The sequence below is a fragment of the Collinsella aerofaciens genome (genome assembly GCF_040910325.1).
Taxonomy (GTDB): Bacteria; Actinomycetota; Coriobacteriia; order Coriobacteriales; family Coriobacteriaceae; genus Collinsella; species Collinsella aerofaciens_BL.
In genome coordinates this window covers 49,574-107,244 of the sequence record NZ_JBDGAV010000004.1, presented here as the reverse complement: position 1 = coordinate 107,244, position 57,671 = coordinate 49,574, and the positions used below count along the sequence as shown (strand labels likewise).

54 protein-coding genes, 1 tRNA gene and 1 pseudogene (1 of these 56 cut by a window edge) are annotated in these 57,671 nt (G+C 59.6%); 20 read left to right on the top strand and 36 right to left on the bottom strand.

Features of this window, described 5'->3' with window-relative positions; all coding sequences use genetic code 11:
• From AB5Z25_RS03000 to AB5Z25_RS02920, 17 genes and pseudogenes are all read left to right on the top strand, one after another.
• On the top strand, window positions 1–311 hold the final stretch of the coding sequence (locus tag AB5Z25_RS03000) for a 4-hydroxy-3-methylbut-2-enyl diphosphate reductase (RefSeq protein ID WP_349100544.1). 589 nt of this gene lie to the left of the window's left edge; the window shows 311 of its 900 coding nt (coding positions 590–900); the start codon falls outside the window, past its left edge; the stop codon is at window positions 309–311.
• A gap of 2 nt (window positions 312–313) precedes the next feature.
• Window positions 314–1,756: a DUF512 domain-containing protein gene (locus tag AB5Z25_RS02995; protein ID WP_368134754.1), complete on the top strand. Its 1,443-nt coding sequence runs from the start codon at window positions 314–316 to the stop codon at window positions 1,754–1,756.
• A 10-nt stretch (window positions 1,757–1,766) separates the two neighbouring features.
• A complete protein-coding gene (gene der / locus AB5Z25_RS02990; protein ID WP_035138458.1) occupies window positions 1,767–3,101 on the top strand; it encodes a ribosome biogenesis GTPase Der in 1,335 nt (444 codons plus the stop codon).
• A complete protein-coding gene (gene plsY / locus AB5Z25_RS02985) occupies window positions 3,094–3,777 on the top strand; it encodes a glycerol-3-phosphate 1-O-acyltransferase PlsY (protein ID WP_368134753.1) in 684 nt (227 codons plus the stop codon). The genes der and plsY overlap by 8 nt, the downstream gene beginning before the upstream one ends.
• Before the next feature lie 9 nt (window positions 3,778–3,786).
• Window positions 3,787–4,794: an NAD(P)H-dependent glycerol-3-phosphate dehydrogenase gene (locus AB5Z25_RS02980; RefSeq protein WP_368134752.1), complete on the top strand. Its 1,008-nt coding sequence runs from the start codon at window positions 3,787–3,789 to the stop codon at window positions 4,792–4,794.
• Between the two features lie 18 nt (window positions 4,795–4,812).
• Window positions 4,813–5,484, top strand: a complete 672-nt coding sequence (rpe, locus tag AB5Z25_RS02975; RefSeq protein ID WP_368134751.1) for a ribulose-phosphate 3-epimerase — start codon at window positions 4,813–4,815, stop codon at window positions 5,482–5,484.
• Between the two features lie 6 nt (window positions 5,485–5,490).
• Window positions 5,491–6,669: a cysteine desulfurase family protein gene (locus AB5Z25_RS02970; protein ID WP_368134750.1), complete on the top strand. Its 1,179-nt coding sequence runs from the start codon at window positions 5,491–5,493 to the stop codon at window positions 6,667–6,669.
• Window positions 6,666–7,475, top strand: a complete 810-nt coding sequence (locus AB5Z25_RS02965) for a Nif3-like dinuclear metal center hexameric protein (RefSeq protein WP_368134749.1) — start codon at window positions 6,666–6,668, stop codon at window positions 7,473–7,475. Before AB5Z25_RS02970 ends, AB5Z25_RS02965 begins: the two co-directional genes overlap by 4 nt.
• Window positions 7,472–8,191 (top strand): zinc ribbon domain-containing protein, encoded by a 720-nt coding sequence (locus AB5Z25_RS02960; RefSeq protein ID WP_022095087.1) that lies wholly within the window; start codon window positions 7,472–7,474, stop codon window positions 8,189–8,191. The genes AB5Z25_RS02965 and AB5Z25_RS02960 overlap by 4 nt, the downstream gene beginning before the upstream one ends.
• A gap of 2 nt (window positions 8,192–8,193) precedes the next feature.
• Window positions 8,194–9,408: a bifunctional phosphopantothenoylcysteine decarboxylase/phosphopantothenate--cysteine ligase CoaBC gene (gene coaBC / locus AB5Z25_RS02955; RefSeq protein ID WP_368134748.1), complete on the top strand. Its 1,215-nt coding sequence runs from the start codon at window positions 8,194–8,196 to the stop codon at window positions 9,406–9,408.
• An 80-nt stretch (window positions 9,409–9,488) separates the two neighbouring features.
• Window positions 9,489–9,565: transfer RNA gene (locus AB5Z25_RS02950), tRNA-Pro, on the top strand.
• A 291-nt stretch (window positions 9,566–9,856) separates the two neighbouring features.
• Complete coding sequence (locus AB5Z25_RS02945; RefSeq protein ID WP_138374202.1) at window positions 9,857–10,561, top strand: CDP-alcohol phosphatidyltransferase family protein; 705 nt, start codon at window positions 9,857–9,859, stop codon at window positions 10,559–10,561.
• Between the two features lie 66 nt (window positions 10,562–10,627).
• Window positions 10,628–11,062 carry an FHA domain-containing protein gene (locus tag AB5Z25_RS02940; protein WP_006236002.1) on the top strand — a complete coding sequence of 145 codons (435 nt, stop codon included), beginning with the start codon at window positions 10,628–10,630 and terminating at the stop codon, window positions 11,060–11,062.
• Window positions 11,063–11,065: 3 nt separating this feature from the next.
• On the top strand, window positions 11,066–11,944 hold the full coding sequence (gene ftsR, locus AB5Z25_RS02935) for a transcriptional regulator FtsR (protein ID WP_138112611.1): 879 nt from the start codon (window positions 11,066–11,068) through the stop codon (window positions 11,942–11,944).
• A 40-nt stretch (window positions 11,945–11,984) separates the two neighbouring features.
• Window positions 11,985–12,516: pseudogene (locus AB5Z25_RS02930) on the top strand (adenine phosphoribosyltransferase).
• A gap of 32 nt (window positions 12,517–12,548) precedes the next feature.
• A complete protein-coding gene (locus tag AB5Z25_RS02925) occupies window positions 12,549–13,676 on the top strand; it encodes a coiled-coil domain-containing protein (protein WP_138374201.1) in 1,128 nt (375 codons plus the stop codon).
• A 164-nt stretch (window positions 13,677–13,840) separates the two neighbouring features.
• Entirely contained in the window at window positions 13,841–14,707 is an 867-nt protein-coding gene (locus tag AB5Z25_RS02920) for a DegV family protein (protein WP_368134747.1), read from the top strand.
• Between the two features lie 73 nt (window positions 14,708–14,780).
• Here AB5Z25_RS02920 and AB5Z25_RS02915 read toward each other — a convergent pair whose 3' ends face one another.
• Both AB5Z25_RS02915 and AB5Z25_RS02910 read right to left on the bottom strand, forming a co-directional pair.
• Window positions 14,781–15,392 carry a DUF1836 domain-containing protein gene (locus tag AB5Z25_RS02915; protein ID WP_368134746.1) on the bottom strand — a complete coding sequence of 204 codons (612 nt, stop codon included), beginning with the start codon at window positions 15,390–15,392 and terminating at the stop codon, window positions 14,781–14,783.
• Between the two features lie 153 nt (window positions 15,393–15,545).
• Complete coding sequence (locus AB5Z25_RS02910) at window positions 15,546–16,484, bottom strand: NAD(P)/FAD-dependent oxidoreductase (RefSeq protein WP_346965319.1); 939 nt, start codon at window positions 16,482–16,484, stop codon at window positions 15,546–15,548.
• Window positions 16,485–16,706: 222 nt separating this feature from the next.
• Here AB5Z25_RS02910 and AB5Z25_RS02905 point away from each other — a divergent pair, with 222 nt between their 5' ends.
• Window positions 16,707–17,903: an MGDG synthase family glycosyltransferase gene (locus AB5Z25_RS02905; protein WP_368134745.1), complete on the top strand. Its 1,197-nt coding sequence runs from the start codon at window positions 16,707–16,709 to the stop codon at window positions 17,901–17,903.
• 392 nt (window positions 17,904–18,295) lie between these two features.
• On the opposite strand, the gene dut is transcribed toward AB5Z25_RS02905, so the two are convergent.
• From dut to AB5Z25_RS02890, 3 genes are read right to left on the bottom strand one after another with little or no spacing between them, the layout of a single operon-like run.
• The gene (gene dut / locus AB5Z25_RS02900) at window positions 18,296–18,739 is read right to left on the bottom strand and encodes a dUTP diphosphatase (RefSeq protein ID WP_138112619.1); all 444 of its coding nucleotides are present in this window, start codon (window positions 18,737–18,739) and stop codon (window positions 18,296–18,298) included.
• A 4-nt stretch (window positions 18,740–18,743) separates the two neighbouring features.
• Window positions 18,744–19,187, bottom strand: coding sequence for a transcriptional regulator NrdR (gene nrdR / locus AB5Z25_RS02895; RefSeq protein ID WP_022093781.1), 444 nt, complete (start codon window positions 19,185–19,187; stop codon window positions 18,744–18,746).
• 51 nt (window positions 19,188–19,238) lie between these two features.
• A complete protein-coding gene (locus AB5Z25_RS02890) occupies window positions 19,239–19,691 on the bottom strand; it encodes a LysM peptidoglycan-binding domain-containing protein (protein ID WP_368134744.1) in 453 nt (150 codons plus the stop codon).
• A 160-nt stretch (window positions 19,692–19,851) separates the two neighbouring features.
• Here AB5Z25_RS02890 and lexA point away from each other — a divergent pair, with 160 nt between their 5' ends.
• Together lexA and AB5Z25_RS02880 are read left to right on the top strand one after the other, a co-directional pair.
• Entirely contained in the window at window positions 19,852–20,496 is a 645-nt protein-coding gene (lexA, locus tag AB5Z25_RS02885; RefSeq protein ID WP_138374200.1) for a transcriptional repressor LexA, read from the top strand.
• Window positions 20,496–21,155 carry a heparan-alpha-glucosaminide N-acetyltransferase gene (locus tag AB5Z25_RS02880; RefSeq protein WP_368134743.1) on the top strand — a complete coding sequence of 220 codons (660 nt, stop codon included), beginning with the start codon at window positions 20,496–20,498 and terminating at the stop codon, window positions 21,153–21,155. Before lexA ends, AB5Z25_RS02880 begins: the two co-directional genes overlap by 1 nt.
• A 29-nt stretch (window positions 21,156–21,184) precedes the next feature.
• On the opposite strand, the gene hflX is transcribed toward AB5Z25_RS02880, so the two are convergent.
• The 31 genes from hflX to AB5Z25_RS02725 form a co-directional block, all read right to left on the bottom strand.
• Window positions 21,185–22,474 (bottom strand): GTPase HflX, encoded by a 1,290-nt coding sequence (gene hflX / locus AB5Z25_RS02875; protein WP_368134742.1) that lies wholly within the window; start codon window positions 22,472–22,474, stop codon window positions 21,185–21,187.
• Window positions 22,474–23,412, bottom strand: a complete 939-nt coding sequence (gene miaA / locus AB5Z25_RS02870) for a tRNA (adenosine(37)-N6)-dimethylallyltransferase MiaA (protein ID WP_138374197.1) — start codon at window positions 23,410–23,412, stop codon at window positions 22,474–22,476. The genes hflX and miaA overlap by 1 nt, the downstream gene beginning before the upstream one ends.
• Window positions 23,412–24,782, bottom strand: coding sequence for a tRNA (N6-isopentenyl adenosine(37)-C2)-methylthiotransferase MiaB (miaB, locus tag AB5Z25_RS02865; protein ID WP_238023075.1), 1,371 nt, complete (start codon window positions 24,780–24,782; stop codon window positions 23,412–23,414). The genes miaA and miaB overlap by 1 nt, the downstream gene beginning before the upstream one ends.
• A gap of 54 nt (window positions 24,783–24,836) precedes the next feature.
• Window positions 24,837–25,154: a stage V sporulation protein S gene (locus AB5Z25_RS02860; protein ID WP_006235982.1), complete on the bottom strand. Its 318-nt coding sequence runs from the start codon at window positions 25,152–25,154 to the stop codon at window positions 24,837–24,839.
• Window positions 25,155–25,228: 74 nt separating this feature from the next.
• Window positions 25,229–26,314 (bottom strand): ATP-binding protein, encoded by a 1,086-nt coding sequence (locus tag AB5Z25_RS02855; protein WP_006235981.1) that lies wholly within the window; start codon window positions 26,312–26,314, stop codon window positions 25,229–25,231.
• Between the two features lies 1 nt (window position 26,315).
• On the bottom strand, window positions 26,316–27,866 hold the full coding sequence (rny, locus tag AB5Z25_RS02850) for a ribonuclease Y (protein WP_368134741.1): 1,551 nt from the start codon (window positions 27,864–27,866) through the stop codon (window positions 26,316–26,318).
• Window positions 27,867–28,123: 257 nt separating this feature from the next.
• Window positions 28,124–28,816 carry a regulatory protein RecX gene (locus AB5Z25_RS02845; protein WP_368132205.1) on the bottom strand — a complete coding sequence of 231 codons (693 nt, stop codon included), beginning with the start codon at window positions 28,814–28,816 and terminating at the stop codon, window positions 28,124–28,126.
• Between the two features lie 11 nt (window positions 28,817–28,827).
• Window positions 28,828–29,976, bottom strand: coding sequence for a recombinase RecA (gene recA, locus AB5Z25_RS02840; protein ID WP_022094695.1), 1,149 nt, complete (start codon window positions 29,974–29,976; stop codon window positions 28,828–28,830).
• 257 nt (window positions 29,977–30,233) lie between these two features.
• A complete protein-coding gene (locus AB5Z25_RS02835) occupies window positions 30,234–30,764 on the bottom strand; it encodes a CinA family protein (protein WP_346965325.1) in 531 nt (176 codons plus the stop codon).
• A 12-nt stretch (window positions 30,765–30,776) separates the two neighbouring features.
• Window positions 30,777–31,325: a CDP-diacylglycerol--glycerol-3-phosphate 3-phosphatidyltransferase gene (pgsA, locus tag AB5Z25_RS02830; RefSeq protein WP_430392752.1), complete on the bottom strand. Its 549-nt coding sequence runs from the start codon at window positions 31,323–31,325 to the stop codon at window positions 30,777–30,779.
• A gap of 99 nt (window positions 31,326–31,424) precedes the next feature.
• Window positions 31,425–32,774: a 30S ribosomal protein S12 methylthiotransferase RimO gene (rimO, locus tag AB5Z25_RS02825; protein WP_022094698.1), complete on the bottom strand. Its 1,350-nt coding sequence runs from the start codon at window positions 32,772–32,774 to the stop codon at window positions 31,425–31,427.
• A 27-nt stretch (window positions 32,775–32,801) separates the two neighbouring features.
• Window positions 32,802–33,299 (bottom strand): YajQ family cyclic di-GMP-binding protein, encoded by a 498-nt coding sequence (locus AB5Z25_RS02820; RefSeq protein ID WP_161160281.1) that lies wholly within the window; start codon window positions 33,297–33,299, stop codon window positions 32,802–32,804.
• Window positions 33,300–33,325: 26 nt separating this feature from the next.
• Window positions 33,326–34,837 (bottom strand): helix-turn-helix domain-containing protein, encoded by a 1,512-nt coding sequence (locus AB5Z25_RS02815; RefSeq protein ID WP_346965328.1) that lies wholly within the window; start codon window positions 34,835–34,837, stop codon window positions 33,326–33,328.
• Window positions 34,837–37,617, bottom strand: coding sequence for an FtsK/SpoIIIE family DNA translocase (locus tag AB5Z25_RS02810; protein ID WP_368134740.1), 2,781 nt, complete (start codon window positions 37,615–37,617; stop codon window positions 34,837–34,839). The genes AB5Z25_RS02815 and AB5Z25_RS02810 overlap by 1 nt, the downstream gene beginning before the upstream one ends.
• A gap of 1 nt (window position 37,618) precedes the next feature.
• A complete protein-coding gene (locus AB5Z25_RS02805) occupies window positions 37,619–39,289 on the bottom strand; it encodes a ribonuclease J (RefSeq protein ID WP_006235967.1) in 1,671 nt (556 codons plus the stop codon).
• 637 nt (window positions 39,290–39,926) lie between these two features.
• Complete coding sequence (locus tag AB5Z25_RS02800) at window positions 39,927–42,173, bottom strand: polyribonucleotide nucleotidyltransferase (protein ID WP_055309899.1); 2,247 nt, start codon at window positions 42,171–42,173, stop codon at window positions 39,927–39,929.
• Window positions 42,174–42,323: 150 nt separating this feature from the next.
• Entirely contained in the window at window positions 42,324–42,602 is a 279-nt protein-coding gene (gene rpsO / locus AB5Z25_RS02795) for a 30S ribosomal protein S15 (protein WP_217108130.1), read from the bottom strand.
• Between the two features lie 138 nt (window positions 42,603–42,740).
• Window positions 42,741–43,490 (bottom strand): DNA repair protein RecO, encoded by a 750-nt coding sequence (gene recO, locus AB5Z25_RS02790; RefSeq protein ID WP_368134739.1) that lies wholly within the window; start codon window positions 43,488–43,490, stop codon window positions 42,741–42,743.
• Between the two features lie 15 nt (window positions 43,491–43,505).
• Window positions 43,506–44,537: a GTPase Era gene (gene era / locus AB5Z25_RS02785; RefSeq protein WP_368134738.1), complete on the bottom strand. Its 1,032-nt coding sequence runs from the start codon at window positions 44,535–44,537 to the stop codon at window positions 43,506–43,508.
• 12 nt (window positions 44,538–44,549) lie between these two features.
• Window positions 44,550–44,927 (bottom strand): diacylglycerol kinase family protein, encoded by a 378-nt coding sequence (locus tag AB5Z25_RS02780; RefSeq protein WP_117639888.1) that lies wholly within the window; start codon window positions 44,925–44,927, stop codon window positions 44,550–44,552.
• A 9-nt stretch (window positions 44,928–44,936) separates the two neighbouring features.
• Window positions 44,937–45,446 carry an rRNA maturation RNase YbeY gene (gene ybeY, locus AB5Z25_RS02775; protein ID WP_368134737.1) on the bottom strand — a complete coding sequence of 170 codons (510 nt, stop codon included), beginning with the start codon at window positions 45,444–45,446 and terminating at the stop codon, window positions 44,937–44,939.
• Window positions 45,443–46,429 carry a PhoH family protein gene (locus tag AB5Z25_RS02770; protein WP_368134736.1) on the bottom strand — a complete coding sequence of 329 codons (987 nt, stop codon included), beginning with the start codon at window positions 46,427–46,429 and terminating at the stop codon, window positions 45,443–45,445. The genes ybeY and AB5Z25_RS02770 overlap by 4 nt, the downstream gene beginning before the upstream one ends.
• Window positions 46,410–47,702, bottom strand: coding sequence for a MiaB/RimO family radical SAM methylthiotransferase (locus AB5Z25_RS02765; RefSeq protein WP_368134735.1), 1,293 nt, complete (start codon window positions 47,700–47,702; stop codon window positions 46,410–46,412). Before AB5Z25_RS02765 ends, AB5Z25_RS02770 begins: the two co-directional genes overlap by 20 nt.
• A gap of 9 nt (window positions 47,703–47,711) precedes the next feature.
• Complete coding sequence (gene dnaJ / locus AB5Z25_RS02760; protein WP_099431798.1) at window positions 47,712–48,860, bottom strand: molecular chaperone DnaJ; 1,149 nt, start codon at window positions 48,858–48,860, stop codon at window positions 47,712–47,714.
• Window positions 48,861–48,941: 81 nt separating this feature from the next.
• Entirely contained in the window at window positions 48,942–50,045 is a 1,104-nt protein-coding gene (locus tag AB5Z25_RS02755; protein WP_349127525.1) for a DnaJ domain-containing protein, read from the bottom strand.
• Between the two features lie 58 nt (window positions 50,046–50,103).
• Window positions 50,104–51,336 carry a radical SAM family heme chaperone HemW gene (hemW, locus tag AB5Z25_RS02750; RefSeq protein WP_368134734.1) on the bottom strand — a complete coding sequence of 411 codons (1,233 nt, stop codon included), beginning with the start codon at window positions 51,334–51,336 and terminating at the stop codon, window positions 50,104–50,106.
• Between the two features lie 2 nt (window positions 51,337–51,338).
• Entirely contained in the window at window positions 51,339–52,382 is a 1,044-nt protein-coding gene (gene dusB / locus AB5Z25_RS02745; RefSeq protein WP_368134733.1) for a tRNA dihydrouridine synthase DusB, read from the bottom strand.
• Between the two features lie 4 nt (window positions 52,383–52,386).
• Window positions 52,387–54,198 (bottom strand): translation elongation factor 4, encoded by a 1,812-nt coding sequence (gene lepA / locus AB5Z25_RS02740; RefSeq protein WP_117770326.1) that lies wholly within the window; start codon window positions 54,196–54,198, stop codon window positions 52,387–52,389.
• A 96-nt stretch (window positions 54,199–54,294) separates the two neighbouring features.
• Entirely contained in the window at window positions 54,295–54,561 is a 267-nt protein-coding gene (gene rpsT, locus AB5Z25_RS02735) for a 30S ribosomal protein S20 (RefSeq protein ID WP_022094714.1), read from the bottom strand.
• Between the two features lie 133 nt (window positions 54,562–54,694).
• On the bottom strand, window positions 54,695–55,657 hold the full coding sequence (holA, locus tag AB5Z25_RS02730; protein WP_368134732.1) for a DNA polymerase III subunit delta: 963 nt from the start codon (window positions 55,655–55,657) through the stop codon (window positions 54,695–54,697).
• A gap of 78 nt (window positions 55,658–55,735) precedes the next feature.
• Window positions 55,736–57,671 (bottom strand): DNA internalization-related competence protein ComEC/Rec2 (locus AB5Z25_RS02725; RefSeq protein WP_368134731.1); only part of this gene is annotated, 1,936 nt, incomplete at its 5' end.

The following is a 57,671-nucleotide window of genomic DNA, read 5'->3' as shown; positions in this document are numbered from 1 at the left end:
CGCGCGTGCAGGAGCTGCGTGTGATCAACACCATCTGCGCCGCCACGAGTGAGCGTCAACAGGCAGCAGCCACACTTGCCAACCGCTGCGACTGCATGGTCGTCGTGGGCGGCAAGAACTCGGGCAACACCCGCCGCCTGGCTCAAATTTGCGCAGACGCCTGCGAGCACACGCATCACATCGAGGAAGCTTCCGAGCTCCAGGGCGCGTGGTTTACCGACGCTCACCACATCGGCATCACCGCCGGAGCCTCCACCCCGCAAGAACACATCGAGCGCGCCGTCGAGCGCATCAAGGAGCTTTACCGCTAACCATGGACCAGACCGTACCCGCATACGCCGCCGAGGTGGCCGATTACGGGCGCAGCCGCGACCCCGAGCCGGGTGAGGGCGCGCTCGTAAAGAACGTGCGTCCCGAATCGCCCGCATGGGATGTGGGTATCGAGCCGGGCATGCGCGTGCTCACGGTCAACGGCGAGCAGCTCACCGACATGATCGTGTGGCTCTGGGAGGCAGACGACGACACCGTCGACCTCGAGGTTTTCGACCCGCGCGACAACAGCGTCACCCCCGTCGAGCTCGACCGCTTCCCGGGAGAGGACTGGGGCCTTGAGTTCGATGGCCCCATCTTCGACGGCATGCGCACCTGTGTAAACGCCTGCGTGTTCTGTTTTATGACGATGCTGCCCAAGGGCGGCCGCTCCACGCTCTACATTCGCGACGACGACTACCGCCTGAGCTTTTTGCAGGGCAACTTTGTCACGCTCACGAACCTTACCGACGAGGACGTGCAAAACGTCATCCAACGCAACATGAGCCCCATGAACGTGTCGGTCCACGCCGTGAGCCCCGATGTCCGCCGACGCATGATGGGCCGCAACGCCCAGCGCGGCATGGATGTGCTCGAGGCCATCATGGCCGCCGGCATCGAGATTCACGCGCAGATCGTGTTGTGCCCCGGCATGAACGACGGCGAGGAGCTGGAAAAGACCCTGCGCTTTTGCGAGGAGCACGAGCAAATCACAAGCCTGGGCATTGTGCCGCTCGGTTTTACCAAGCATCAGAACCGTTTTAGCTGGTCCTACAGCGACAAGCCCGAGCTAGCACGCGAGACCATTGCCATGATCCGTCCCTACCAGGATCGTGCCTACGAACGCTTTGGCCGCCACACCTTCCAGATGAGCGACGAGTTCTATCTGGACGCCGGCATCGATCCTCCCGAGGCAGACTTTTACGACGGTTACCCGCAGTACTACGACGGCATCGGCATGATCCGCTCGTATCTGGACGAGACGGACGATGTGCTGACTACCGACGACGAGCGTCTGGCCCGCGTCCGCGAGGCCGTCGCCGCCCGCAACCAGCGGCTTCTATGTCTCTCAGGCGCCAGCGCACGCGACACCGTGGCGCGCTTTGTGGAGTCGCCGTATGGTCTCGCCGGCACCGTCACAGCCATCAAGAACCGCTACTTTGGCGGCAATGTGGACGTGACCGGCCTCATCGTCGCGTGTGACATCTTGGAGCAGCTGCCCCAAGACCTGTCGGGGGTTATGCTCTTTGTGCCTAAGCTCATGTTCAACGCTGACGGCATGACGCTTGACGAGTATCATCGTGACGATTTACTCGCAAGCCTTACCAGTCGCGGCGCCGAGGTTCATGTGGTGTCGACCATGCCGCATGAGCTGCTCGATACCCTGGAACACATCCTTGGCATTGTGCCCGCAGACTCTAACACTTCCACTGACCCTACCCATTAAAGGAGAGCAGATGAAACCTATCGTCGCCGTCGTCGGACGCCCCAACGTGGGCAAGTCCACGCTCGTTAACCGCCTGGCCCAGACCTCGGACGCCATCGTCCACGAGTCCCGCGGCGTCACGCGCGACCGCTCGTATCACACGGCCGATTGGAACGGCCGCGAGTTCACCATCGTCGACACGGGCGGTATCGAGCCGCTCAAGAGCGATGACGTCTTCGCCACGTCCATTCGCGACCAGGCCCTCGCCGCCGCCGAGGAAGCCGCCGTCATCCTGTTTGTGGTCGACGGCCGCACCGGCGTTACCGAGGAGGACGAGTCAGTCGCTCGCATGCTCAAGCGCTGCGACAAGCCGGTCTTTCTGCTGGTGAACAAGCTCGACAACCCCGATCGCGAGAACGACAGCATCTGGGAGTTCTATTCGCTCGGCATCGGCGAGCCCACGCCGCTCTCGGCCCTGCACGGCCACGGCACGGGCGACCTGCTCGACGACATCGTGGCCCTGCTTCCCGAGGAAGAGGACGAAGTCGCCGACGAGTTCCCCGACGCGCTGAACGTCGCCATCATCGGCCGCCCCAACGCCGGTAAGTCTTCGCTGTTCAACCGCATCCTGGGCGCCGACCGCTCCATCGTGTCCAACATTGCCGGCACCACGCGCGACGCCATCGACACGGTCGTCGAGCGCAACGGCAAGCACTACCGCATGGTCGACACCGCGGGCATTCGCAAGAAGAGCACCGTGTACGAGAACATCGAGTACTACTCCATGGTTCGCGGCCTGCGCGCCATCGACCGCGCCGACGTGGCGCTGCTCGTCGTCGACGCCTCCGTGGGCGTTACCGAGCAGGACCAGAAGGTCATGGGTCTTGCCATCGAGCGCGGCTGCGCCATCGTTGTGCTGCTCAACAAGTGGGATCTGCTCGACGATGACCGTAAGCGCGAGGCCTGCATGGAGACCATCGACCGCCGTCTGGGCGTCATGGCTCCCTGGGCCCAGTACCTGCGCATCTCTGCCCTCACTGGCCGCAGCGTCGAGAAGATCTGGGCGATGGTCGACGCCGCCGAAAAGACGCGCTCGCAAAAGATCAGCACCTCGCGCCTCAACACGTTCCTCACCGATCTGCGCGAGTTCGGTCATACCGTGGTGGACGGCAAGCGCCGCCTGCGCATGCACTACGTGACCCAGACGGGCGTCAACCCGCCGACGTTCACGTTCTTCGTCAACCACAGCGATCTGGTCAACGACACCTATCAGCGCTACATCGAGAACCGCATGCGCTCGACCTTCGATTTTGCCGGCACGCCCATTCGACTCTTCTTTAGGAAGAAGGAGCAAAAGGATGCATAATCCGATTCTGCTGACCGCCATCTGCGCCGTGGTCTCGTTCTTTATCGGGGCGATTCCGTTTGGCCTGATTCTGGGCCGCGTGTTCAACCACACGGACATCCGCAAGGCGGGCTCCGGTAACATCGGCACCACCAACGCCCTGCGTGTGGCCGGCCCCAAGGTGGCCGCGCTCACGCTGCTGCTCGACTGCCTTAAGGGCGCCATCAGCGTCCTTATCGCGCGTCCGCTCATTGCCGACTTGGGCTATGGCTTCCCCGTGAGCATTATGGCCCCCGGCGCCGCCGGCGACTGGATGCTCGGCGTCATCTGCCTGGCAGCCGTGTGGGGCCATATCTTCTCGCCCTATCTCAACTTCCACGGCGGCAAGGGTATCGCGGTTGGTCTGGGCGTCATCCTCGCTTGGTACTGGCCTATTGGCCTGTCGCTGCTGGGCATGTTTATCGTGGCCGTCGTCATCACCAAGTTCGTGTCGGTGGGCTCGCTCGCCGCGGCCATCGGTCTTCCCATTGCCGTCTGCGCGGTCTTTCCGTACAGCAGCCTGGGACTTAAGTTTTGCATGGCGCTGATCGGCATCACCGTGGTGTGGGCCCATCGTGCGAACATCAAAAAACTCATGACGGGTAAGGAGTCCAAGCTCTCGTTTACCAAGCGCGTCACCGAGCCCGACGATAAGTAGGAGAGAGTCATGAATGTTGCGCTGATTGGCTCCGGCTCCTGGGGAACCGCCGTCGCCGGCCTTGCCGCCGCGCGAGCCGAGCGCGTGACCATGTGGGCCCATAGCGAGCAGACGGCCGCCGGCATCAATGGCGAGCACCGCAACCCCCGCTACCTTGTGGGCTACGAGCTGCCCGGCAACGTCGTCGCCACGACCGAGCTCGTGCAGGCGCTCGACGGCGCCGAGGCCATCATCTTTGCCGTTCCTTCGACGCACCTTCGCAGCGTGTGCCACCAGGCCGCGCCCTTTATCGCCGCCGATACCCCGGTGCTCTGCCTCACCAAGGGCATTGAGCCCGAGTCCGGCCTACTCATGAGCGAGGTCATCGCCAGCGAGATCGGCAACGAGGCACGTGTGGCGGCGCTCTCGGGCCCCAACCATGCCGAGGAGATCTGCCGCGGCGGGCTTTCTGCCGCCGTCATCGCCAGCAAAGATCCGCAGATAGGGGAGACCTTTAAGGACCTGCTCCTGTCCACGGCCTTCCGCATCTATCTGTCGCAAGACATGACCGGTGTCGAGGTCTGCGGCGCCATGAAAAATGTCATCGCCATCGTGTGCGGCATCTCCGCCGGCTCGGGCGCGGGCGATAACACACTTGCCCTCATCATGACGCGCGGCTTGGCCGAGATTAGCCGCCTGGTGCACGCCCGCGGCGGTCAAGCTATGACCTGCATGGGGCTTGCCGGCATGGGTGACCTCATTGCCACCTGCACCTCGGAGCATTCGCGCAACCGCACCTTTGGCTACGAGTTTGCCCACGGCGTGTCGCTCGACGAGTACCAGACGCGCACGCATATGGTGGTGGAGGGCGCCGTCGCCGCCCGCAGCGTCAGCGAGCTTGCACGTTCACTGGGCGTAGACATTCCGCTCACCTTTGCCGTCGAGCAAACGCTCTACAACGGTGTTACTTTGGATAGGGCGCTCGAGATTCTCACCGACCGCGTCCCTTCTCAAGAGTTCTACGGACTCACCGACTAGCGCAGAAAGGCTACTACCATGGGTTCCATTAAAATCGCTCCGTCCGTCCTCTCGGCCGACATGGCCAACCTCAAGGGCGAACTCGACAAGATCGCCGGTGCCGACTTTGTGCACTTCGACGTCATGGACGGCCACTTTACCGGCAACCTGACCTTTGGCGTCGACATCCTTAAGGCCGTCAAGCGCTCCACCGATGTACCGGTCGACGCGCACCTGATGGTGTCGAACCCCGATGAGACGGTCGATTGGTACGCCGACGCCGGTGCCGACATGATCACCGTGCACTACGAGGCTTCCACGCACCTGCACCGCACGCTCACCCATCTGCAACAGCGCGGCGTTAAGGCCGGCGTGGTGCTCAACCCCGCCACCCCCGTGTGCGTGCTCGATAGCATCATCGACGTCGTCGATATGGTGCTGCTGATGAGCGTGAACCCGGGCTTTGGCGGTCAGAGCTTTATCCCGGGCACCATCGCTAAGCTCCACGAGCTCAAGGCCATGTGCGAGCGTCACGGCGTTTCGCCCCTCATCGAGGTCGACGGTGGCATTTCTTCCAAGAACATTGCCGAGGTCGTCAAGGCCGGCGCCAACGTGCTCGTGGCCGGTTCTGCCGTATTTAAGTCCGAAGATCCCGCTGCCGAGGTTGCGCTGCTGCAGAAGCTGGGCAACGAGGCTGCACAGGAGGCATAAACCCTTATGACCGCAGGTCAAAACCGCATACCCGTGAATCTTGACTACGCCGCCTCGACGCCCATGCGCGCCGAGGCGCGCCTTGCGCAGCGTGAGTACGACGATAGCGAGCTTGCGGGCGTCAACCCCAACTCGCTGCACTCGCTCGGCCGCAAGGCTGCCGCGCGTCTGGAGGTTGCACGTCGCGAGATCGCCCGCAGCTTTGGCGCGCGCGTTCGCCCGTCTGAGATTGTTCTGACCAACGGCGGCACCGAAGCCAACCAGCTGGCGCTACTCGGTCTTGCCGAGGGTGCACGTCAGCGCGACCGTAAGCGTAACCGCGTGATCGTATCTGCCATCGAGCACGATTCGATCCTGGACAACCTGCCGCTGCTGCGTGCCGCCGGCTTTACCGTCGACCTAGTTCAGCCCTGCCGTGCGGGCTACATCGAGCCTGCCGCGCTGAACGACTTGCTTGGCGACGACGTCGCGCTCGTGAGCATCATGGCAGCCAACAACGAGACCGGCGTGGTGCAGCCCATCCGTGAGCTAGCCACGGTCGCGCATACCGTGGGCGCCCTGTTCCACACCGATGCCATCCAGGGCTATCTGCACATTCCGCTCGATGCCACCGAGTTGGGCGTCGATGCCATGACCGTTGCCGCGCATAAGATCGGCGGTCCTGTGGCATCTGGCGCGCTCTACCTTAAGAACCGCACGCCGCTGCGTCCGCGCATCTTTGGCGGTGGACAAGAAGCCGGCCGTCGCGCCGGTACGCAGGACCTGCGCACGCAGCTGGCCTTTGCCGCTGCCGCCCGCACGCTGGCGCCCCATGTGGCCCAGGAGCGTGCGACGCTGCAGGCCTTGTCCGACAAGCTCTACGCCGCGCTTACGGCCCATCCGCGCATTCACGCCACCATGGGCGACTATGCGCAGGCCGACCGTCTGCCCGGCATGGTATCGATCTACATTGACGGCATGGACTCCGAGGAGCTCATCATCAAGCTCGACGCCGCCGGCTTTGAGGTTTCGGCCGGCTCGGCGTGCTCGAGTGGCAGCATGGACCCGAGCCATGTTCTCAGCGCCATGGGCATTGGTCGCGAGCAGGCATTGGGCGCTCTGCGTATCTCGTTTGATGACCGCGTGAACCCGGCCGATCTGGACGAGTTTGCCCAGACGCTGCTCTCAATCGTGGGTGCCGCATGATCGTCGCCGAGCTTGAGCGCGCTCTGCTGGCACGCCATCCCAAGACCGATGCCGAGAGTTGGGACCATGTAGGACTCTCCGTCGGCGACCCTGCCGCGGAGATTACCGGTGTTGCCTGCGCACTCGATGCGACCGAAGCCAATGTGCACCGCGCCCAGGAGGCCGGCGTCAACGTGCTGCTAACGCATCATCCCATCTATATCAAGGCGCCCGAGGCGTTTTGTCCGTCGGATGCGTCACGCCCCCAGTGCAGCGCGGCGCTCTATGAGGCCGCCCGCTGCGGCGTGAGCATTATTTCACTCCATACCAATCTGGACCGCTCGCACGAAGCGCGCACCTGCCTGAGTGAGCTGCTGGGTGCCGCACCCGTGAGCTCACTGGAGCATGTGGACGACCCCGAGGCCTGCGGCCTGGGCGCGCTTGCAACGCTCAACGACCCATGCACGCTGCGCGATCTTGCCACCCGTGCTGCCACGGCCTTCGGCAGTGACCCGCGTGTGTGGGGCGAAGCCGAGCACGCATGCCGTACCGTCGCTATTTTGGGCGGCTCCCTGGGCGACTTTGGAGAGCTCGCCATCGCCGCGGGCGCAGATGTCATCGTAACCGGCGAGGCAGGCTACCACGTGGCGCAAGACCTTGCCTTGCGCGGGCTGCCGGTGATCTTGCTCGGCCACGACCGCTCCGAAGAGCCGTTCGTTGATATATTGATGAACTCTGCAGTTGACGCCGGGGTCGACCCCCGTCATGCGATTAAAATACTGAACCCTTGCCAATGGTGGACTGTGACAAAAGGAGAGAACTTATGAGCGCCGGCGCTACGCTACTCAAGCTGCAACAGATCGATTTGGAGCTCGCCCGCAACAAGAGCGAACTTGCCAATATGCCGGAGCTCAAGGAGCTCGCTTCCAAGCGCAAGACCTATGTGAAGCTCAAGTCCGAGATGACCAAGCTCTACGCCCAGCGCAAGGATCTGGACATTGAGCTCGACGATCTCAACACCACCGAGATTCAGACCAACAACGCCATCGAGGCTGCCAAGAAGCGCCATGTCGACGGCTCCGACTACCGCGAGGTTCAGGACCTGGAGAATGAACTCGCAACCCTGGCCAAGCGTCTGGACAAGATTGAGCACACCCGCAAGGATGTCGTCATCGCCCATAAGGAGGCGCTCGACCGCGAGGCCCGCGCGCAGGCAATCATCGCCAAGTTCGAGGAGGGCGTGAAGGCCGATACCAAGGCCGCCCGCGCCAAGGCTGCCGACCTGCAGGCTCAGATTGACGCCGCCACTAAGGAGCGCACCGCGCTTGCCGCCACGCTGCCGGCCGACGTGCTCACCGACTACGAGCGTCTGCTCAAGCAGTTCCGCGGCCTTGCCGTCGAGACCATCCAGGGCAACATCCCCACGGTTTGCCACACCGCGCTGCAGGCATCGTCCATGAGCGACCTCAACCACGACGGTAGCGAGATTACGCACTGCCCGTACTGCCACCGCCTCCTGGTACTCCCGAGCAAGGAAGCCTAGCAATGACGGCGGCATCCAACAATTCAATGCAACTTGAGGGAAAAACGATCCTGCTGGGTATTACCGGCGGGATCGCCGCCTATAAGTCGTGCAATATCGTGCGCCTGCTGCAAAAGCGCGGCGCGCGCGTCAAGGTCGTCATGAGCGAGCATGCCACCGAGTTTGTGGGCCCGCTCACCTTCCGTGCGCTCACCAACGAGCCCGTTGCCGTGGGCCTATTCGACGATCCCTCCGACCCTATCCACCACATCTCGCTCGCACAGGAGCCCGACCTGGTGGTCGTGGCGCCCGCGACGGCCAATATCATCGCCAAGATGGCCAAAGGCATCGCAGACGACCTCATCTCCACCACGCTGCTGGCAACGCCGCGACCCATCGTGATCGCGCCGGCCATGAACAATGGCATGTGGAAAGCGCCGGCGACACAGGCCAACATGTCCACGCTGCGCGAGCGCGGTGTCCATGTGGTGGGACCCGGCAGCGGCTACCTTGCCTGCGGCGACGTGGACACGGGACGCATGAGCGAGCCCGAGGACATCGTCGAGGCTGTCTGTGAGGTGCTCAACCCCGTGCCGCAAGACCTGACGGGCAAGCGCATCGTCATCACTGCCGGCCCCACGCACGAACCGATCGACCCGGTGCGCTTCATTGGCAACCGCTCATCAGGCAAGATGGGCGTCGCCCTTGCAGGGGAGGCCGCACGCCGCGGTGCCGAGGTCACGCTCGTGTTGGGACCGGCATCGCTCGATGTTCCCCGCGGCGTGGAGTGCGTGCGCGTGCAGACCGCCGCAGAGATGCTCCAGGCGGCACTGAGCGCCTTCCAGACGGCCGATGCTGCAATTTGTGCGGCCGCCGTCGCCGACTATACCCCCGCCACCCCTGCGGACCATAAACTCAAAAAGGCCAACGAGCGCTTGGATCACATCGAACTGGTCGAGACAGTCGATATCTTGGCCGAGCTTTCGCGTCAGAAGGGCGAGCGTTGTGTGATCGGCTTTGCGGCCGAGACCGATAACGTCGTGGAGTACGCGCAGCGCAAGCTCGCGCGCAAGGGTTGCGATGCCATTATCGCCAACGATGTATCGCGCGCCGATTCGGGCTTCGGAACCGACACCAACAAGGCCTGGATCGTGAGCACAGCGGGCACGCAAGAACTTCCCGTGCTAACAAAACCCCAGCTCGCAGATACAATTTTGGACTTGCTTCAAAATTTGTAAAAAAGTTCTTGCACAAGGACAAAGTTTCGGGTTAATATACTCCCTGTTGCGAGCGAGAGCAGAGCAACAAATAAAAGCTTCGGGACGTGGCGCAGCTTGGTAGCGCACTTGACTGGGGGTCAAGGGGTCGCTGGTTCGAATCCAGTCGTCCCGACCAGAAGTTTGCAGGTCAGGCACTTAGTGCCTGACCTTTTTTGTTTTAATCACCATGATTATTTTGCTTAAAGTAACAACGTTCCCGATCGATGTAATCACCGAATCAAAACGTGTACATTAGCCACCAAAATCGACATTTTTCGACATGTTTGGAGGCAGATGTACACGAATGCGAAATCCCCCGCCTAATAGCGCCCTCCACATGTCTGGACTCTCTATGCTTACGCTGGATAGACATCGCCGGAACGGGTATAGTATCGAAAGTTTTGTCGTTAACCAGCGGGGGAGTCCTGTGGGCATCAAAAAGAAGATCAAAAAGGAGCTTATCGGCACTTCCGATTACCCGTCGAATAAGATCTTTACGATCTCCAATTTCATCACCTTTACGCGCCTGATCCTCACCCTGGTATTTCTGTACCTGTTTGTGACGGACAACAACCGCGTCATCGCCATCGTTATCTACGCCGTTGCCGCCTCCACCGACTGGATGGACGGTCAGATCGCCCGCATGACTAAGACGGTATCGTGGCTCGGCAAGGTCATGGATCCCATCTGCGACCGTGCCCTGCTGTTCACCGGCGTCTTGGGACTGGTGGTCCGCGGAGAGTTGCCCATCTGGGTCTGCGTGCTCATTATCGGCCGCGACATCTATCTGGGCATCGGCACGCTAATCGTGCGTCATTATCACCGTCGCCCCATCGATGTCGTCTTCCCCGGAAAGATTGCCACAGCGCTGCTCATGACCGGCTTCTCGCTCATGCTGCTCGGGTTCCCCGTTATTGACGGCCTGCATCTTTTACCTTCAGCCCTTACGGCCTTCCCGGGCCTCAACGGAAGCTCGATGCCCCTCGGCATCTTCTTTGTGTACGGCGGCGTGATCTTCTCCATGCTCACCGCTGTCATCTACTCCATTAAGGGCGGAGCGGCCATTAAACAGGCTCTCACGCATCCCGAGGACGAGGACATCGACTTTCTGAACCCTGAAATCGAAGACTGATTCGTTGGGGTATGATTACGTACGGTTCATTATTTGCGGCACGTCCGCGATAAGTTAGGGGTTGTCATGGACAACATGGTTAACAATATGCCTCAGAATGATAAGACTGCTGACGCTACCTGCGTATTCCGCGTGCCTTCAAGCGACGTCACCGTTCCCGACCTCATGGCCAACGTGCGCATCACCGCCCCCGTTCTGTCCATCGTCAAGGGTCCGCAGACTGGTGCCGCTTTTGAGCTCGAGGATGACGTGACCACCATTGGCCGCGATCCCGCGAACGGCATCTTCCTCAATGACATGACCGTTTCGCGCAGCCACGCGCGCATTATTCGCGAGGGCCTCGGCGCTCGCATCGAGGACTTGGGCTCGCTCAATGGCACCTGGGTCGACGGTGCCATCGTCAATGCAGCCCCGCTGCACGACGGTTCTTCCGTCCAGATCGGTACGTTTACGCTCATCTACCACGAGAGCACGCCGGAGCGCATCGAAACCGGTGAGTAGGGCATGGCCGAACGCAACTATCTGAGTATCGGCCAAGTCGTCAACCTACTTCGAGGCGCATACCCCGATCTTTCGAACTCAAAAATTAGATTTCTAGAGGATGAGGGGCTCATTACCCCTCATCGTACGCCTAAGGGATACCGTCAGTACTCCAAGGAGGACGTTGATCGCCTGGAGGTCATTCTGCACCTGCAGAAGACTCGCTACATGCCGCTCAACGTAATTAAGCAGCGCTTGGAAAACGCCACGGACCTGTCAACGCTCGCTTACGAGGTGGGCTTGCTGTCCGATGTTCCACTCAAGACGGAACCCAAGGAGACTAAGCAAAAGCTACATCCCATCGAGACCATTCCCGATATGCTGGGCGTCGAGATTTCGTTTATCCGCTCGCTCGCCGAGAACGACCTCATTCGCATCATCAAGAGTCCGCAGAATCGTGAGCTCGTCGATGGCCGCGATTTCCCGATCATCCGCTACTGCTCCGAGCTGTCGCGCTTCCATATCGAGCCGCGCAACCTGCGTCAGTACGTGTCTTCCGCCAACCGCGAGTCCTCGATGTTTGAGCAGGTGCTCGTGAGCATGCTCGGCATGGACACCTCCGATGACGAGCGCGACGCCAAGCTCGAGCGTGCGTTTAAGAAGCTTCACGACCTGACGGAGGGCGTGCACACCGCGCTGCTCAAGAACCGCGTTTTTGAGTCGCTCAACGCCGTGGTCGAGGACGCCGACATCGATGCACTCGATGAGGAAATCACTCGCTCCGAGTCAACCAAGGCCAAAAACGAAGAGATAGGCGCGCCGGCTTCGCACGAGGATTCCCTCGTAAAGCCGCTCAAGGTCGTCACCCCTTCGCAATCCGGCACCGCCACCGCGGGCAAATAACAGCTGCCGCTTATCCGGCAACCCATTGAAAGGTCATGCAATGTACGACTTCGAATCTCAAATCGTCGACATCCCCGACTATCCCGAGCCCGGAGTCATCTTTAAAGACATCACGCCGCTCTTTGGCAATCCCGAGGCGCTCAAAGCCATGACCGATGCCCTCGCCGAGCACTTTGCCGGCATGGGAATCACCAAGGTCGTGGGTCCCAAGGCTCGCGGCTTTATGGTTGGCGTACCGGTGGCTGTAGCCCTTGGCGCCGGCTTTGTTCCCGCACGTAAACCTGGCAAGCTACCGCGCGAGACCGTAAGTCAGAGCTACGAGCTCGAGTACGGCACCGATTCAATTGAGATCCATGCCGACGCTATCAGCTCTAAAGATACCGTGTTGATTCTGGACGACTTGGTCGCGACGGGCGGAACCGTCGAGGCAACAGGTAAACTGGTGCGAGATATGGGCGCAAAGCTTGTCGGTTACGGTTGTATCCTTGAGCTTGCGTTTCTCAACCCGCGCGAGAAGCTCCACACCGTCTAATGACGATGTGGAGCTCTTTAGCCTGGTGACGGTGGACTAGCCGTTACCCTTAGTTACTGGAAAGGAAGCTACATGCGCACAGCAAACACGCACAAAAACATGGCACGCTGCGCTGCTACGGCAACCCTCGCTTGTGTTTTGGGCTTGGGCCTCGCGGCTCCTGCCTACGCCGATACCGCATCCGACCTTGCCGCTGCTCGTACGAAGCTCGAGCAGATCGGTACCCAAACTCAGCAGATTTACGATGAGCTCGCCACGCAGACGCAGGCGCTCGATCAGACTGCTGGCGAGATCACGCAAAAGCAGCAGGAGATCGCCGATGGTCAGGCCAAGCTCTCGACCTATGTCGCCGGCGAGTACAAAACCGGCGGTCTGAGCCTGCTTCAGGTTCTGACGGGCGTCGATGACCTGAGCGATATGCTCAACCGTCTGTTCTACTACGGCAAAGTTTCCGATAAGCAGGCTCAGACCATTCAAGAGGTCAAGGAGCTCAAACAGCAGCTCACCGATAAGCAGGCCGAGCAGGAAAAGAACGTCGCCACCACGCAAAAGAAGGTCGACGAGCTTAACGCCCAGCAGGCTGAAGCACAGAACGTCGTAAACTCTCTGGATTCACAGCTGCAGGCTGAGCTTGCCGCTGAGGCCGAGGCCAACGCCGCGCTGCAGGCCGGCATCAACGCCAGTACCGCCGAGAAGGCCACGGTGAGCAACGAGACTGCCGGTGCGACCGAGAACACCAACAACGGTGGCCAGACCAGCAATAACAACAACCAGGGCGGCAACACTCCGGCTCCTACGCCGGCACCTGCTCCGACACCGCAGCCCTCCACGCCTGCCCCGGCTCCGACGCCTTCTGCTCCGAGCCAGTCCGTCGATGGCGGTTCTGTTGTCTCGCGTGCATACAGCAAGCTTGGTTGCGCCTATTCCTGGGGCGGAATTGGCCCGAACAGTTTCGACTGCTCTGGTTTTGTTAGCTATTGCCTCACTGGTCGCTATTGCCGCCTGGGCACCACGGGCACCTTTATGGGCTGGACGCGTGTGTCCGATCCGCAGCCCGGTGACGTTGTGGTCAACTCGTACCACACCGGCATTTACATCGGTGGTGGTCAGATGATTCATGCTTCCGACTACAACACGGGTGTTATCATCAGCTCCGTTGCCGCCGGCATGAACAACAACTACATTTTCGTGCGCTACTAAGTATTCAGATAAAGCAAACGGATATGGACCTCGTGGCTTTGAGTCATGGGGTCCATTCTTTTGCCTTTAGTGCAGTCCGCTATCTAGTTTTGAATACTAGATAGCGGCCCAATCGGTCTGCAAGATGGCTATAATTGAATGGGAACGATTAGAAAGGACCCTCTATGAGCTGGGCACTTATCTCCGATTCAAGCTGCAACCTCCGCGATTGGCAACCGATCGCACCCCATACCACCTTTGCATTTGCTCCCCTCAAAATTCGAGTGGGGGAGCGTGAATTCGTCGATGACCTTTCGCTCGATGTTCATGAGCTCAACTGCGCTGTTCAGGCGGAGACGGACGCTTCTTCGAGCGCTTGTCCCAGCGTAGGGGAGTGGGCCGAGCTCTTCAAATTGGCAGACAAGACCATCTGCATGCCGATCTCTGAGGGCGTGTCGGGCAGCTACAACGCGGCAGCCACGGCTCGCGATATGGTTCTTGCCGAGGAGCCCGACCGACAGATTCATCTAGTCAATTCACGCGCAGCTGGCGGCAAAATGGACCTCATTTTCTTGCTGTTCGACCGCTATCTTGCAAGCAATCCGAATGTCTCATTCGAGGATGCTTGCGCATACTTCGATAGCCTTGAACAGAACAGCAAAATCCTCTTCAGTTTGTGCAATTACGAAAACCTCGCCAAAGCCGGACGTATCCCTAAGGCAGCCGGCGTCATTGCCAACAAGCTCAATATCCGCATTTTGGGCACAGCGAGTGAGGCCGGTAAAATCGAACTCGTGGGGCACACGCGAGGCGAAAAGAAGATGCTAAACAAGATCATCGACACTATGGAAGCCGAGGGCTTTACGGGCGGTGAGGTCGTCATCGATCACGTTGAGAACGAAGCTGGAGCCCAGGCGCTTACTGACCGCATAGTCGAGCATTGGCCCGGCTCCAAGACCATCATCATGCCCTGCAACGGCCTGGATTCCTATTACGCCGAGATGCACGGCCTGATTATCGGCTACGGTATGGGCGTAGCTTCGGGCAAATAAAGTCCAACCAAGCAAAAATACGGGCGGGACAAAGCGACAGATGGCTCTTTGTCCCGCCCGTTTTATACGTCGGTTAGCTACTAAACCCGTTGAACTTGAGATAGCTCATCAGGTACGCCTTCGAAACGAAGGATGAAACCGCACTGCGCACAAGCAGCGACTCACGCGTTACCTGATGCGCCGTATCGGGAACCGGCGTCTGCTCGACGGAAAACGCCGAACGAATCGATGCCTCGAGCTGATCGACCACATAATCGAAGGCCGTAGGGTCATCGTAGCTCAAACGCTGAATGTTAAAGAGTGCCTGCACCGCAGCAATAGGTAGCACCTGCTTAAAGATGCAGATAGCGATCAGACGGGCAATCTGCTCGCGGCCATATTGCTTTTTGACCGGAGCAGGCACCAAGCCGACCTTCACGTAGTTATTGATCATCGATGGCGTAATGACAGGCTGCTCAACGCAAATGGACAGTGGCTCCATCCACAGCGCAACATACTCAATGACCTGGTCGCGGTAGAGCGTCACATTGGGCAACTGGTTATAGCGCGGCAGACTCAACGTATTGAGTTTGCGCACGATATCGGACTGAATAAATGCATCTGGTAGCACCGTAGGCTGAATATCCTCAGGCTTAATGCTGACCGACGAATCGGACATCGGAATAACGTGTTTAACGTGGTTCATAAAGGTCCTCCGTTCATTTTCTATATTGTATTCTAGATTATCTAGTTTTGCATACCACATAGCCGGCAAGATAAATGGCGGGATAGTGCACTGATGCATCATCCCGCCATTTAGTTAATTGATAGCAACCTTACATAAGATATATTATCGTACTTATCCACGGAGAAACGCGTATACGCTCGTTGCCGCTATGGCTCCATCAGAAACGGCAGTCACAACCTGGCGTAAACGCTTGGAACGGATGTCGCCAGCGGCAAATAGACCTGGCGTGCGGGTCGCCATGGAATCATCAGTAACAATACCGCCGTCCGGCGCCAGATCGACTAGATGCTCAACGAGCTCGGAATGGGGCTGCGTTCCGGTAAAGACAAAGATACCAAACGAGCCAGGGACAAATGACTCGGTGTGAGTTTCCCCGGATGCATTGTCCTTAAAGGTAATCGTCGTTGGCATGGCTTCGCCCGAGAGCTCGACAATACTAGTTTGGTACCTAACTGAAATATTATCTTTTGCAAGAACTTTTTGAACCACACCATCGGGGGCACGGAACTGATCGCGGCGCAAAACGATGGTCACGCTGCTGGCGATTTCTGACAAGAACAGAGCTTCCTCGCAGGCAGCATTGCCGCCGCCGATGACAAAAACCTGCTTGCCGCGAAAGAACATGCCGTCGCACGTCGCGCAATACGAAACGCCGCGACCGCGATAGGTATCCTCGCCAGCGAAACCTGCCGGACGCGGCGTGGCACCCATGCAAGCGATAACGCTCGAGGCAAGCGTATCGCCCATATCGTGATGCACCGTAAACAGCGCTGCATCGGCATCGTAATCGATACCCGTAACCATGCTCCATGTAACCTGCGCTCCCAGCCCCTCTGCATGTTGCTGAAAACGCTCGCCGAGTTCGGCGCCACTCAAGAGCGGAATGCCCGGATAGTTCTCGACCTCATTGGTCGTGGCGATCTGTCCACCCGACATGCCCTGCTCAATCACGGTCGTCGTCAGGTTGGCACGCGCAGCGTAAATGGCGGCAGCATAGCCCGCGGGGCCTCCACCGATAATCGCAACATCAATCGGCTGATCGGTAGTCATGAAGAATCCTCTCGTCGAAACGTTGTCGTTCTTTGCGCTCATACCCAAATTTACGTGAACATGACACTCATGCACTACAATGATAAATCGCGTAACAAAGCTGAAGGGGAGTTATCGATGGATCAAACGCAGACGAGCAATAGCGCTCCCCTGCCCATGCAAGCCACTCCCCAACCGGAGCAAATGACCGTTTTACCTGCACAAAAACCCCTGGTAACCATTGTGCACGCATCAGTTGGATCGGGCCACAAAGCCGCCGCCAACGCGATTGCACAAGCATTTGACCTTATCCGCGGCACCAAGGGAATCCCTGAGGATATTGAAATTGAAGTGCTCGATATCCTTGATTTTGGACGTATTAAATTCGACGGCAATAAGACCGCGGCTTCTTTTACGGGAGCCACACGCCCCATTTACGACCTGACCTGGCGATATACGCTTACGGGGCATCTTCTCTGGGGTGGCGGCACGGCATGGTCGCGAATTATGTTCCCCGCCTTCAACGAATATATTCGTCGCCGCAGGCCTATAGCCGTGGTCGCAACGCACATCACAGCAGCCAATGTTGCCGTGGGTGCCCGCGTTATTACGGGTATCGATTATCCGGTCATCTGCGTACCAACAGACTATGAAGTCGAAGGCTTTTGGCCCCACAAGGACACCGACCTGTTCTGCGTGGCCAACGAGTTTATGGCCGAAACGCTGCGCCCCCGCAAAGTTCCCGAGTCAAAGATCCGCATAACGGGCATCCCCATCCGAGCCGGTTTCGATTCAAATTACGATCGCGAGGAAGAGCTGAGCAAGTTCAATCTCCCCATAGACAAAACCGTCGTATTGGTGATGGCCGGCGCCAGTTTGCCCCAACCATACGTGCGTTTCCGTGCCGCGATGGACCACACGCTCCCCTTCTTACGCAGCTTTGAGGACATGCACTTTGTCTTTTTACCGGGCAAGGATAAGGAATACGCCGCCCGACTCAAGACGCTCTTCGACGCCATGAAGCTCGACAACGTCACGGTTCTGGACTACGTGGACGACATGGCGGCCCTCATGCACAGCTGCGACCTGGCAATCCTCAAATCAGGCGGACTCACGGTCACCGAGTGCCTGTGCGCTCATCTGCCGATGATCCTGCTGGGCAAATCATACGGTCAGGAAAAGGCCAACACCACGATGCTTACCGGCATGGGCGCCAGCATGCACGTCACCACCGCACGCGAGCTCATCGTGACGCTTCGTCACCTGCACGACCACCCTGAGTCGCTCAAAGCGCTACTCATCAACGGCGAAGTACTACGCCGCCCCCACGCAGCCGAGGACATCGCCATCGCAACCATGGAGCTAGTAGGCAAACCCCAAAAGCGCAAACGAGCCTTCTGCCGCTTCTACTGGGGCGGAAAGCCCGCGCATATCCGCTAGTCGAATGTCCGCCGCTCTGCCGGAGCCGCCCTTATATCATTCCATGCTCAAACATTCTCGCTTCGCTGCGAAACTGCGCGTGGAACGATATAAGGGCGGCTCCGGCAGAGCGGCTGCGTTTACTTACTAGCAGCTACTTCGGTATCCCCTCCATTAGAACCTGCAAAGGTAAAACAGGAAAATATAAATACAGTAAGCCGATGCGACAAAGGGACAGCCCCTTTGTCGCATCGGCTTACTAGAAAAGTAAATATTGTTTCAAGCGAGTAGCCGCCCGCCCGGGGCTTACCTATATCGTTCCACGCGCAGTTTCGCAGCGAGCGAAGCGACGCGAGAATGTTTGAGCATGGAATGATATAGGTAAGCCCCGGGCGGGAGGGATACGAGCGCCCCTAGGCGACGCCGCTGGAGCCGAAGCCTCCGTTGCCTCGGTCGGTTTCGTCTAGTTCTTCTACTTCTATGAGGTTGACCGTGGGGACTTCTTGGATGACGAGTTGGGCTATGCGGTCGCCTTTGTTGATTTGGATGTTGTTGGAGGGATCCAGGTTGATGAGGATAACCTTGAGTTCTCCTCGGTAGTGGGCGTCGATGAGGCCCGGCGTATTGACTATAGACAGGCCCTGCTTGATGGCCAAACCGCTTCGGGGCTGGACGAAGCCGGCGTAGCCATCGGGCAGGGCGATGGCCAGCCCAGTAGAGACCAGACGGCGTTCGAAGGGCTTCAGAATGCAGTCCTCGTTGGAGCGCAAATCCAAGCCGGCATCGGTGGGATGGGCGTATTTGGGAAGCTCGACGGTGGGGTCGAGACGCTTTATGTTGACGGTAATGTTGGACATGGAATCACCTTAGCTTGTCGAGCTCTTGCAGAAACTCATCGACGTCTTTGAAATCGCGGTAGACCGAGGCAAAGCGGATGTACGCCACCTTGTCGATCTTGGCCAAGCGCTTGAGTACCATGTCACCCAACTCATGGGACGTAACGGCCGTCAGCGTGCGAGAGCGCAGCTCGACCTCGATGTCATCGATAATCTCATTGAGCTTCTTAGTGTCGATATCGCGCTTGATAGTGGCGCGCATCAAGCCGACGAGCAGCTTATTGCGATCGAACCGCTGCTTGGTTCCGTCCGACTTAATGACCTCGATTGGGTCTTCGCATCGTTCGAACGTTGTAAAGCGATAGTTACACGAGCAACATTCGCGGCGACGCTTAATGGTGTTATTTGACTCCTGCATACGGGAATCAACGACGCGGGTATGTGCCTTGCCGCATTTGGGACAGCGCATGGTACCTCCTCTTAAACGATAACAAGGGTACCATGCGCAGCGCGATAATGATTACGAACGAGCAGGAACCTTAAGATGCGCACCGGCGGCGAGCGAACCATGCTCCAGATGATTGACGTTACGGATCATGTCGGAAGTCTCTTGCGTGGAAAGGCCTTCGATTGGATATTCCTCGGCAAGCGACCAAAGAGAATCACCAGACTGAACGCGAATGGTCTCATAGGTAACGTTGGAAACGGACTCGGCATACGCGGCGTGACGAGCGCTAAAGACCGACGTAGCGAGGACAAAGAAGAGCGTAAGCGCAACGGCAACGGCGACAATCGTCGGAACCTTCAGGGCAACGCGGCCCGGCGCGGCTACAGCCTGCTGATTGCGAGCAGGCTTTACGGTCAAAGGCTGAAAGCCGGAGCGGCCACCCTGAACAACCGTAAAAGTGTATTCTGCAGACGTCTCGAGCTTAAGGGCGAGGTTTCCCTGGACCATATTCGTTGCGTTCATCATGTTCTCCTCTCGCGTGTTTTGCTGAGAACAGTTTTATCAAGCCGCGCGGACAAAAATGTCTAGCGCGAGAACGAATGTTCGGTTATTATTATCTTCGAACAGTTGTTCCTGTCAAGCAAAATTCGAACATTTGTTTGACATGGGTAGAGAGGATGCCCTGATGGCTCGCAAAATTACCAAGCGTCAGCAGCAAATTTACGACTTCATCAAGGAATATCAGCAGGAGAAGGGTTATCCGCCCAGCGTGCGCGAGATGGCTTCTGCCGTGGGCCTTTCCTCCCCCAGCACCGTGCACGCCCATCTATCTGCCCTGGAGGCGCGCGGGCTACTCAAGCGCGATGCCACCAAACCGCGCGCTCTGGAACTCTTTAACGAGGACGGTTCCTCTGTCTCAATTTCTAAATCTGACGAGACCACCGCACCTCGCGGAACGGTCTCACTACCGCTCGTTGGTCGCGTCGCGGCTGGGATTCCCATTCTGGCCGAGCAGAATATCGAAGACACATTTACTATCCCGACCGAAATCGCCACTGATCAGGGTTCCTTTATCCTTGAGGTGCATGGGAGCTCAATGATCAATGTCGGTATCTTCAATGGCGATTACATCATCGTCCGTGAACAAAAGAGTGCCATGAACGGCGAAATTGTCGTGGCTATGATTGATGGTTCAGCGACCGTCAAGACGTTCTACAAGGAGCAGGGACGCGTACGCCTGCAGCCTGAGAATGACACCATGGAGCCTATCTATGCAACGAATCCCGTTATCTTGGGCAAAGTCGTCGGCTTGATGCGCCGGTTCTCGTAATGCAAAAACGCATCACCATCTTTGATACCGTCCGCGGGTTTACGATGATTTCAATGGCAGGTTTTCACGCTTGCTACGATCTCGCCTACCTGTACGGTTGGGATATGCCCTGGTTTACACAGACCGTCTTTCAAGACATCTGGCGTGCCAGCATCAGCTGGGTATTCTTGTTTATCGCGGGTTGGATGTGCACGCTCTCACGCAACAATATCAAACGTGCCGCCAAATACGCCTTAGCAGCACTCGTCGTCTGGTTGGCAACAACACTTGTCTCAGTAGACGATTCGGTTAATTTTGGCATCATCTACTGCATGGCCGCATGTACCGGCATCGTGGCGTTGACCGATCCCGTCCTTAAGAAGATATCGGCGAGATGGGGCATGTCCCTATGCCTTGTGTTGTTCGCCCTCACCTGGAGTATCCCCAAAACGATCTATCCTGTCCCCTACCTGGCGTGGCTGGGATTTCCGAGCCCTGGGTTTGTTTCAGGTGATTACTACCCCATCATCCCGTTTTTCTTTATGTATCTTGCAGGATACTTCGCCGCACACATAGCGCAGGGAATCGATAAGACCGTCCCAAGCTGGGCCTACGCCAATCCCATCCCGGCGCTCGCCAGCCTTGGACGTCACGCACTCCCCTTTTATCTACTGCATTAGCCCACTATTCTGGGCTTTTTGGAGCTCGTCTACTCGGTGCGATAACGCTTGAGCCGCGGCGCGATACGAGCCGGCAGCTTCGCAACAATACGAACGCCGCCCTCAAGATATTCCTCGTGCAAAAGGGTTCCCTGTTCATGCACCAGCGTGATGAGGGCGCCCTCGCGATACGGGATATCAGCGGAGAGCAACACATCGGTGGCAGCCGCCTCACAAGCAATACGGTCGACGAGATCGTCGAGTCCCTCGCCCGTCTGGGCCGAGAACAGCACGGCCTCGGGATAGCGACGACGGAAACTCAATCGATCAACGCTATCGAGAAGATCGATTTTATTGAACACCGTAAGCGTCAAACGCTCGCCGGCACCGATCTCGTCAAGAACGCGATCGACTGCCTCGAGCTGGCGCTCGTAGTCCTCGTCAGAGGCATCCACAACTTTAAGGATCAGATCGGCACCAAGAACCTCAGACAGCGTGGACTTAAAGGCATCAACGAGACCATGCGGTAGCTTTTGAATAAAGCCAACGGTATCGGTAATCGTCATGCCGCGACCGCCGGGCAGGCGATACGAACGCGTCGTCGGGTCGAGCGTAGCAAACAGCTTGTCCTGCGAAAGTACCGTAGAGCCGGTCAGGCGATTAAGCAACGTCGATTTACCGGCATTGGTATAACCGGCTAACGCGACGCGAAACGCCGGTGACTCAATGCGGCTCTTGGACTGGACATCGCGACGCTGTTCAACCTGCTTGAGCTCACGACGAAGCGCAGCGATCTTATTACGAATGAGGCGACGGTCGACCTCGAGCTGACTTTCGCCCTGACCAAAGCGTGAACCGATGCCGCCGCGCGTCTGCTCCTTGGCAAGATGGCTCCACATACCGCGCAGACGAGGCAACAGATATTGAAGCTGCGCCAGCTGTACCTGTAGGCGTCCCTCACGCGTCTGAGCATGCAGGCCAAAGATATCCAGGATCAGTGCTGTACGATCGATAATCTTTACCGGCTCGCCCACGGCTTTCTCCAAATAGGATTGCTGCGAGGGCGATAAATCGTCGTCGAAGATAACAACATCGACATCCATACGATGCACGAGCCCGCAAAGCTCCTCAACCTTACCGGAACCGATAAACGATTTTGGATACGGCTTAACCAGACGCTGTGACAAACGCGCCACGCACTGGGCGCCAGCCGTATGGGCCAGGCGCTCAAGCTCGTCAAGCGAACGATCGAGCGGCCATGCATTGTCGCGCCACTCAACACCAACTAAAATGGCACGCTCGGGCTCGGGTGCCGTGGGAACAAGGGGGAAACGGGCCATTAGGCAGCCTCAATACGATGCAGGATGTCCTCAACGACCTCATCGATCGTAAACTCGTCCATATCAAACCACACGATACGGTCATCGCGCTTAAACCACGAAAGCTGACGTTTGGCATAGCGACGCGAACGCATCTTGATGAGTTCGCGAGCCTCATCCATAGAAATCACGCCATTGAAAGCATCAATGATCTCTTTATAGCCAATTGCCTGCATCGAAGTCAGGGCATCTCCCAGCCCCTGGTCCATAAGACCGCGAACCTCATCAACAAGACCCTGTTCAAACATCAGATCGACACGCAGGTTAATGCGCTCGTAGAGCACCTCGCGATTACGCGTCAGACCAAACCATAGAGCATGATAATGCTCGCGCGGAACACTAAACTGACTTTTTTGCTGTGCATAGGAGATACCATCATCATGCATCTCGAGCGCACGAATCACACGGCGCACGTTATGGGGATGAATAACAGCAGCCGATTCTGGGTCGCGCTCGGCAAGCAGGGCATGCAGTTCTTCCTCGCCAATACGCTCGGCAAGCTCCTGATAGCCCACACGGCGATCGTCCTCAAGTTCACCCGAGGGAAAGTCCATCTCATCGAGGGCGGCCTTGAGATATAGCCCCGTACCTCCGCAAAAAACCGGCAGACAACCCGAACCAATGAGACGTTCAACATGCGCGCGAGCGTCAGCCTGATAAAGCGCAGCAGAATATGCCACACCCGGCTCTACAATGTCGACGAGACGCAGCGGCGCCGTACACTCATCGGGCGTCATCTTTGCGGTACCGATGTCCATGCCGCGATAGATTTGCATCGCATCGCACGACAGCACTTCGGACGAAAGACGAGCGGCCAAACGGTCGGCAACATCACTCTTACCAACCGCCGTCGGACCGACGATCGCAACGGCGGAAAGACCTGCCCCGGAAGAAACCATTAGCGCGGCTCGCCCACAACGGAGCCGGACAAATACCAGGTCTTGGCAACGTCAACGTCAACATCAACGATCTTGCCAACAAGCTGATCGATGCTGTAACCCTCGGGGATAGGCGCATGCACGGTCTGATTCTTGGGACTCTTGCCCAGCAGGACCGCGTCGTTCTTTTTACTCGTTCCCTCAATGAGCGCCGGAACCACAGTATGAAGTTCACCCTGGTTATACTCATGTGCCGTGGTCTCGATAACCTTAACCAGGCGGTTGAAACGCCCGAGAATAACCTCATGCGGCGTAGGATCGTCAATCTCTGCGGCCGGGGTACCGGCGCGCTTGGAATAGATGAAGGTATAGGCCTGGGCATAGCGGACCGTCTCGGCAAGTGAAAGCGTCTGCTCAAAGTCTTCTTCAGTCTCGCCCGGGAAGCCAACGATAATGTCAGTCGAGAGCGCGATATCGGGCATGCGGTTGCGAATGCGATCGACCAGGCCCAGATAGTCCTCGCGTGTATAACGGCGATTCATCTCTTTGAGGATCCGCGTCGAACCTGACTGGACGGCCAGGTGCAGCTGCGGCATAACAGCAGGCGTCTCGGCCATGGCGTCGATGGTCTCGGGCAGCAGATCCTTGGGATGCGAAGACGTAAAGAAGATGCGCTCCACACCCGTATCGCCCACGGCACGCAGCAAATCGGCAAAACGCGGCTTGCCAAACAGATCGCGACCATATGAGTTAACGTTTTGGCCCAGCAGCGTAATCTCACGCACGCCCTGGCGCACCAAACCGGTCACCTCGTCGACAATCTCCTCGAAGGAGCGGCTCTTTTCGCGACCGCGCACGTACGGAACGATGCAATAGGTACAGAAATTATTGCAGCCCGTCATGATGGGCACCCAAGCGTGATACTGGGTCTCGCGATGCCACGGCATGCTCATGGCATCCGTATCCTCATGCTCATTGGTGCGGATATGACGCTTGCCATCAAGGAACGCCTCGGCAATGAGCTCTGCCACATGTGCGATGGAATGCGTACCAAAGATGACATTGACGTTATCGACGTTGGTGAGCAGGCCCTCGCCATCGCGCTGCGCGATGCAACCACCAACGGCAACCACACGCTTGCCCGAAGGCGAAGGCGGCAGGCTTTTACAGGAATTGCACTGGCCGTACAGGCGAGTATCGGCGGCCTCGCGCACGCAGCATGTCATGAAGACAACAATATCGGCATGCTCGGGATCGAGCGCCATGAGGCAACCATACGAATCGAGCAGACCGCTCACGCGCTCGGAGTCGTGCTGATTCATCTGGCAGCCAAAGGTGCGGATAAAGTAGGTTTTACCGGCAAGAATATCGCGTACGGAACGCTGGTCCATGTGCATAAGTCCTAACGATGGAGAGGGGGGGGGGCGAATCGAGGCAAGCAGAAGCTATGCCACAGGCTTAACATCATCCATGACGACGTTATCCATAGCAGCTCGATTGATCTGGTGAACGTAAATAGAAAGACGGATGGCCGTGCGCGACTCCCCGTTAATGAGGATGTCGGAGAACACGGGCGCGCAGGAAATATCAAACCCGGTTGGAATCAAAAAACCGCGCGCAATAGCCACGGCCTTTATGGCCTGGTTGACCGCACCGGCGCCGACACACTGAATGTTGACGGGCACACCATCCTTGACCATGCCGGCGATGGCGCCGGCAACGGACGCGGGCGATGATTTGCTTGATACCTTCAGGCAATCCATGAAGAAACTCCTGCGTTTAAAAGTACGTTTTAACTGCAATAACTGTATCGTACCGAGTGGACTCGGTAAAGGCACTATTCCTCTTTGGCAAGATCGAAGGTCACAGTGATTCGATCACGCGAAACACGAATCTTTGGGTCACCGCAAAGGTTGAGATAGTACCGGGCGGCAAGGTCATTAAAGTCACGCTCCACAGCACGCGAAAACTGTGCCATGTCATCCTTGGCAATACGTAGCCCGCGACGATCCTTTGCAAGATCGACAGGAGCCGGCGCATGCGAGGACGAATCACGCTCGCGCAGCAGACGCGCGGTCACACCGCGAACGGGTTTAATCTGCCCTGCCAAAATGCGATGGGCCGTGCGCTCGGACATCTCAAGACCCAAACCCGAACAGATACGGATAAAGTCCTCGGCATCAGAGGCAAGGCCTAAACGATCGACAACCGGAAGCTCGCTCTCGTCATCAATGAACAGGAGACGCGACGTATCGAGCCGACTTGACGCCTGAGCATAAAGGGTCGCGGCAATCTCAGACGGAGAACCAAGATAGACATCGCAACCACGCAACTCCTCGAGCGCAAACTCACAGGCAGCGCGAATAATATTATGCGGGCCGCGAGCACAGACATAACGTCCGTCCTCATCCTTGACGGCCTGGGGCCAGCTGGACTGATCGGCACGCTCGCTGAGGCGGTCGGCTGCAACGCTCACCTTAAAGGCTGAACCAAGATCGACGCCGGACGTGACCACACGGGCCTCGTCGGTGTTCTGCTTGATCGAAAACAATGCCATGCCACGACCGTGAACGCCCCAACGGTCCATCTTCATGCTCTCGAGCTTGGAGGTAACGCGAGCATCGAAGATTCGCTCTTGCATATCCTGCGGAACGCCCGAACCGTTATCCAGAAAGACAAGCGTGCGGACGCCATCTTCCTTGGTCGTGGCGAGATAGACCTTGTCGGCACCAGCATCGCGAGCATTACGGAGCATTTCGATGACGATATCCTCGACATGCTGAATGTCGTGCTTTGCCTGGCGCCGCTCGGCCTCCGAAACGCGGAGGCGGACATACCCCTCGCCAAGGTTCTCCTCGACGCGAAGGTTGCCCTCCCCCGACATCGACGCGATAAATGAGATGAGCTCGTTCGCGTCGCTCATGTTATTTAGCGATATCGACAGCGCGGCTCTCGCGAATCACGACGACGCGCACCTGACCGGGATACTCCATCTCTTCCTCGATCTGATGGGCGATATCGTGAGCCAGGACCGTGGACTGGGCATCGGAGATCTTGTCCGGCTGAACCATGACGTGTACCTCGCGACCAGCCTGCATGGCATAGGTACGCTCGACGCCTTCATGGGAGTTGGCGATCTCCTCGAGCTTCTCGAGACGCTTGATGTAGTTCTCGGCAGACTCGCGACGGGCACCGGGGCGAGAGGCAGAGACAGCATCGGCGGCCTGCACCAGGACATCGAGCACCGTGTTGGAGTCGACATCGGCATGGTGAGCCTCGATAGCGTGGACGATAACGGGCTTCTCGCCATAACGGCGGGCAAGCTCAGCGCCGATGACGGCATGCGGCCCCTCGACGTCATGGTCGATTGCCTTGCCCAGGTCGTGCAGCAGGCCGGCGCGCTTGGCGGTCACGACGTCCAGGCCAAGCTCGGAAGCCATCACGCCGCACAGGTCAGAGACTTCGAGGGAGTGCTGAAGCACGTTCTGACCAAACGAGGTACGGTAGCGCAGGGCACCAAGGGTCTTGACGATCTCGGGGTGCAGGTCGTGAATGCCGGTATCGAATGCAGCTTGCTCGCCAGCCTCGCGCACGCGCTGCTGAACCAGGTCGGCAGCCTTGTGATACATCTCCTCGATGCGGGCGGGGTGAATGCGGCCGTCGGCGATGAGGTTCTCGAGGGCGACACGGGCGGTCTCACGACGGACCGGATCGAAGCTCGAAAGAACGACGGTCTCGGGCGTGTCGTCGATCACGAGGTTGACGCCGGAAACCTGCTCGAAGGTCCGGATGTTGCGACCCTCGCGACCGATGATACGGCCCTTGAGGTCATCAGAGGGAATGTGCACGGAGGTAACGGTGACCTCGGCAGTGTGGTCGGCAGCGCAGCGCTGAATCGCCAGGGAAAGAATCTCCTGGGCGGTCTTGTGGCACTCGGCGCGAACCTGCTGCTCGGACTCGCGAATAATCGTGGCGGCCTCGTGGGTGACCTCGCCGCGAACCTTATCGAGGAGCTCCTTGTGGGCATCCTCGCGGGTAAGGTCGGCGATACGCTCGAGCTCGGAGGTCTGCTTTGCGCAGAGTTCCTCGAGCTCACGGGAGCGCTTCTCGACCTGACCGGCCTGACTGGACAGCTGATGCTCGCGCTTGTCGAGAGCGTCGTTGCGGCGATCGAGGGATTCCTCGCGCTGCATCACGCGGTTCTCGAGCGTACGAATCTCGCTCTTACGCTGCTTGTCCTCGGCCTCGGCGGCCTGCTTGTTCTTGATGATCTCCTCTTTAGCCTCGAGCAGAGCCTCTTTTTTGAGGGTCTCGGCCTGACGCTTTGCATCACCGATCAGGGACTCAGCCTGTGCGTGTGCCGACTGGATCTTTTCGTCGGCCTCGTGAAGACTACCCTGCTTGGCGGTGCGCATGTAGGCAATGGCGGCAATGGCACCCAAAACGATGCCAACGAGCGCTGCAATGATAGGCATGCTCACTCCTTTTTATGGATTCGTTACACAACAAAGCGAACCGTCCTTATGAACGGCTCGCGACATTTGAGTAATATGGGCGCAGCTTATGCGGGTCGGATACAGATAAACATATAAACAAACTCATCACAGATGAGCACATATCACAAAGCAAATGACAGTGTTTATCGTACGTTGAACCACAACAACTGTCAAATAAATGGCCCCAGTACGGCGGCTAAAACGCGGTGAACGGCGGGGCCACAAAACGCATACGCCTAAAGCGCACATCCCTCGCATTCGGCATCGAGACGTGCCTTAACGGCATCGGCGGCGATGTGATACGAGAAGCCCTTGCCCATCAAAAACCGAACCAGTTTTTCGAATCCGCACGTCTCTGGAACACGCCGCTTGGCGAGCAGGGCTGACGCACGCGCCAAATCGTCTTCGACGGCAAAATAATCCTCGGGATAACCGGGAATGTCATCGAGCACGACATGACGGCGCTTAAGTTCGGTCTCGATTTTGCGCTGACCCCAACCGCGCCGCTTGCGTTCCTCGATAAAGTACGAGCAAAAGCGGTTCTCGTCTAAAAAGTGATACTCGGTGGCGCGCTCGACGGCGAAATCGATCGCGGGCTGGCGGAAGCCGTAGCAAGCCAGCTTGTCACGGACCTCACCCGTCGCATGGTCACGGCGTGATAACATCTCGGTCACCATGGTAAGTGCACATTTACGCTCGATGAGCTGCACAGCCTCACGAAAGTTATCCCAATCACAGGGAAAATCGGGGCGGTTTTTGAGATACAGCCGCGCAACCCGCACGGGAATCCAAATGGACCGTTCAAAACCGCCCTCAAGCTCACAATCGATATGCGCGCAGGGCTTTTTAGACGCATACCCGCTCGAGAACGAGGAGGCCGCCTTCTTATCGGGAAAGACGACCGTAGCCTCGGTCACCGTATACGACATGAGCGTAACCGCTACTCGTCGTCATCATCGAGCATGGCGGAACCATCGATGGCGTAAAGCTCGTCAAACTCCTCAGGCGCAGGCTGATCGGTCAGCTCGACCTCGGACGGAGCATCGTCATCAAACTCAAGCCCGCAGGCAAGGCGGACCTTATGCTCAATCTCGTCAGCGCAATCGGGGTGTTCGCGCAGGAACGCCTTGGCGGCCTCGCGACCGTTGCCGAGCTTGTCCTCGCCATAGGCAAACCAGGAGCCCATCTTCTTGCAGATGCCGCACTCGACAGCCATGTCCAAGATCGAGCCCTCCTTAGAGATGCCCGTACCATACATGATGTCGAACTCAGCAGAACGGAACGGAGCCGCCACCTTGTTCTTAACGACCTTGGCGCGCACGCGGTTACCGATAACCTCGTCCTTAAGCTTAATGCTGTCGATACGGCGAATGTCGATACGCACCGAAGAGAAGAACTTAAGGGCGCGGCCGCCCGTCGTAGTCTCGGGGTTGCCGAACATGACGCCGATCTTCTCACGCAGCTGGTTAATGAAGATGCACGTCGTGTTGGACTTAGACAGCGAGCCGGCGAGCTTGCGGAGCGCCTGGCTCATCAGGCGAGCCTGAAGACCGACCGTAGTGTCGCCGATCTCTCCCTCGATCTCGGCACGCGGGGTCAGCGCGGCGACGGAGTCGACGACGATGGCATCGATGGCGCCGGAACGCACGAGCATGTCAACAATCTCAAGCGCCTGCTCGCCCGTATCGGGCTGGGAAATGAGCACCTCGTCGATATCCACGCCGATGCGCGCGGCATACGTGGGATCAAGCGCGTGCTCGGCATCGATAAATGCCACAACGCCACCCATAGCCTGGGCCTCTGCCAAAATCTCGAGCGAAAGCGTCGTCTTACCGGAGGACTCAGGACCGTAAATCTCGACGATACGGCCGCGCGGCACACCGCCGATACCCAGAGCGGCATCGAGTGCCAGAGCGCCCGTAGGGATGGCCTCGACCTCGAGCTCGGGACCACCGTCGCCGTACCTCATGATGGAACCCTGGCCGAATTTCTTCTCGATCTCGGCCTTGGTGGTGGCGATCATCTCATCGCGCTCTTTACCCGTCGTGCGAGCATGAACGGTACGTACGGGACCTGAATTCTTGGCCATGAATAGCCCTCCTCTTAACAACCTGCATCGATAATAAACGAACGGCTGTTCGTGGTCAACCGTTCAGGCCAATCATATGCAGGCGGTCTTTCCAAAACCCAACCAAACGCCGACCAAACACTGACCAAATGCTTGACCACAAAGGACCAAATATGAACAAGGCAGGCAAAAATACATCTACAACCAGCACAAACGCCAAATGAGCCTAAGGTCCCTATCTCCACAATTAAGGGGCTCGGAGGCCCCTTAAAACACGTCTATTCCATAGAGTTGAGCACAAGGGCAATGCGACCCAATGCCTCCGTGACCGCATGGGCACGAACACACGAACGGTCGCCCTCATAGTGGCAGCGCACAGAGTCCACGACCGGCACGCCCCCATCGGCGGAACGATGCGCCCAGCCAATATAGAAAGTGCCCGCCGGATCGTCCTCAGTACCACCGCCGGGGCCGGCATAACCCGTTGCGCTCACTGCAATATCGCTCTGGTACAGCTCCAGCGAACCCGACGCCATCTCGCGCGCAGTCTGATGCGACACCGCAGTGTAACGGTCGAGCGTCTCCTGCTCAACACCCAGCACGCGATGCTTAATCTCATCGCAGTAGGTCACCGCACCGCCACGCAGCACCGCCGAGGCACCAGGGATATCGGCGATCGTCGAGGCGATCATGCCAGCTGTCAGAGATTCAGCCGTCGAAACCGTCACACCACGAAAGCTTGCACGCTCGACAATATCGCGTGCGAGCTCTTCGTTATGCGCGGCAATCTGCTCAAATGATTCCGTCATGCCTACCAGGACCTAGACGGAAAAGACTATCTTGCGGCAGTTCCAGAAGTACTGGGCGCCCGAGATAACGGTCAGGACAACGGCAACGGCGTACAGGAAGCGCGACACCGAGTAGATGCCGAGCGTCAGCGCCACCGGGCCAAGGTGCAAGCCGGCCATAGCAAAAACGCACAGGTAACCGCAAATGGAGACCATCGTGGTTGCCGTCTTGTACTTGCCGAGCTTATCGGCCGCAACGACCACACCGGCCGCACTCGCGACCATGCGAAGGGCACTCACCAGAAGCTCACGGAACAGGATAATGAACACGGACCACACGGTCACCGCGCCAAAATCCAAGAACAGCAGCAGGGCCGAGAACACGAGCAGCTTATCGGCGATGGGGTCCAAGAACTTACCGAAGTCGGTGATCTCGTTGCGCGAACGCGCCAGATAACCGTCGACCTTATCGGTGCACGACAGAATCACATACAGAATGAAGGCAGCGGCGGCGAGCGGGCCGTCGAAGGCACTCCAATCCGTACCGGCAACACTCGTGTGAGAAAGCGCCGACACGATCATGAACACCGGGATAAAGACGATGCGAACGCACGTCACGATGTTGGCGGGCGTCCAGACACTCGTCAGTTCCTTATTGCTCTCGTTAGCCACGACGCTCTCCTACTCCACAACATGACCGATAAGCTCATAGCAGAAGCTATCGGTAAACTCGACGGTCAGAATATCGCCCACGGACGCCTCGCTGGCGTCCAGATGCACCGCGCCATCGGAATCGGGCGCCTGGAACCAGGCATGGCCGATCAGCTCGGCGCCATCCTCGGTCTCTTCGATACCGTCGACGATCACCTGGGCGCGCTCGCCCACATGTGCGGCAGTGGCGGCAAAACCGAGCGACTCGGCCAGGTCCATGGCCTCCTGGGCGCGCTCGAGCTTGACCTCTTCGTCGACCTGACCCTCCATCTTAGCGGCCAGGCTGCCCTCCTCCTGCGAGTAGGCAAAGACGCTCGTGTAGTCAAAGCCGACGGTGTCCATAAAGTCGATAAGGTCGCGGAACTCGTCGTCGGTCTCGGTCGGGAAGCCGACCATGGCCGTGGAACGGATCACGATGCCGGGGATACGCTCACGCAGATCGCGGAACAGGTCCTCGAGCTCCTGGCGTGAACCGGAGCGACGCATGGCCTTGAGAATGCGCGCGTCGCAGTGCTGCACGGGGATATCGATATAGGGCAGCACCTCGGGCGTATCGCGAATCGTCTCGATGAGTTCGTCAGTCATGCCCTCGGGCTGCAGATAGAGCACGCGGACCCAGACGTTGTGCGGGCGCACGGCCTCGGCGACGGCACGCAGCAGCTGCGCCAGATTGCGCGGCGAGCCATCGGCGACGTCCTCGTCGGCAAAGTCGGTACCCCAGATGCCCGTGTCCTGGCCGATCAGCACGATCTCGCGCACACCGCCGGCAACCAGGTCGCGCACCTCGGAGATGATGCTCTCGGCATTGCGCGAATGATAGCGGCCGCGGATGTAGGGAATCATGCAGAAGCTGCAGAAGCGGTTGCAGCCATCGGAAATCTTGACGTAGGCGACAGCACCCTCGACGGTACGTTTGACCTGCGGGATATAGGCTGCAATCTCGCGCTCGACACCCAGCACGCCATCGATGACCGCCACGATGCCGTCCTCCTCGTCGGCCTTCACAAAGGCAGCGACCTCGGGCAGCTCGTCAGGTAGGTCATCGCCATAGCGCGACGGCACGCAGCCGCACATGACGATGGGGCAAGAACGAACGCCGTCCTGAACCTCGTTGGCGAGTTCGAGCGTGGTCTCGATGCTCTCGGACGTTGCGGAGGCGAGGAACGAGCAAGTATTGACGATGGCAATATCGGCATCCTGCGGGTCGAATGCCTCCTCGTAGCCCGCGGCGGTCAAAAGAGAACGCATGCGGTCAGTGTCAACCTCGTTCTTAGCGCACCCGAGGGTGATGTAGAGCACGGAGCCCAACGGTGTATCCATGTTGGAGAGCGGTCCTTTCGATTGATATTAGCGGTAGTTGGTGAACTGCAGCGGCTGGCCGTAGTCCTGGTCGCGCAGGAACTGGATCACGGACTGCAACGCGTCCTTCGAAGCAGAGGAAACACGCAGTTTGTCGGCCTCGATGGTCACCTTGACCTTGAGCTTTTGGTCCTTGATGTCCTTGTTGATCTTCTTGGCGGTCGCTTGGTCGATACCCTCGACGATATGGCCGAGCACGCGCACGGTGCCGCCCGATGCCGCCTGCGGAGCATCCCACGAGACGGCCTTGAGGTCGATGCCGCGCTTGATGAGCTTGGAGCTCAGCACGTCGACAATCTGCTTGGAGACAAAGTCGGCCGGGGCGTTGATCGTAAAGAGCTTGTCGCCCTTCGAAAGCTCGATCGTGGCGCCGGAATCCTTAAGGTCATAGCGCTGGGAAATCTCGCGCGTGGTCTGCTGAAAGGCGTTATCGACCTCTTGCATGTTGACCTCGGACACGACGTCGAAGCTGGAATCTTTAGCCATGATGTTTCCTTTCGCGTACGAGCGGCCTAGTAGCTATCGTACGAATTGTCGGTAGAATCGGTGGGTGTCTGACCGTCAGTTGCGGTATCGGCGCCATCCGTGGACTGGGCATCGGTACCGTCGGTGGTATCGGTACCATCGGTGGTGTCGGTACCATCAGAACTTTCACCATTCTCGGAATCAGTCGTCTCCTTCTTGGGAACGGTGATTGTCACACGTGCCACGCCCGAGGTCTTGGTATCGTAACGGACCTTTTCACCGTTCTTGGTAACGGTGACATCGGAAGGCTTGGATGTGGTGATCTCGATCGAGGACTCGGGCGTGTACTCCTGCTCAAAGGGGCCAGTCGCCTGGGCGCCATAGACCGACTTGCCGTCGACCTTGACCTCAATCCACGCGGTCTTTCCCTTGGCAACGGAGACCTTGACCTTCGTGACCTCATTCTCTTCCTTCTTGGCCGTCGTCTTGGTAGCGTCCGAATCAGTCGACGCATCCGTCGCCTCATCGGCGTCTTCGTCCTCGTCGACCGTTTCGGACTTCTTAGAAGACTTCTTGGTCGTCGTCTTGGTAGCAGTGGGCGTCTCGGGCGTGTTCTCGGGCGCCGAAGATGCGCAGCCGCGCAGAAGCACCACGATGAGCACGATCAGCAGCAGCGCCACGGCACCGATGCCGGCGTAGACGATACGCGGATCGAGCCCGTTGTTTTGAGGAGTACGGGATCCGCCACGTCCACGACCGGAACTGCTGCGGCCGCCTCCCTGAGGCATACGACCACGATTGCTATCGGAACGGCCGCGATAGCCGCCCTGGCCCTGAAGGCTGCGCTGACCCGAGCGGGGCGCAAGCTCACCGCGGCCTTGATAGCCACGCTGGCCCGAACGCGAAGCCGAAGAGCGCTGGCCATACGGCTGTGATTGAGAGCGAAGACGCGGCGTCACCTGCGTGGTATCGGCATCCGCATAGCCACCGCGAGAGCGTCCCATAGAGGCACCACGGTAACCACGATCGGAATAGCCGCCGTCGCCGTAGCCGGCACGAGGGTCACGCGCCACGCCGCGGGCAGCGGGAAGTGCACGGTCCTCGGGCATCGGCGTACTGCGGAACCGGTCACGCTGTGAGCGAATCTCCTCGCCCGAACCCGTCTCGGTAATATAACCGGCCTGCTGAGGACGCTGTCCATAGCGGGTCGAACGACCGCCCTGAACCATCAGGAAGCGCCCGTTATCGACCGAGGAACGCGAATTGACGTAGCCGGCGGCGTCCTGAAAACGACCGCCCTGCTGCGACGTCTCGCGTTCGTATGCCATCAGGTCGTCAAAGTAGGCATTGACGACCTCGCGCGGATTGAGGCCCAAAAAGCGAGCATAGCTCGAAATCATGCCCTGCGCATAGCCGCGCGGCGGCATCGAGGCAAAGTTACCGGTCTCGAAAAACTCGATGATCTGCGGCCTGATTTTGATGGTGTTGGCGACCTGCTGAATGGAAAGGCCCATTCGGCGACGCTGCTCGAGCAGCATGTCACCAAAGCGTGCAGCCATCAGAATCCTCCAAACTCACGATCTTCACGTGCTATCTCGGCGTCGACAGATTCCAGCGCGGCAAGCCCCTCCTCGTCCAACAGGACCTCGCGCGGCTTGGAACCGTCGGGCGGGCCGACGACACCCTTTTCTTCCAGCATGTCCATAATACGCCCGGCACGCGCATAGCCAACCTTCAGACGACGTTGCAGGCCAGATGTGGAGCCAAGCTGCGATTCCACCACAATATGGGCGGCTTCCCAAATGAGCGGATCATCGTCTTGCGGCTCGGCTACTCCGGTGCGGACAATACCGCCGCCACCCGCCATGGACATGGAAGCGGGCGCCACGGCAGACAGAATCTCCTCGTGGTAGTCGGGCTCGCTCTGCGACTTGACGAACTCGACAATCTCGTTGATCTCATCATCCGAAACAAAGCATCCCTGAATACGGCGAGGCTTGCCCCAGTCGACCTTGGAGAACAGCATGTCGCCCAAACCGGTAAGCTTTTCGGCACCCATCTGGTCGATGATGACGCGCGAGTCGATACCCGTGGCGACGTTAAAGGCGATGCGGTTGGTGATGTTGGCCTTGATAAGGCCCGTCACCACGTTGGAGCTGGGGCGCTGCGTGGCCACGATAAGATGAATACCGGCGGCACGGCCCAGCTGGGCGATACGCACAATCGACGCCTCGACGTCCTTGCCGGCAACCATCATCAGGTCCGAGAGCTCGTCAATAATGATGACCAGGTAGGGCATCTTTTGCGGCGGGTTGTCGTAATGCTCAAACTCGCCGGCGGCCTGCTTTTCGTTGTAGGTCGAGATCTTACGCACGTTAAGGCGCTCGAAGACCTTCAGGCGACGCTCCATCTCGGACACGGCCCATTGCAGAGCGCTCGCGGCCTGCTTGGGTTCGGTAACGACCGGTACATAAAGATGCGGCAGGCCGTTATAGCCCGCAAGCTCGACACGCTTGGGGTCGACCATGATCAAGCGAACGTCCTCGGGAAGCGCGCGCATGAGCAGGGTCGTGATGATGGAGTTGATCATCACCGACTTACCGGAACCAGTGGTACCGGCGATCAGCAGGTGGGGCATCTTGGCAAGGTCGGCGACGACCGGCGTGCCCTCGGCATCGCGCCCGATTGCGAGCTCGAGCGGACCGCCCTTCACATAGGGCAGCACGTCGCCCAGGTTGACGTTCTGGCGCTTGCGATTGGGGATCTCGATGCCCACGAGCGAGGTGCCGGGGATCGGGGCAAAGATACGCACCGACTGGGCAGCGAGCGAAAGCGCGATATCGTCCTCGAGGCTCGAGATCTTGCTCACGCGCTCGCCCTCGCCAGGTTGCAGCTTAAAGGTCGTCACCGTGGGGCCGGCGATCCAGCCGACCACGCGGGCACTGCGGCCAAACTCAAGCAACGTGGACTGAAGCGACTCGGCAGTCTGCTCCAGCTCCTTGTCCGAAGACGCGGCGGACGCCGACTGCGGGTTGGCGTGCAGGATCTCGAGCGGCGGAAGCTTGAGGCCGTCCTCTTCTTCGCCCTCGTTATCTGCGGCGCCGCCGTCCGCTCCCCCATCGCTAGCCGCAGCCGATTCGACAGCACTCGAGGCAGACGCATCGGCAACCTTGGGATGCTTCAAGAAGTCGGGGATCTGAGGTGCTGCCGAAACAGGATTCACGGCAAACGGCGGCTCGGACTCGTCGATCTTATCGGGGTCGTCTTCCATCGAAAGCTGACCGGTTACCTGGTCGCGCTTTGCATGGCGGCGCGGCAGCAAAGTTGTCTTTGCGGTCTCAATCGGAGCCTCGTCATCCTCGTCATCGCCCTCGGTGAGCTCAATCTCGCTATCGGACCAAGACGGGTCGGGCTCGCTTGTATTGAGCTTAGGCGCAGCCTTGCCCTTCTTGGCATGGCGGCGCGGCAGCAGCGTCGTCTTAGCGCGCTCAGCCTCAACCGACTCGGACACGTCGACAAACGGATCCTCGTCCTCGTCGTCATCGTCCAAAACCGGGTCCACATCGTTGCCCATGACCGTGGTCACGGCAGCATCGGAGCCCTTTTGACGAAGAATGCTCAGGTGCGGACGGGCAACGCCGGGCACCGACAGGGCTTCGTCGTCACCCCACGGGCTGGCGTTGACATCGGCACGACGGCGCTCGGCAAAATCGGCCGCACGGTCGCGAGCAGAGCGCAAAACGCCGCCAACCGAAAAGCCGATGATGACCAAGCCCACGACGACAAAGCCCAACAGGACTACCATCGCGATAGGCTTACCCAGGGCATTCTGCAGCGCACTCGCAATAAACGCACCGATGTAGCCACCCGAGGCGGACAAATTTTGCGGCGTGAACATAAGGTCACAAGAGACACTCGTACCCGGCACCATCAGCGAAAGAATGGAGACGACGGCGATAAAGACCACGGCGCCGCCCGCAACAGAGCGTACGTTGAGCGGCGAGTCCTCGCCTAAAAAGAGCGTGGCGGCAAACAGCAAAATGACGATCGGCAGCACGTAGGCGCCCAGACCAAAGCCCAGGTGGTAGAAACCGGCAACCGCAGCCGTAACGGGTGCGGTCGCCGGCGAAATCACGGCAATGAAGGACGCAATCGCCAAAACGGCGATGACCACGCCGGCGATATCACGGTTGGCCGAGGGCTCAACCAAAGGCTCAAAATCGTCGAAGTCCGCCTCGTGGCCCTTATTGGCACGCAGATGGGAACCGGCACCCTTAGCAGATGCCGGTTGGTTATTGGCCTTATTGCCTTTGGCGTTTTGTGCAGATCCACGCGCCAAACTAAACCTCCATGACGACCGGGATGATCATCGGACGGGTGCGCGTACGGCTCCAGATAAAGTTAGAGAGCGAATCGCGCACGGCCTTACGAATAGCATCGGAACCGCTGCTCGTAAAGCTGAACTTGCCCTTCTCGATCGTCTTCATGATGGACGCGGAGGCATCCTCAGAGAACTGGTCGTCGATGGCAAACGAGACGCCGCGGCCCGAGAACTCGATGGCCTCGATCTTCTTGTGTTTAAGCGAGACGATGGCAACAGCGGTAACCATACCGTCATTGGCGAGCTTCTGACGATCGCGCAAGACGATGGGGTCGGTATCGCCGATACGAAGGCCGTCGACGTAGACGACGCCGGACTCGACGGGCGTACCGCGCTTGACGATACCGCCGCGCATCTCGAGCGTGTCGCCGTTATCGAGGATAAAGATATGATCGTCCTTGATGCCCATCTTGCGGGCAAGCTGGGCATGGGCGCGCAGGTGCACGGCCTCACCGTGAACCGGCATAAAGTACGTGGGCTTGGCCATGGCCATCAGGAGCTTGAGCTCCTCCTGGCTACCGTGGCCCGAGACGTGGACAAGAGCGCGGTTCTTATCCCACACGTCGCAGCCGAGCTTGGCCAGGCTGTTGACGACCTGCTGGACGGCTTTCTCGTTGCCGGGAACGGGAGTTGCCGAGAGGATGACGGTATCGCCCTCGTGGATAGAGAGCGTCTTGTGCTCGCCATTGGCCATGCGGGACAGGGCCGACAGCGGCTCGCCCTGCGAACCGGTGCACATGACGACGATCTTGTCGTCGGGCAGGTTATCGATATCGAAGGCATCGATGATATCGGCATCGTCGATGTTGAGGTAGCCCAGCTCGCGCGCGACGCGGGTGTTGGTGAGCATGGAGCGACCGGTCACAACGACCTTACGGCCGCACTTACGGGCGGCATCGCAGATCTGCTGCAGGCGATGAATGTGGCTCGAGAACGACGCGACGAACACGCGACCCGGGGCGTTCTTGATGGCGTGCAGCAGATTGGGACCAACCTCGGCCTCGGACTTGGTAAAGCCAGGAACCGTGGCGTTGGTGGAGTCGGAAAGCAGCAGGTCGATGCCCTGCTTGGCAAAGCGGCTGATAGCGGCATAGTCGGGAGTGACACCATCGATGGGCGTCTGGTCGAGCTTAAAGTCGCCGGTGTGCATAACGGTGCCCTGGTTAGTGCGAATGAACACGCCCAGAGCGCCGGGGATGGAGTGCGTCATCGAGAAGAAGTCGAGCGAGATGCCACCGAGATTGACATGGCTTCCGCCCTTGACCTCGCGGAACTTGGGCGCGCGGATGCGGAACTCAGAGAGCTTGCCCTCGATAAAGCCAAGCGTCAGCTTGCTCGAGAAGATGGGCACCTTGTTGTTGAGGTCCTGCAGCAGATACGGAAGCGAACCGGTGTGGTCCTCGTGGCCGTGGGTGACGACGATACCGCGGAGCTTCTCCTCGTTCTCCAGGACATAGGTGTAGTCAGGAAGCACCAGGTCGATACCGGGCTGGGAGTCATCCGGGAACATGAGACCGGCGTCGACGAGCACCATGTCGTCGCCGCACTCGAAGACCGTCATGTTCTTGCCGATGCCGTCAAGGCCACCGAGCGGAATGATCTTCAAGGGAGATGATTTTTTAGCTGCCATAGGTTAGTGTGGTTTCCTTTCTTCGAAACGGGTCTGGAACAACCGGCGGGGCGCTTCTGGCAAACCGACCGCCGGGAACGTACAAACATGCATCATAGAGTCGACGCAGTAACCTCAGTATGATACCCATTTGCCCACCAACAGACCACCCATGCATCAAAGCCCCATCTGAACTGGTCCATCCCGCCGGTTTCCCGTGGGGCGGGCACTGATGAAGTTTCCTGCTCTACAGTCCTGCTCACGACGGAGGCCACATTAAGTGGCCTCCTGTTCGTGCGGAACTCGCGATAAACTTCATCAGTGCCCGCCCCACGGGAAACCTGCCAAATAGAGACAGGTTTATTTTGGTCGGTTTTATCTGGGAAGATGCTGCTGCGGCTATCTACAGATCTGTAATCTGACTACTGAATAGACTGTCTAACTAAATAGCGAGCGGCATTAACCAGCCCTTTTGCTTGCGCCCGGGAGGGACGCATATGAAGTTTATCGCGAGTTCCGCACGCAAAGGAAAGCACTTAATATGCTCTCCGTGCGAGCAGGACTGTAGAGCAGGAAACTTTACCTGCGGCCCCGCCGAGAATAGCAAAAGGGCGACCCCCTTAGGAGTCGCCCTTGTTGAGCTGCTTATGTACGGCTGTTACTCGGCGTCGTGGTGACGGCGAGGCTTTCGGCCTCCGTTGTCGCCGGGACGGCGCGGGCGGTCGCTGCGCTCAGAGCGCTCGCGACGCGGACGCTCACGGCGCTGGAAGTGCTCGCCGTCGCCCTCGGAGGCACCCTCGGCGCGAGCCGGGGCCTCGGGCTTGTCAAGACGATCGAGCGAGATCTTGCCGCGATCGTCGACCTCGATGACGACGACCTTGACCTCGTCGCCCACATTGAGGACGTCCTCGACCTTCTCCACGCGGCCCTTGGCGACGCGGGAGATGTGCAGCAGGCCGTCCTTGCCGGGCAGAAGGTTCACGAAGGCGCCGAAGGGCTGGATGGAGACAACGCGACCGGTGTACTCCTCGCCCGGCTCGGGAACCTTGATGATGAGCTTGATACGCTCGACAGCCTGGTCGACGGACTCGCCGGTACCGCCGACAAAGACGGTGCCGTCCTCCTGGATGTCGACCGAAGCGCCGGTCTCGTCCTGGATGCCGCGGATGACCTTACCGCCGGAACCGATGACGTCGCGGATCTTGTCGGTCGGAACCTGGATGGAAACGATGCGCGGGGCAGTGCTGCGCGTGGTATGGCGCGGCTCGGGGATCACATCGAGCATCTTCTGCAGGATGAAGGCGCGACCCTCCTTGGCCTGCTGCAGAGCGCGGGCCAGAATGTCGAAGGTAAGGCCAGTGGCCTTATTGTCCATCTGCAGGGCGGTGATGCCCTCGGTGGTGCCGGTGACCTTAAAGTCCATGTCGCCCAGGAAGTCCTCGAGACCCTGGATGTCGGACAGGACCACGGTCTTGCCCTCCTCCTGGATCAGGCCCATGGCGATACCGGAGACCGGGCGCTTAATGGGCACGCCGCCGTCCATAAGGGCGAGCGTGGAGCCGCAGGTCGAAGCCATCGAAGAGGAGCCGTTGGACTCCATGACCTCGGAGACGACGCGAATGGCGTAGGGGAACTCGTTCTCGTCGGGGAGCACCGGAAGCAGAGCGCGCTCGGCAAGGTTGCCGTGGCCGATCTCGCGGCGCTTGGGGCTGCCCATGCGGCCGGTCTCGCCGGTGCAGAACGGCGGGAAGTTGTAGTGGTGCATGTAGCGCTTGCCCTCGGTGGGCTCGATGGTATCCAGACGCTGGCCCTCGTTGAGCATGCCGAGCGACAGGACGGAAAGCACCTGGGTCTGGCCGCGCTGGAACAGGCCGGAGCCGTGAACGAGCGGCAGGTAGTTGTCCTTCACCATGATGGGGCGAATCTCGTCGGCAGCACGGCCGTCGACGCGCTCGCCGGTCTCGACGACCATGGTGCGCATGGCCTTCTTCTCGAGCTTCTTGAGCGCCACGGGAATCTCGCGCTCCCAAGCGGCCTGCTCCTCCTCGGTGAACTCGGCACGGATGGACTCCTTCAGAGCCTCGACCTTGCCGATACGGGAGAGCTTGTCGGCGTCGCGAAGGGCGGCTGCCATCTCGTCGTAGTGGGCGAAGATGCGCTCCTGGACCTCCTCGACGGGCTGGTCGAGCGGGTACTCCTTCTTGACGATGGGGCCGTTGACTTGCTCCCACTCGGCGACGAACTCGTCCTGAGCCTGGCAGAAAGCAGCAAGGGCCTCCTGGCCAAACTTCATGGCGGCGAGCATGTCGTCCTCGGAGATCTCCTCGGCGCCGGCCTCGACCATCGAGATGAAGTCGGCAGAGCCGCCCAGCTCCAGGTCCAGATCGGAGTTCTCGCGCTCCTCGTAGGTGGGGTTGACGATAAACTCGCCGGTCTCCACGTTACGGCCGATGCGCACGCAGGCAAGCGGGCCCTCGAAGGGCACGCCGCCGAGCGTCATGGCCAGGGAAGCACCCATGACGTTGATGACATCGAAGGGGTTGACCTGGTCGGCGACGAGCGAGGTGGCGACGATATGCACCTCGTTGCGGAAGCCGTCCGGGAAGCTCGGGCGAATCGGACGGTCGATCATGCGCGCGGTGAGCGTGGCCTTCTCGCTGGGACGGCCCTCACGCTTGAGGTAACCACCCGGGATGCGGCCGGCGGCGTACATCTTCTCGTTGAAGTCGACGGTCAGCGGGAAGAAGTCGTAGTTCTTGCGCTCCTTGGAGACGACAACGGTGTCGAGCATCGTGGTGTCGCCCTGCTTGACCAGGCAGGCGCCGGTGGCCTGCTTGGCAAGTTCGCCCGACTCAAAGGTGTAGGTCTTGCCGTACAGCTCAAAGGTCTTGGATACGAGTGTCATTGTTCTCCTTTACCCCACAGGCCCCTTGCCTGCGGGCTTCTCATGTGACGCGGGCCCCCTGCCCCCGCCACGCTTCAGAGCGTGATTGTTCACGCCCTTACACAAAAAGAGCGCCCCGCTGCGCAGGACGCTCTTAGCATGTACAAATCCTTACTGGATGTTGTCGCGGATGCCCAGAGCCTTGATGAGCTCACGGTACTCGACGATGTCGCTCTTCTTGATGTAGGAGAGAAGACGACGACGACGACCGACGAGCATGAGCAGGCCACGACGGGTGTGGAAGTCCTTCTGGTGGGACTTCATGTGCTCGGTCAGCTCCTTGATGCGCTCGGACAGGATGGCGACCTGAACCTTGGGGTTACCGGTGTCGACCGGGGTGTTACCGAACTGGGCAGTCAGCTCCGCCTTGCGCTCTTTGGAAACAGTCATTGTTTCACCTTTCGTTTTACGTCGCCCGCGGGCGACTCGATTCGCCTCGGACTGGGAAGCCGCCGGTGGAGCGAGCAACCAAGGTCGAGGTACCAACAAGTCGGTATGTTACCACAAGCAGCCCGCGCCCGCGCATCATCACCGACCCAACATGAATTCCATCGCACGGAGGCGCTGATCGGCATGTGTTGCCGCCCAGACATGCGAAAGCCCCAACAAAAAAGCGGCAGTATGGGGATCGATCCTCTCAGCCAAAAGCGCATCGAAGGTCATGGACATGAGGGCGCGCAGCCATGCGACCTCACCGGTCGATACCAACTCTGCACCCGGAACGCTCGACGCGCACGAGCCGCACATGAGCCCGCCGGCCTGGGGCGAAAAATACGACAGCATGGGGTCTCCGCACAGCACGCAGGCCGAAAAATCGGGTCGATAGCCAACATACGACAGCAGCTTAAAGACATATGCCGCCACAAGTAGATCCATATGCGCCGTGTCGAGCCCGCTGCCCACCAGGGCAAGCGCTCGCTGCGTTATGGCAAAGGTAAACGGGTCCTCGGCGTCCTCGAACGAGCACACACGCGCGACCTCGGCGATCGCGCTCGCGGCGCAGGTCGTCTCGTAATCGGGCGCAGCGCCGAGCGGCGCCTCCATAAGCTCGGCCTGGGAAACCACGTCAAGCGACCGTCCATGCGCGAGCAGCATATCGACGGTACAGAACAGCTCGCAGCGCGCCGCCAGGCGCCCACCGGGTTTGCGGGCGCCCTTTGCCACGGCGCGAACCTGCCGGCCCCGCTCGTCAAGCATCGTCAGGATCAGGTCCGTCTCTTTGAGCTTCGTCTTGTCGAGGACGAGCACCTTCGTGCGATATGTCCGGGAGCCTGCCATGCGCGCCGTGCGTCCTTAGTCCTCGGCGTTGTAGCCAAAGCGGCGAATCTGGGCCTCGTCGTCACGCCAGCCGGCCTTGACCTTCACGTCCAGCTCCAAAAAGACCTGCGTGCCAAAGATGCGCTCGAGATCGCGGCGGGCGTCGATACCGATATGCTTGATCATCTCGCCGCCCTTGCCGATGATGATGCCCTTTTGGCCCTCGCGCTCGACGTAAATGGTGGCGTGCACGCGCAGCACCTTCTTGGTCTGCTCGAGCGCATCACAGATCACGCCAACGGAGTGCGGAATCTCATCACGGGTGCGGCGCAAGACCTTCTCGCGCACAAACTCGGCAACGAGCGTCTCGTCGGAAGCGTCGGTACCCATGTCCTCGGGGAACCAACGCGGACCCTCGGGCAAAAAGTGCGCAACGGTCTCGATGAAGGCATCAACGTTGAAGTTCTTGACGGACGACGTCACGATCTCATCGTCATATTCCATGAGCTCGTGGGCTGCCTTAAGCTGTTCCATGACCTGTGCGGGGTCGGCCTCATCGGCCTTGGTGAGCACCAGGACCTTCTTGGAACGGGCGCATCTGACGCGCTCGGCAACCCAGGCGTCTCCCCTGCCGATCGGCTTGGTGACATCAATCAAAAACGCGACGACGTCGACATCGTTCAGTTCGAACAACGCGCTCTTGTTGAGCTCGGACCCCAGGCCGTCCTTGGGCTTATGAATACCTGGGGTATCGACAAAGACCAGCTGGTAGCCGGGACGGTTGACGACGGCGCGCATGCGACGACGGGTCGTCTGAGCCACCGGCGAGGTGATGGCGACCTTTTTGCCATAGCAGGCGTTGAGTAGCGTGGACTTGCCGGCGTTGGGGCGGCCGACCAGGGCCACGAAGCCGCTGCGGAAACCGGGTTCAACGTCGCCAAAGCCCGCGAGGCTGTCGTCCTCGTCGCACAGGGCGTCGAGCTCCTCATCGCTCATGCCCTCAAACGGGTCGAACTCCTCGGCCTCGTCATCCAAAATCTCATCGATAGGCTGCATATTGTCGGACATGGGAATCCCTTTCTAAATAAAGCCGAGTGCGTGGGCAAATACCAGCACGCCCACAATCGCGGCGGTGATGGAAAGAACGTATACAGAGGCGGCGGCGATGTCCTTCGCACGCTTGGCCAGCGGATGGAGCTCCTGGGTCGCCAGGTCGACGATGGCCTCCATGGCGGTGTTACACAGCTCGCCATGAATCACCAAGCCACAGCAGATGATAATCGTGGCCCACTCGGCAATGTCGAGCCCCACGATGCAGCCGGCAATGACGGTACACACGCCCGCAACGAGCATGACCTTAATGTTGCGCTCGGTCTTTACGGCGGTGACGAAGCCCTCCATGGCGTAGGAAAACGACTTTAAGAAGGACGGATGGTCCTTGTTAGATCCGGGAATCATAGACGGCTCCTAGTCGTGGGCGTGGTTGGTGATGGGGCCGACATGGACTAGCTTGGGGTCCTCGCCGCGCTCGAGCGCCAGATCGCGCAGGATGGCGTCCTCGCGGGCCTCCATGACCTCGGCCTCGTCGTCATCAATATGGTCATAGCCCAGCAGGTGCAGCATGCCGTGAACGAGCATCAGACGGCACTCGTCAGCGGGGCTATTGCCAAAACCGGGGGCCTGACGGGCAATAACCTGCGGGGCCAAGATAATATCGCCGAGCTCGAGCGTCTCATCGGCGGGAATGTCATCGTCAAAGGCCGAATCGCACTCAAACGAGAGCACATCGGTGGTGCGGTCGATGCCGCGCCACTCGTGGTTGAGCTCGTGCATCTCGTCCTCGTCGACATACGAAAGGGAAATCTCGACTTCACGCTCAACGCCCTCGGCGGCAAGCACGACCTCGCAGATGTGCTCCACCTCCTGCGCGTCGAGCAGCGTATCGAGCTCGGCATCGTTGCTGATCAATACACTCAACGGGACTCCTTTCGGTCGCGCGGGCGCTGCTCGCGCACGTCATCATAAGCATCATATGCCTCGACGATACGACCCACCAGGGCATGACGCACCACGTCGGCACGCTCGAGGTGAGAAAATGCGACATCGTCGACACGGCCCAAAATCTGCTCAACGTCGGCAAGACCGCCACGACGACCCACCAGGTCGCGCTGGCTCAGGTCGCCGGTAATCACGAACTTGGAGTTGAACCCAAGGCGTGTCAGGAACATCTTCATCTGCTCGGGCGTGGTATTTTGCGCCTCGTCGAGCACCACGAAGGCATCACTCAGCGTGCGGCCGCGCATGTAGGCAAGCGGGGCGATCTCGATCACGCCGCGCTCCATAAGCTCATCGGTGCGCTCGCGATCCATCATGTCAAATAGGGCGTCGTAAAGCGGACGCATGTAGGGATCGATCTTTTCCTCGAGGGTGCCGGGCAAAAAGCCCAGATTCTCCCCCGCCTCGACAACCGGACGCGTCAAGATCAGACGGCCCACCTCGTGACGCTTGAGCGCGGCAACGGCGAGCGCCATAGCCAGATAGGTCTTACCGGTACCGGCAGGACCCAAGCCAAACGTGATGGTATGCGAGCGGATGGCATCCACATAGCGCTTTTGCCCGAGCGTCTTGGGGCGAATGACGCGGCCGCGATACGAAAGCAGCACGTCATCGCGAAGCGACGTAGCCTCGTGCTCACCGTCGCGCAAGACAGCCAGGCAGCGAGAGACATCGTCGATAGACAGCGTGCGCCCGGCGGCCGCCTCGCGAAAAGCGTGTTCGAAAAAACGCGCCACGAGTTCGACCTCATCCGGGTCACCGCTCACGGCGATGCTATCGCCACGGGCGACCACGTGAGCGCGAACCAAACTCTCAAGCGCACGAAGAACGCCGTCGCCGACGCCCAAAACGCGCGAGGGATCAATTCCCTCGGGAACGGTAAGTCTAATCTTCGAGGCTTCCATGAACCTCCCTGCGTGCATGGACCAAGCCGGAATCATCGACTCCGATGATAGCAACATCGAGCAGGCACGGGGCTGTAAGTCCACAGGTATCGTCAAGACGGGCATGATGGAACGAGCCGAGCGTCAGGTTGTCACCATACTCGAGCACGGCACGCTCGACCGTGCCCACGCGACGACGAGCGTCGGCAATAGCGAGCTCCTGTGCGGCGGCCCGCATACGGCGGCTGCGCTCGGCCATAACCTCGGGTGGCACCTGGTCGGGCATGTCGGCAGCAAGGGTACCGGGACGCTTGCTGTAGCGGAACACGTGCATACGCGAGAAACCCACACGGCGGCACAGCGCCAGCGACTCCTCGAACTCCTCGTCCGTCTCACCAGGAAAACCGACGATGACATCGCACGAAAGGGACGCCTGGGGCAAGTTGGCGCGAATCATACGCACCGTGTCCTCAAAGGCCTCGGCGCTATAGGGACGGCCCATGCGATGCAGGGTCGCAGTGCAGCCGGACTGCACGGGCAGGTGCAAAAACGGGGCGATACGCTGCGGATAGCGAGCCATAACCTTAAGCAGGCGCTCGGAGATATCCATGGGCTCGACCGAGGAAATGCGCACATGCGGAATAGACGTGCGCTCCATGATGGCCTCGAGCAGCTCATCGATTTCGACGTGCTCGTCGGTCGCGCTCTTGCCATCGTAGGCACCCAGGTTCACACCGGTCAGCACCACCTCGGGCACGCCGGCCTCCTGGGCCTCGCGAACTTGCTCGAGCACGGACTCGACGGGCACGGAGCGCTCGGGGCCGCGTGCCTTCCACACAATGCAATAGGTGCAGCGATGGTTGCAGCCGTCCTGAATCTTCACGCCCAGGCGAGAGCGACCGAGCGCATCGACCACCTCGCCATCGCTGCAGGCGGGAACGCTATCGGATTCGACACCCAGCACCTCGCAGACGCGCTCGGCGACGTCAATCTTGGACGGCTCGGCGATCACGCGATCGGAGAGCTCCAGCAACTCCTCGGGATGCAGGTTGACGACGCAGCCGGTTACGACCACGTAAGGCTCGCCCGGATAGGCCAGCGCATGACGGACGGCCTTACGGGTCTTGGCCTCGGCCTCGCCCGTAACGGCACAGGTGTTAATGACGATCAGATCGGCATCCTGGGGCTCCACAATAGCAAATCCCAGGCGCATAAGATCGGCAGTGATACGGTCAGACTCAACCCGGTTGACGCGGCAGCCGAGGTTGACGACGGAAATATGGGGTGCGAGCACGCGGGCTCCTTAATCGAGGATATCGTCGAGGGCACTCTTGATACGGTCGGTAACCGACTTCTTACCGGAAGCGACGTCATCGCCCATCTCATCGGCAAAAGCACGGAGCAGCTCGCGTTGCTTATTGGAAAGATTGGTGGGAACGACCACGCGCAGTTGCACGATCAGGCGGCCACGCGAACCGCCACCGCCAATGCGCGGCATGCCGTAATTATTGACGCTCACGGTATCGCCGTACTGGGCGCCGGCGGGAACCGTCACCTTAACGACCTCGTCGGGCATAATGCCCTCGACCTCGATCTCGCAGCCGAGCGCAGCCTGCGCAATCGAGATATCGCTCACCAGGTACAGGTCATCACCGTTGCGCTTAAAGCGCTCATGGTCGGCGACGCGCACGTTGACAATCAGGTCGCCCGAAGGCTCGCCGCGAAGGCCGGCCTCGCCAAAGCCGCTCACACGCAGCTGGCGACCGGTCGAAACGCCGGCGGGAATATCGATGTCGATCTTTTCATGCGAAGGCGTGCGGCCCTGACCGTCGCAGGTCTCGCAGGGATGGTCGATGACCGTGCCCTCGCCATGGCAGTCGGGGCAAGGCGAAGAGGACTGAACCTGGCCCAGGAACGAACGCTGAACCGTCGTGACATAGCCCGTGCCGTGGCAGCGGCCGCACTGCTTTTCCTGTGCGCCCTCTGCCCTACCGGTGCCGTTGCAGTCCTCGCAAGGAGCAAGGCGGTCATAGCTGATCGTCTTTTTGCAGCCGAGCGCCGCCTCCTCGAGCGTCACCGAAAGCGAGATGGCCATGTCGCGTCCGCGACGACGCTCACGACGGCTGCGGGCGCCACCGCCGGCACCGCCGCCAAAGAACGACGAGAACAAGTCGTCCATGCCCATGCCACCAAAGATATCGTTGATATCGACGTAGCCCGAACCACCAGGACCGTCGGCGGTGCCGTAACGGTCGTAATTAGCACGCTTCTGCTCATCGGAAAGAACGGAATAGGCCTCGTTGAGCTCCTTGAACTTGGCCTCGGCCTCGGGGTCGTCCGAAACGTCCGGGTGTACGGTACGGGCCTTCTTTAGAAACGCGCGCTTAATCGTCCGCGCGTCGGCATCCCTGTCGACGCCAAGCACCTCGTAGTAATCCCTATTTTCCGACACGACCGAATCCTTCCGACTTTCATTATTGTCACAGTGCGTCCTATACCCAAGCTGGGCTGGCCGCAAACAGAGGGTTTGATGTTATTGCATTTGGTACGGCGAAAGCATGGCCCGTTGCGAGCAGCTCGCGAACCAAACTGACACGAGCGCGAACATGAAGCCGTTGGCAAAACCGTTGGCAAACTGCATCGCACCGCGCTTCCACCACAGCAGACTACGATGAAGCACACCGTCCGAAAGCACCATAAACAGGCCCATGGTAAACGGAATAAAGCACATCACGGCAAAGGCCGAGAACACGCCCGAAATGGCCGACAGCACCAAAAACGGCGCCACGATGCCCATCAGGTAAAAACCGGTACGAGCTTTGCCTTCCAAGCGCTCGGCTTCAACATGGGCGCGGCCGACCAAGTCGCCGCCCGCGGCACCGTTGGTGCCAGCATGTCCCATGCCGCTAATGCGGACCTCGTCGCCATCGTGCGTGCCGGCAGGAAACTCAATCGTCTGCTCGGAGGTTGCGCGAGTACGACCGCTGCCACCACAATCGGGGCAGGGGTCGGCCACGACCTTACCGGAACCGCCGCACTCGGGGCAGACCGACTGGAACGTACCCGCACCAAACAGGAAGGACAGGTCGACGTCGATGTGGCCGCGGCCGCCACAGCTTGGGCAGGTATGGGCATGCTCGGAGGAGACAGAACCCGAGCCGCCGCAATGTCCGCACGTATCGAAGCGCGTGTAGCGGACGGTCTTGCGGGCACCGCCCTTGGCCTCCTTGGCGTCAAGTTTGATATCGACGACCACGTTGGCGCCGTTCTCGGGATTGTAGGCAGCCTGTCCACGACGCTGCTGGCCCCAGGCGCCACCAAAGGGAAAGCCGCCCTCAAAAGGATTGCCATAACCCGTGCTGCCGGCGTAGCTGCCACCATAGGGCGAAGCCGTAGGAGCACCGGCAAAGGGATTGCCAGAACGCATGGCGTCGTAGCGCGCACGTTTTTGCTCATCCGAAAGCACGGCGTAGGCCTCGGAAACCTCTTTAAACTTTTCCTCGGCATCCGGCTCTTTGTTGACGTCCGGATGGAGCTTGCGGGCCTTTTGCTGGAAGGCCTTTTGAATATCACGCGAGGTGGCGTCCTTGGAGACACCCAAAATCTCGTAGTAATCTTTTTCGTTCATCGTCGCCATGCGCGGCAACCTCCTGCTCACAGCAGCGTATATATTCCGGTAATTCTACCCGAGCGGCCTAAGCTAGATCCCAAAACAGCTCGAACAGAACATTTCCATCGAGCCAGCCCAGGTGTGTCGTCGCCAGACGAGCTCGAACATGGCCCGCGACGACATCTGCCGAAGTGAAGGGTCCCTCATGGACCCCGAGCGTCTCGGGCACCCAAGTGGCAAGACCCAATTCGAGCGCGCGATCGCAGGCAGCTGCCAGCTCGCCCGTTGGGATGACACGAACCGCGCGAACCAACAGGTCGGACGCGACACCGCGCGTCATGCGGCAAGCAAGCATCAGGTCTTCGGCCGCGGCCTCGCGCTGCGAGAGATATTCGGCCTCGAACGCCGTCGCGTCATCGTCACGTTGCACCAGACGCACGCGGTACGCATCGCCTCGAGAAGACACGCCGGGGAACAAACCCGCAAGACGGTCGAAATCCTCGGCGTCGAGCATGCCCGCGGCGGAACGACCCAGGCCCAGGTAGCCCCGTCCGGTCCAGTAGGCAATGTTATGGGCGCACTCATGGCCGTCGAGCGCATAGCTTGCCACCTCATAGGGATGATAGCCGGCCGCACCCAGACGCTCACGCGCCACATCCATGCACGAAGCTTGAAAATCCTCGTCGGGCTCGAGCGACTCATCGCGGCACGCCATGCGATAAAGGGGCGTCCCCTCCTCAAGCGTGAGCGGGTAGACCGACACATGATGCGGAGCCGCCGCCAGCACGCCATCGAGCGTGCGCTTCCAACTCACTGCGGTCTGCCCGGGAAGTCCGCACATAAGGTCGCACGACACGTCAAGCCCAGCGTTCTTGACCGTCGCGATGGCAGCGAGCGCCCGATCGGCATCGTGAATACGGCCGATGGCAGTAAGTTCGGTGTTATCGAGCGTTTGCACGCCCAGAGAGACGCGTGTGACACCAACCTTGACAAGTGCAGTGGCAAGCTCGGCGGTCAGCGACTCGGGATTGGCCTCGCAGGTAAACTCAACGGGGGCGCACCACGCACGAATACGCCGCGCCAGCTCCACCAGGCGCTCCCCCGCCAGCGACGGCGTACCGCCGCCAACATAGACGGTGCGGATCTGGTCGAGGGCCCCAGCCTTGCCAAAAGCATCGAGGCGCGCGTACAACTGCTCAAAATAGGAATCGAGCGCAGCGCTCAGGTCGCACGGAGCAAAACTGCTCGAGTCAAAGTCGCAATAGCGGCATTTATGAGCGCAAAACGGCACGTGCACGTACAGCGCGGTAACGGCCACCCTTAAGCCTCCAGCGGATGAGGGGGCACCAATTCGCCGGCGGCAAGGGCAGCCTCGCAGGCCACCACATCGCGCTCGATCTCATCGACCAGCGCCATGAACTCCTCATACGTGGAGCAGCGCACCACATGGGCACGCCAAGCGGCGGCATGGGGCATGCCTTTTAAGTACCAGCTTGCGTACGTACGGGCACGCGACATGAGCGGCAGGAGCTCATGCGTCAGCGTTAGGTGCTCACGCAGGGCGTCTAAGCGCTCGACGGAGCTGCGCGCCGGCACCGGCGTGCCATCGAGCGCAAGGGCGCGAGCATCACCGAACACCCACGGATTGCCGTAGATGCCGCGCGCGATAAACACCGCGCTGGCACCCGAGCTGCGCAGATGCTCCGCGGCATCCTCGGCGCAGAACACATCGCCCGAACCGATCACGGGAATCTCGACGGCGTCGGCCACCTCATCGACGACCGACCAATCGGCCTGCCCTGTGTAGAGCTGCGTGGCGCAACGACCATGCACCGCCACCGCGGCGGCACCGGCGCCTTCGAGCATCTGGGCAAACGTCGCGGCATTACGGTCCTCGGCGTAAAAGCCCTTGCGGATCTTTACGGTCACGGGCACGTGCGCCGCGCCCACCGTGGCCTCGACGATCTTCTCGGCCAAATCGGGCGTGCGCATAAGGGCAGAGCCCTCGCCCTTGGTGACAACCTTGCGGGCAGGACAGGCCATGTTGATATCGATGAGCGACAGACGATCGCCCACACGATCCTCGACGGCGGCGACGGCGCTCGCAAACTGCTCGGGCTTGGAGCCAAAGAGCTGCACGCAAATCTGCTGCTCCTCGTCGGCCGGCAGCACCAGGCGCCACGTTTTGTTGCTAGCATAGGCAAGGCCCGCCACGCTCACCATCTCGCTATAGGCGAGATTGGCACCGCGGCGACGGCACATGATGCGGTAGGCGGGGTCGGTCACGCCCGCCATGGGAGCCATAAGGAACGGTTGCTCGGCATAGGCGCCCAGCAGCCGCAGACTATATTCGGAAAGCGCCATAGACCTACTCGTCCACCTTGAGGATCGCCATAAAGGCCTCCTGCGGAACCTCGACAGAACCGATGGCCTTCATGCGTTTCTTGCCCTCTTTCTGCTTCTCGAGCAGTTTGCGCTTACGCGAGATATCGCCGCCGTAGCACTTGGCAAGCACGTCCTTGCGACGCGCCTTGACGGTGGAGCGGGCAATGATCTTGTTGCCGATAGCACCCTGGATGGGAACCTCGAACAGCTGACGCGGAATGATTTCCTTGAGCTTGTCGCATAGACCGCGGGCAAGACCGTAGGCCTTGTCCTTGTGGACGATAAACGACAGCGCGTCCACCTCGTCGCCCGAAAGCAAGATATCGAGCTTCACGAGCTCGGAGGGACGATACTCGTTGAACTCGTAGTCGAGCGAGGCATAGCCCTTGGTTCGGCTCTTGAGCTGGTCAAAGAAATCCAAGATGAGCTCGGCAAGCGGCATATCGAAGCGCATCTCGACCGACTTGCTCGTGAGATGGATCATGTCGGTAGTAATGCCGCGGTGCTCGATAGCGAGCTGCATGACGGCACCCGTATACTCGGGCGGGCAGATAATCTTGGCCTTGAGGTAGGGCTCCTCAATGCGCTCGATGCGCGTAGCCTCGGGCAGATCCTGCGGGCTGCGGACATCAATCATCTCGCCGTCAGTCTTGTAGACGTGATAGTCGACCGATGGACTCGTGGCAATGAGGTCAAGATTGAACTCGCGCTCCAGGCGTTCCTTGACGACTTCCATGTGCAGCAGGCCCAAGAAGCCCACGCGGAAGCCAAAGCCGAGCGCCACCGAGGTCTCGGGCTCCCACACCAACGACGGGTCGTTGACGTGCAGCTTATCGAGCGCGTCACGCAGGTTCTCGTAGTCCTTGTTATCGATCGGGAACAGGCCCGTATAGACCATGGGCTTGGCCTCGCGGTAACCGGGAAGCGGCTCGGGGCAGGGATTCGACGCCCACGTGAGGGTATCGCCCACGCGAACGGCCTCGGGGTCCTTCAGGCCCGTGACCACGTAGCCCACCTCGCCGACCGTCAGCGCATCGACCGGGGTCTCGGCGGGACGCTTGACGCCCACGCCATCGACCAAAAAGTCGCCCTTTGCCTGCATCATGCGCAGGGTATCGCCCTTTTTGATGGAGCCGTCAAAGATGCGCACCGTGGCGACGACGCCACGATACTCGTCGAAGTACGAATCCAGGATGAGTGCCTTGAGCGGCGCGTTCGCATCGCCCTTGGGCGGAGAGATCAAAAAGACAATGGACTCCAGCAGATCGTGGATGCCCTCGCCGGTCTTGCCCGAGACACACACGGCATCATCGGCAGGAATCGCCAGGTCATCCTCGATCTCGGTCTTAACCTCGTCGGGATGAGCCGAGGGCAGGTCGATCTTGTTGATGGCCGGCACAATGTCCAGATTGGCGTTCATGGCAAGCGTCGCGTTGGAGACGGTCTGTGCCTCGACGCCCTGTGTGGCGTCGACAACGAGCACCGCGCCCTCACAGGCTGCCAGCGAGCGCGAGACCTCATAGGTAAAGTCCACGTGGCCCGGCGTATCGATCAGATTGAACTGATACGTCTCGCCATCGTCGGCGTCATAGGACACGCGAACGGCATTGGACTTGATCGTGATGCCGCGCTCGCGCTCGATATCCATGGTGTCGAGCAGCTGCGACTCCATGTCGCGTTCGTCGACGGTATGGGTGAGCTCGAGGATGCGATCGCTGATCGTGGACTTGCCATGGTCGATGTGCGCAACGATTGAGAAGTTGCGGATGTGGGAAATGTCAATTGAAGTATTCATGCGGACTATCTTACCCGAGCGGTACAAAAAATGGAGCCTGTTCCATAAAACAGGCTCCATTTATGCGCGTAATCTGTGTGGTGTGAAATTTACAACTTAGGCGTTGATGCTGTTCACGAGCTTGGCAAGACCGGACTTGCGGTTGGAAGCCTGGTTCTTGTGGATAACATGCTTGGCGGCAGCCATGTCGAGACGCTTGGTGACGGTCTTGAGGGCAGCCTGGGCCTTCTCGGCGTCGCCCTCGGCGACGGCGGACTGGACGTGCTTGGTCAGCGTCTTGAGCTCGGACTTGACAGCCTTGTTACGCATGCGAGCTGCCTCATTGGTGCGGATACGCTTCTTCTGAGACTTGATGTTTGCCACTTCTGGAGTTCCTTTCGAGTTCCTTGCAAAAAATGTATGACACCTCTGAGACACGGTGAGGTCATGCAAGCGCCTACTATAGCACGCTCCCCCTCAAAGGGATAGAACGAATTTGTCAAATAGGCAGGTATCATCACGATTTTCTCAAGATGTTCGTAATCCAGAGCAAAAGCGCGGTCTGAGAATCGGCCGAACCCTTGAGCGCGAGCTCCACATCAACGGCACCCTCGAGCGCTGCGACGAGCTCTGCCATCGAAAAGCGACGTGCCCAGGTCAGGTGATTCTTGACCTGCCAGGACTGGAGTTTGAGCGTTGCGGCCAGCTCACGACCCTGTCCGCGCGCATCGAGCGCCTTGGCAACGATAAGCTCGCGAATGCGGCCGCACAGCAATGTGTACGTCCACACGTAGCTCTTGGCGGGCATTAGATTGAAGAGCTCGAGCGAACGGCGCATGTCACGGGCCGAGACCGCATTGAGAAAGTCCCAGGGTTGAACCTCGGCCGTACGTACAATCCAGCGCTCCACATCGGCAAGCTCAATTTGGGGCGCCTCGACCATCTGGGCAAGCTTAACCAAGTCGTTATCGAGCATGCGAGTGTTTTCACCCGAACGCGAGACGAGTTCCTCGGCGGCCGCCGTCGAGATCGACTTGCCGTGCTGCGTCGCCATCTGCTGCACGCGACGCGGCAGCTCCCAGCGCTTGGTGCCGGAGCAATCGATCACGGCCTTCTTGTCGATTTTGGCGATCGCCTTATACAGGCGCGTGTTCTTGGCAAGCGAGTCGGCGATGATGAGGCAGACCGTTGTGGGGCTGGGACTCGCCAGATACTCAACGAGCGGCTCCGAGACCGCCTTAGCGAGCTTTGAGCAGCCATCAAGGATTACCAGGCGAAACTCGCTGCCCATCGGAAAGGTGTTAAGCGATCCGATAATGGACTCGATATCGGGGTCCTTGGTCATGTCGCGCTCGTCGATGTTGAACTCGACCATGCCCGTCTTTTCCAGACGCGCTTTCATGCGCGAGACGGCGTGATCGCGCTTGACTCCGTCGGTACCGACGATCAGATATGCCGGCAGCAGACCGATTTCGGACATTGCGCTCCCCTCCCGCAGGCCTTCGTATTCGTTCCGTGCCATTCTAGCCCAGGGGCCCACCACACGCCAACGACGTCGTCATGGTCGCTGGCATCGCATCGCAAAGCCATTCGCAGTTGGCGTGACGGTAATGTCGCCGTGTTCGATGGTGCACGCGAACACGCCGCCCGCTTCCATAACGGCATCGATGCAGGCATCGGACGGATGGCCGTATCGATTCCCCTCGCCCGCGCTCGCGAGGGAAAGCTCGGGCTTCAGGACGTCCAGCAACTCACCATCGACTGAAACCTTAGAGCCGTGATGCCCAAGTTTAAGTACATCGATATCTCCCACCTCCTGCACGAATTCCCGTTCTTGATCGAGCTCGGCATCACCGGTGAGGAGCACACGCAGGCCCTTGCCTTCCTGAACATAAGAGAGCAGCAGGACAAGCGAGTCCTCATTTCCCTCGCCATCCACGGACTCGAATGGCCACATCACGCGGGCGCAAAATGAGCCGATGTCGACCGTATCCCCACGGCGCACCTGCCGATACTCCACGCCAGGTCGGTTCAATACCTCGGCAGGAGCATCCTCCAGCGCATCCGCCGCCACGGCAATCGTTCTGACCGAAAACTGATCGAGCACGGCAGGCAGACCACCCCAGTGGTCCTCATCCCAATGCGTCACAAAGACGGCATCGATATGGTGCACGTTATTGCGAACCAACGCCGCCACCACGCGCTCGTCGAGCCCGCAGTCGACGAGCGCTACTGTGCCGCCCTGGCGGATAAGAATCGCATCGGCCTGGCCCACATCGAGCACCGTCACCGAAGGCGGAGCGAACCGATCCCAGTAGGCGTACGGAATCGCAGCCAAGAACACCAGGCACGTAAGCCCCACCGCCATAGGACGTGCACGGGGACGCGGCCACCAGACCAGCAGAACCGCCAGCAAACACGGCACTAGGTAAATCCACATGCTATCGGGCGGCACACTCACGGATGCACCCGGCACGGCGGCAAACAGCTGCTCGAAGAACAGTGCGCAACGGGCGGCAACCATGGGCACAATGAGCGCCCAAATCCGCAATTGTGCCACGAGCGAATAGGGAACCAGTACGATCGACACAGCGAGCAGTACGCTCACCACCGGACCGATGACCGCATTTGCCAGCGGAGCAATGAGCGAGAACGTACCGAAGGCAGGAATGGTAATGGGGAGCGTCGCCAACTGCGAGCACAGCGTGACGGAAAGCATGCTGGCAACGCCCGACGGCACACCCAACTCACCCAAAGCGTAGGTCGCATAGGGGCAAAAGCACAGAATGGCTAAGACGCTGGCACATGAAAGCTGAAAGCCCATCTCGAACAGCACCGTCGGCCGCAGTAGCACAAAGATGGACATGGTTACGAAGAGCGCCGATGCGCCGTGCCGGCGACGCCCTGCGCCGTTTACGACAAGCGTCGCGAACACCATGCAGCACGCGCGCACGGCCGAGGGAGACGCGCCCGTAAAGGCAGCGTAGCCCACAAGCGTTATCGCCAATATCGCCCGCCGAAGACCACGTGAACACCGAGTCTTTTGCAATACGCCCTCAATTACAAACCCCACGATAGCCAAATGGCTGCCCGAGACGGCGATAAGATGCGCCGTACCCGTCACCGAAAACCAGTCGCCCGCCTGCTGGGCGCGCAGCTCGGCCGAACGACCGCAAACGACACCGGCTATGAGCGCACGCGCCGGGTCGGTCGCAGGCGCAATGGACGCAAGCAGCTCATTTCGCAGCCGAAGCAGCGGCCCCGGAGAGCCCTCATCGACCGACAAAATCCGAACGGCTTTAACCTTGCGCACCTCGCCTCGGAGCGCTCGCGATCGTCCATACGCATCGTTCTCAAAACGTGAAACGCGACCGATAACACGCACGTGCGCCCCAAACTTGAGCTCGCGGTCACACGTTAGGCGAACCGTTGCCAAGCTCTTACCGTCCGCGCGTGCCTCGCAGGTATAGGAATACACGTCGTCGTTTATGGAT

Bases quoted from the DNA above. Each gene is read 5' to 3' on its own strand.
- AB5Z25_RS02995 (WP_368134754.1), top strand. From the start codon at position 314: ATGGACCAGACCGTACCCGCATACGCCGCCGAGGTGGCCGATTACGGG.
- der (WP_035138458.1), top strand. From the start codon at position 1,767: ATGAAACCTATCGTCGCCGTCGTCGGACGCCCCAACGTGGGCAAGTCC.
- plsY (WP_368134753.1), top strand. From the start codon at position 3,094: ATGCATAATCCGATTCTGCTGACCGCCATCTGCGCCGTGGTCTCGTTC.
- AB5Z25_RS02980 (WP_368134752.1), top strand. From the start codon at position 3,787: ATGAATGTTGCGCTGATTGGCTCCGGCTCCTGGGGAACCGCCGTCGCC.
- rpe (WP_368134751.1), top strand. From the start codon at position 4,813: ATGGGTTCCATTAAAATCGCTCCGTCCGTCCTCTCGGCCGACATGGCC.
- AB5Z25_RS02970 (WP_368134750.1), top strand. From the start codon at position 5,491: ATGACCGCAGGTCAAAACCGCATACCCGTGAATCTTGACTACGCCGCC.
- AB5Z25_RS02965 (WP_368134749.1), top strand. From the start codon at position 6,666: ATGATCGTCGCCGAGCTTGAGCGCGCTCTGCTGGCACGCCATCCCAAG.
- AB5Z25_RS02960 (WP_022095087.1), top strand. From the start codon at position 7,472: ATGAGCGCCGGCGCTACGCTACTCAAGCTGCAACAGATCGATTTGGAG.
- coaBC (WP_368134748.1), top strand. From the start codon at position 8,194: ATGACGGCGGCATCCAACAATTCAATGCAACTTGAGGGAAAAACGATC.
- AB5Z25_RS02940 (WP_006236002.1), top strand. From the start codon at position 10,628: ATGGACAACATGGTTAACAATATGCCTCAGAATGATAAGACTGCTGAC.
- ftsR (WP_138112611.1), top strand. From the start codon at position 11,066: ATGGCCGAACGCAACTATCTGAGTATCGGCCAAGTCGTCAACCTACTT.
- AB5Z25_RS02925 (WP_138374201.1), top strand. From the start codon at position 12,549: ATGCGCACAGCAAACACGCACAAAAACATGGCACGCTGCGCTGCTACG.
- AB5Z25_RS02920 (WP_368134747.1), top strand. From the start codon at position 13,841: ATGAGCTGGGCACTTATCTCCGATTCAAGCTGCAACCTCCGCGATTGG.
- AB5Z25_RS02915 (WP_368134746.1), bottom strand. From the start codon at position 15,392: ATGAACCACGTTAAACACGTTATTCCGATGTCCGATTCGTCGGTCAGC.
- AB5Z25_RS02910 (WP_346965319.1), bottom strand. From the start codon at position 16,484: ATGACTACCGATCAGCCGATTGATGTTGCGATTATCGGTGGAGGCCCC.
- dut (WP_138112619.1), bottom strand. From the start codon at position 18,739: ATGTCCAACATTACCGTCAACATAAAGCGTCTCGACCCCACCGTCGAG.
- nrdR (WP_022093781.1), bottom strand. From the start codon at position 19,187: ATGCGCTGTCCCAAATGCGGCAAGGCACATACCCGCGTCGTTGATTCC.
- AB5Z25_RS02890 (WP_368134744.1), bottom strand. From the start codon at position 19,691: ATGATGAACGCAACGAATATGGTCCAGGGAAACCTCGCCCTTAAGCTC.
- lexA (WP_138374200.1), top strand. From the start codon at position 19,852: ATGGCTCGCAAAATTACCAAGCGTCAGCAGCAAATTTACGACTTCATC.
- AB5Z25_RS02880 (WP_368134743.1), top strand. From the start codon at position 20,496: ATGCAAAAACGCATCACCATCTTTGATACCGTCCGCGGGTTTACGATG.
- hflX (WP_368134742.1), bottom strand. From the start codon at position 22,474: ATGGCCCGTTTCCCCCTTGTTCCCACGGCACCCGAGCCCGAGCGTGCC.
- miaA (WP_138374197.1), bottom strand. From the start codon at position 23,412: ATGGTTTCTTCCGGGGCAGGTCTTTCCGCCGTTGCGATCGTCGGTCCG.
- miaB (WP_238023075.1), bottom strand. From the start codon at position 24,782: ATGGACCAGCGTTCCGTACGCGATATTCTTGCCGGTAAAACCTACTTT.
- AB5Z25_RS02860 (WP_006235982.1), bottom strand. From the start codon at position 25,154: ATGGATTGCCTGAAGGTATCAAGCAAATCATCGCCCGCGTCCGTTGCC.
- AB5Z25_RS02855 (WP_006235981.1), bottom strand. From the start codon at position 26,314: ATGAGCGACGCGAACGAGCTCATCTCATTTATCGCGTCGATGTCGGGG.
- rny (WP_368134741.1), bottom strand. From the start codon at position 27,866: ATGCCTATCATTGCAGCGCTCGTTGGCATCGTTTTGGGTGCCATTGCC.
- AB5Z25_RS02845 (WP_368132205.1), bottom strand. From the start codon at position 28,816: ATGTCGTATACGGTGACCGAGGCTACGGTCGTCTTTCCCGATAAGAAG.
- recA (WP_022094695.1), bottom strand. From the start codon at position 29,976: ATGGCCAAGAATTCAGGTCCCGTACGTACCGTTCATGCTCGCACGACG.
- AB5Z25_RS02835 (WP_346965325.1), bottom strand. From the start codon at position 30,764: ATGACGGAATCATTTGAGCAGATTGCCGCGCATAACGAAGAGCTCGCA.
- pgsA (WP_430392752.1), bottom strand. From the start codon at position 31,325: ATGATCGTGTCGGCGCTTTCTCACACGAGTGTTGCCGGTACGGATTGG.
- rimO (WP_022094698.1), bottom strand. From the start codon at position 32,774: ATGGATACACCGTTGGGCTCCGTGCTCTACATCACCCTCGGGTGCGCT.
- AB5Z25_RS02820 (WP_161160281.1), bottom strand. From the start codon at position 33,299: ATGGCTAAAGATTCCAGCTTCGACGTCGTGTCCGAGGTCAACATGCAA.
- AB5Z25_RS02815 (WP_346965328.1), bottom strand. From the start codon at position 34,837: ATGGCTGCACGCTTTGGTGACATGCTGCTCGAGCAGCGTCGCCGAATG.
- AB5Z25_RS02805 (WP_006235967.1), bottom strand. From the start codon at position 39,289: ATGGCAGCTAAAAAATCATCTCCCTTGAAGATCATTCCGCTCGGTGGC.
- AB5Z25_RS02800 (WP_055309899.1), bottom strand. From the start codon at position 42,173: ATGACACTCGTATCCAAGACCTTTGAGCTGTACGGCAAGACCTACACC.
- rpsO (WP_217108130.1), bottom strand. From the start codon at position 42,602: ATGACTGTTTCCAAAGAGCGCAAGGCGGAGCTGACTGCCCAGTTCGGT.
- recO (WP_368134739.1), bottom strand. From the start codon at position 43,490: ATGGCAGGCTCCCGGACATATCGCACGAAGGTGCTCGTCCTCGACAAG.
- era (WP_368134738.1), bottom strand. From the start codon at position 44,537: ATGTCCGACAATATGCAGCCTATCGATGAGATTTTGGATGACGAGGCC.
- AB5Z25_RS02780 (WP_117639888.1), bottom strand. From the start codon at position 44,927: ATGATTCCCGGATCTAACAAGGACCATCCGTCCTTCTTAAAGTCGTTT.
- AB5Z25_RS02770 (WP_368134736.1), bottom strand. From the start codon at position 46,429: ATGGAAGCCTCGAAGATTAGACTTACCGTTCCCGAGGGAATTGATCCC.
- AB5Z25_RS02755 (WP_349127525.1), bottom strand. From the start codon at position 50,045: ATGGCGACGATGAACGAAAAAGATTACTACGAGATTTTGGGTGTCTCC.
- dusB (WP_368134733.1), bottom strand. From the start codon at position 52,382: ATGGCGCTTTCCGAATATAGTCTGCGGCTGCTGGGCGCCTATGCCGAG.
- lepA (WP_117770326.1), bottom strand. From the start codon at position 54,198: ATGAATACTTCAATTGACATTTCCCACATCCGCAACTTCTCAATCGTT.
- holA (WP_368134732.1), bottom strand. From the start codon at position 55,657: ATGTCCGAAATCGGTCTGCTGCCGGCATATCTGATCGTCGGTACCGAC.